The 55,884-nt window shown below is 45.0% G+C and carries 65 protein-coding genes and 2 tRNA genes (1 of these 67 running past the window's edge); 24 read left to right on the top strand and 43 right to left on the bottom strand.

The genetic code is table 11. The features are described 5' to 3' along the window. Window positions 1–11, bottom strand: partial view of a nucleoside 2-deoxyribosyltransferase gene (locus ANME2D_RS02485; protein ID WP_048088912.1) — the beginning only. Its footprint begins 415 nt before the window's first position; 11 of the gene's 426 nt are visible here — the first part of the coding sequence; it begins with the start codon at window positions 9–11; its stop codon lies off the left edge, out of view. Window positions 12–122: 111 nt separating this feature from the next. Between ANME2D_RS02485 and ANME2D_RS02480 the strand changes: the two genes are divergently transcribed. From ANME2D_RS02480 to ANME2D_RS02470, 3 genes are all read left to right on the top strand, one after another. After that, on the top strand, window positions 123–521 hold the full coding sequence (locus ANME2D_RS02480; RefSeq protein ID WP_048088910.1) for a pyridoxamine 5'-phosphate oxidase family protein: 399 nt from the start codon (window positions 123–125) through the stop codon (window positions 519–521). 24 nt (window positions 522–545) lie between these two features. Next, on the top strand, window positions 546–1,574 hold the full coding sequence (locus ANME2D_RS02475) for a histone deacetylase family protein (protein WP_048088908.1): 1,029 nt from the start codon (window positions 546–548) through the stop codon (window positions 1,572–1,574). A 52-nt stretch (window positions 1,575–1,626) separates the two neighbouring features. Further along, window positions 1,627–1,699 (top strand) — tRNA-Gln (locus tag ANME2D_RS02470). 21 nt (window positions 1,700–1,720) lie between these two features. Here the strand turns inward: ANME2D_RS02470 and ANME2D_RS02465 are convergent. Then, window positions 1,721–2,716: a methyltransferase gene (locus tag ANME2D_RS02465; protein WP_048088906.1), complete on the bottom strand. Its 996-nt coding sequence runs from the start codon at window positions 2,714–2,716 to the stop codon at window positions 1,721–1,723. Window positions 2,717–2,942: 226 nt separating this feature from the next. Between ANME2D_RS02465 and ANME2D_RS02460 the strand changes: the two genes are divergently transcribed. Further along, entirely contained in the window at window positions 2,943–3,662 is a 720-nt protein-coding gene (locus ANME2D_RS02460; RefSeq protein ID WP_048088903.1) for a cell wall hydrolase, read from the top strand. Window positions 3,663–3,673: 11 nt separating this feature from the next. Here ANME2D_RS02460 and ANME2D_RS02455 read toward each other — a convergent pair whose 3' ends face one another. From ANME2D_RS02455 to larE, 9 genes are all read right to left on the bottom strand, one after another. Then, the gene (locus tag ANME2D_RS02455; protein ID WP_052368518.1) at window positions 3,674–4,510 is read right to left on the bottom strand and encodes a UbiA family prenyltransferase; all 837 of its coding nucleotides are present in this window, start codon (window positions 4,508–4,510) and stop codon (window positions 3,674–3,676) included. A gap of 18 nt (window positions 4,511–4,528) precedes the next feature. After that, window positions 4,529–4,681 (bottom strand): 50S ribosomal protein L40e, encoded by a 153-nt coding sequence (locus ANME2D_RS02450; RefSeq protein ID WP_048088901.1) that lies wholly within the window; start codon window positions 4,679–4,681, stop codon window positions 4,529–4,531. A 68-nt stretch (window positions 4,682–4,749) separates the two neighbouring features. Beyond that, window positions 4,750–4,983, bottom strand: a complete 234-nt coding sequence (locus tag ANME2D_RS02445) for a ferredoxin (RefSeq protein ID WP_048088900.1) — start codon at window positions 4,981–4,983, stop codon at window positions 4,750–4,752. A 69-nt stretch (window positions 4,984–5,052) separates the two neighbouring features. Continuing rightward, window positions 5,053–5,376 (bottom strand): antibiotic biosynthesis monooxygenase family protein, encoded by a 324-nt coding sequence (locus ANME2D_RS02440; RefSeq protein ID WP_048088898.1) that lies wholly within the window; start codon window positions 5,374–5,376, stop codon window positions 5,053–5,055. Between the two features lie 58 nt (window positions 5,377–5,434). After that, entirely contained in the window at window positions 5,435–5,878 is a 444-nt protein-coding gene (locus tag ANME2D_RS02435) for a hemerythrin domain-containing protein (protein ID WP_048088895.1), read from the bottom strand. Between the two features lie 148 nt (window positions 5,879–6,026). Next, window positions 6,027–6,293, bottom strand: a complete 267-nt coding sequence (locus ANME2D_RS02430; protein ID WP_048088893.1) for a DUF308 domain-containing protein — start codon at window positions 6,291–6,293, stop codon at window positions 6,027–6,029. Between the two features lie 89 nt (window positions 6,294–6,382). Further along, on the bottom strand, window positions 6,383–7,063 hold the full coding sequence (locus ANME2D_RS02425) for a rhomboid family intramembrane serine protease (protein ID WP_048088892.1): 681 nt from the start codon (window positions 7,061–7,063) through the stop codon (window positions 6,383–6,385). 10 nt (window positions 7,064–7,073) lie between these two features. Further along, complete coding sequence (locus ANME2D_RS02420; protein ID WP_048088890.1) at window positions 7,074–7,937, bottom strand: SDH family Clp fold serine proteinase; 864 nt, start codon at window positions 7,935–7,937, stop codon at window positions 7,074–7,076. 83 nt (window positions 7,938–8,020) lie between these two features. Then, window positions 8,021–8,827: an ATP-dependent sacrificial sulfur transferase LarE gene (gene larE, locus ANME2D_RS02415; protein WP_048088888.1), complete on the bottom strand. Its 807-nt coding sequence runs from the start codon at window positions 8,825–8,827 to the stop codon at window positions 8,021–8,023. 127 nt (window positions 8,828–8,954) lie between these two features. Here larE and ANME2D_RS02410 point away from each other — a divergent pair, with 127 nt between their 5' ends. Next, window positions 8,955–9,356: a hypothetical protein gene (locus ANME2D_RS02410; protein WP_048088885.1), complete on the top strand. Its 402-nt coding sequence runs from the start codon at window positions 8,955–8,957 to the stop codon at window positions 9,354–9,356. Between the two features lie 7 nt (window positions 9,357–9,363). Then, a complete protein-coding gene (locus ANME2D_RS17240) occupies window positions 9,364–10,554 on the top strand; it encodes a PQQ-dependent sugar dehydrogenase (RefSeq protein ID WP_081810090.1) in 1,191 nt (396 codons plus the stop codon). Here the strand turns inward: ANME2D_RS17240 and ANME2D_RS02400 are convergent. Then, window positions 10,536–10,607 (bottom strand) — tRNA-Ala (locus ANME2D_RS02400). The two genes, ANME2D_RS17240 and ANME2D_RS02400, sit on opposite strands and share 19 nt — an antisense overlap. A 257-nt stretch (window positions 10,608–10,864) precedes the next feature. Here ANME2D_RS02400 and ANME2D_RS02395 point away from each other — a divergent pair. The 4 genes from ANME2D_RS02395 (at window position 10,865) to ANME2D_RS02380 (ending at window position 14,103) form a co-directional block, all read left to right on the top strand. Beyond that, on the top strand, window positions 10,865–11,155 hold the full coding sequence (locus ANME2D_RS02395) for a lipoate protein ligase C-terminal domain-containing protein (protein WP_048088878.1): 291 nt from the start codon (window positions 10,865–10,867) through the stop codon (window positions 11,153–11,155). Between the two features lies 1 nt (window position 11,156). Beyond that, window positions 11,157–11,900 carry a lipoate--protein ligase family protein gene (locus tag ANME2D_RS02390; protein WP_048088876.1) on the top strand — a complete coding sequence of 248 codons (744 nt, stop codon included), beginning with the start codon at window positions 11,157–11,159 and terminating at the stop codon, window positions 11,898–11,900. After that, entirely contained in the window at window positions 11,900–13,012 is a 1,113-nt protein-coding gene (locus ANME2D_RS02385) for a geranylgeranyl reductase family protein (RefSeq protein ID WP_048088874.1), read from the top strand. The genes ANME2D_RS02390 and ANME2D_RS02385 overlap by 1 nt, the downstream gene beginning before the upstream one ends. Before the next feature lie 212 nt (window positions 13,013–13,224). Beyond that, on the top strand, window positions 13,225–14,103 hold the full coding sequence (locus ANME2D_RS02380) for a PxKF domain-containing protein (RefSeq protein ID WP_157833905.1): 879 nt from the start codon (window positions 13,225–13,227) through the stop codon (window positions 14,101–14,103). Window positions 14,104–14,222: 119 nt separating this feature from the next. Here the strand turns inward: ANME2D_RS02380 and ANME2D_RS02375 are convergent, their stop codons facing one another. The 10 genes from ANME2D_RS02375 to mtrE form a co-directional block, all read right to left on the bottom strand. Beyond that, window positions 14,223–14,537: a DUF5658 family protein gene (locus ANME2D_RS02375; protein WP_048088870.1), complete on the bottom strand. Its 315-nt coding sequence runs from the start codon at window positions 14,535–14,537 to the stop codon at window positions 14,223–14,225. 125 nt (window positions 14,538–14,662) lie between these two features. Continuing rightward, window positions 14,663–15,325, bottom strand: a complete 663-nt coding sequence (locus ANME2D_RS02370; RefSeq protein WP_048088868.1) for a hypothetical protein — start codon at window positions 15,323–15,325, stop codon at window positions 14,663–14,665. Window positions 15,326–15,371: 46 nt separating this feature from the next. Beyond that, entirely contained in the window at window positions 15,372–16,322 is a 951-nt protein-coding gene (gene mtrH / locus ANME2D_RS02365) for a tetrahydromethanopterin S-methyltransferase subunit H (protein ID WP_048088866.1), read from the bottom strand. A 13-nt stretch (window positions 16,323–16,335) separates the two neighbouring features. Further along, window positions 16,336–16,605 (bottom strand): tetrahydromethanopterin S-methyltransferase subunit MtrG, encoded by a 270-nt coding sequence (gene mtrG / locus ANME2D_RS02360; protein WP_048088864.1) that lies wholly within the window; start codon window positions 16,603–16,605, stop codon window positions 16,336–16,338. A 4-nt stretch (window positions 16,606–16,609) separates the two neighbouring features. Further along, a complete protein-coding gene (locus tag ANME2D_RS02355) occupies window positions 16,610–16,828 on the bottom strand; it encodes a tetrahydromethanopterin S-methyltransferase subunit F (RefSeq protein ID WP_048088862.1) in 219 nt (72 codons plus the stop codon). A gap of 1 nt (window position 16,829) precedes the next feature. Then, on the bottom strand, window positions 16,830–17,552 hold the full coding sequence (mtrA, locus tag ANME2D_RS02350; RefSeq protein WP_048088860.1) for a tetrahydromethanopterin S-methyltransferase subunit A: 723 nt from the start codon (window positions 17,550–17,552) through the stop codon (window positions 16,830–16,832). Continuing rightward, window positions 17,553–17,864 carry a tetrahydromethanopterin S-methyltransferase subunit MtrB gene (gene mtrB / locus ANME2D_RS02345; protein ID WP_048088859.1) on the bottom strand — a complete coding sequence of 104 codons (312 nt, stop codon included), beginning with the start codon at window positions 17,862–17,864 and terminating at the stop codon, window positions 17,553–17,555. Window positions 17,865–17,866: 2 nt separating this feature from the next. Next, a complete protein-coding gene (gene mtrC, locus ANME2D_RS02340; protein WP_048088856.1) occupies window positions 17,867–18,658 on the bottom strand; it encodes a tetrahydromethanopterin S-methyltransferase subunit MtrC in 792 nt (263 codons plus the stop codon). Then, complete coding sequence (mtrD, locus tag ANME2D_RS02335) at window positions 18,655–19,389, bottom strand: tetrahydromethanopterin S-methyltransferase subunit D (protein WP_048088854.1); 735 nt, start codon at window positions 19,387–19,389, stop codon at window positions 18,655–18,657. The genes mtrC and mtrD overlap by 4 nt, the downstream gene beginning before the upstream one ends. Next, entirely contained in the window at window positions 19,389–20,285 is an 897-nt protein-coding gene (mtrE, locus tag ANME2D_RS02330) for a tetrahydromethanopterin S-methyltransferase subunit E (RefSeq protein WP_048088852.1), read from the bottom strand. The genes mtrD and mtrE overlap by 1 nt, the downstream gene beginning before the upstream one ends. A gap of 295 nt (window positions 20,286–20,580) precedes the next feature. Between mtrE and ANME2D_RS02325 the strand changes: the two genes are divergently transcribed. Next, window positions 20,581–21,513, top strand: a complete 933-nt coding sequence (locus tag ANME2D_RS02325; protein WP_048088850.1) for a lysylphosphatidylglycerol synthase transmembrane domain-containing protein — start codon at window positions 20,581–20,583, stop codon at window positions 21,511–21,513. Window positions 21,514–21,525: 12 nt separating this feature from the next. On the opposite strand, the gene ANME2D_RS02320 is transcribed toward ANME2D_RS02325, so the two are convergent. After that, on the bottom strand, window positions 21,526–22,005 hold the full coding sequence (locus ANME2D_RS02320; protein WP_048088847.1) for a pyridoxamine 5'-phosphate oxidase family protein: 480 nt from the start codon (window positions 22,003–22,005) through the stop codon (window positions 21,526–21,528). Between the two features lie 255 nt (window positions 22,006–22,260). Between ANME2D_RS02320 and ANME2D_RS02315 the strand changes: the two genes are divergently transcribed. Both ANME2D_RS02315 and ANME2D_RS02310 read left to right on the top strand, forming a co-directional pair. After that, window positions 22,261–23,409, top strand: coding sequence for an inositol-3-phosphate synthase (locus tag ANME2D_RS02315; RefSeq protein WP_048088845.1), 1,149 nt, complete (start codon window positions 22,261–22,263; stop codon window positions 23,407–23,409). Beyond that, window positions 23,357–24,649 carry an NTP transferase domain-containing protein gene (locus ANME2D_RS02310; RefSeq protein ID WP_048088842.1) on the top strand — a complete coding sequence of 431 codons (1,293 nt, stop codon included), beginning with the start codon at window positions 23,357–23,359 and terminating at the stop codon, window positions 24,647–24,649. The genes ANME2D_RS02315 and ANME2D_RS02310 overlap by 53 nt, the downstream gene beginning before the upstream one ends. 238 nt (window positions 24,650–24,887) lie before the next feature. Here the strand turns inward: ANME2D_RS02310 and ANME2D_RS02305 are convergent, their stop codons facing one another. After that, window positions 24,888–25,964, bottom strand: coding sequence for a CAP domain-containing protein (locus ANME2D_RS02305; protein WP_048088841.1), 1,077 nt, complete (start codon window positions 25,962–25,964; stop codon window positions 24,888–24,890). A gap of 308 nt (window positions 25,965–26,272) precedes the next feature. Between ANME2D_RS02305 and ANME2D_RS02300 the strand changes: the two genes are divergently transcribed. Further along, the gene (locus ANME2D_RS02300) at window positions 26,273–27,421 is read left to right on the top strand and encodes a Fic family protein (protein ID WP_048088838.1); all 1,149 of its coding nucleotides are present in this window, start codon (window positions 26,273–26,275) and stop codon (window positions 27,419–27,421) included. 151 nt (window positions 27,422–27,572) lie between these two features. Here ANME2D_RS02300 and ANME2D_RS02295 read toward each other — a convergent pair whose 3' ends face one another. From ANME2D_RS02295 to ANME2D_RS02280, 4 genes are all read right to left on the bottom strand, one after another. Further along, entirely contained in the window at window positions 27,573–27,959 is a 387-nt protein-coding gene (locus ANME2D_RS02295; RefSeq protein WP_048088836.1) for a 30S ribosomal protein S8e, read from the bottom strand. Between the two features lie 87 nt (window positions 27,960–28,046). Beyond that, window positions 28,047–29,396, bottom strand: a complete 1,350-nt coding sequence (mgtE, locus tag ANME2D_RS02290) for a magnesium transporter (protein WP_198527332.1) — start codon at window positions 29,394–29,396, stop codon at window positions 28,047–28,049. A 289-nt stretch (window positions 29,397–29,685) separates the two neighbouring features. Continuing rightward, the gene (locus ANME2D_RS02285; RefSeq protein ID WP_048088832.1) at window positions 29,686–30,330 is read right to left on the bottom strand and encodes a DUF2953 domain-containing protein; all 645 of its coding nucleotides are present in this window, start codon (window positions 30,328–30,330) and stop codon (window positions 29,686–29,688) included. Window positions 30,331–30,376: 46 nt separating this feature from the next. Continuing rightward, window positions 30,377–30,760, bottom strand: coding sequence for a GerW family sporulation protein (locus tag ANME2D_RS02280; protein WP_048088830.1), 384 nt, complete (start codon window positions 30,758–30,760; stop codon window positions 30,377–30,379). A gap of 127 nt (window positions 30,761–30,887) precedes the next feature. On the opposite strand from ANME2D_RS02280, the gene ANME2D_RS02275 reads away from it, so the two are divergent. Beyond that, window positions 30,888–31,106: a hypothetical protein gene (locus ANME2D_RS02275; protein ID WP_048088827.1), complete on the top strand. Its 219-nt coding sequence runs from the start codon at window positions 30,888–30,890 to the stop codon at window positions 31,104–31,106. Window positions 31,107–31,115: 9 nt separating this feature from the next. Here ANME2D_RS02275 and hypA read toward each other — a convergent pair whose 3' ends face one another. The 11 genes from hypA to ANME2D_RS02220 form a co-directional block, all read right to left on the bottom strand. After that, window positions 31,116–31,478: a hydrogenase maturation nickel metallochaperone HypA gene (gene hypA, locus ANME2D_RS02270; RefSeq protein ID WP_048088825.1), complete on the bottom strand. Its 363-nt coding sequence runs from the start codon at window positions 31,476–31,478 to the stop codon at window positions 31,116–31,118. A 6-nt stretch (window positions 31,479–31,484) separates the two neighbouring features. Next, on the bottom strand, window positions 31,485–32,495 hold the full coding sequence (locus ANME2D_RS02265; RefSeq protein ID WP_048088823.1) for a hypothetical protein: 1,011 nt from the start codon (window positions 32,493–32,495) through the stop codon (window positions 31,485–31,487). Window positions 32,496–32,556: 61 nt separating this feature from the next. Beyond that, window positions 32,557–33,582, bottom strand: coding sequence for a phosphotransferase family protein (locus tag ANME2D_RS02260; RefSeq protein WP_048088821.1), 1,026 nt, complete (start codon window positions 33,580–33,582; stop codon window positions 32,557–32,559). Continuing rightward, on the bottom strand, window positions 33,579–34,850 hold the full coding sequence (locus ANME2D_RS02255) for a phosphotransferase family protein (RefSeq protein ID WP_048088819.1): 1,272 nt from the start codon (window positions 34,848–34,850) through the stop codon (window positions 33,579–33,581). The genes ANME2D_RS02260 and ANME2D_RS02255 overlap by 4 nt, the downstream gene beginning before the upstream one ends. Before the next feature lie 3 nt (window positions 34,851–34,853). Then, the gene (locus tag ANME2D_RS02250) at window positions 34,854–36,686 is read right to left on the bottom strand and encodes an ABC transporter ATP-binding protein (RefSeq protein WP_048088812.1); all 1,833 of its coding nucleotides are present in this window, start codon (window positions 36,684–36,686) and stop codon (window positions 34,854–34,856) included. Continuing rightward, complete coding sequence (locus ANME2D_RS02245; RefSeq protein ID WP_048088810.1) at window positions 36,687–37,856, bottom strand: glycosyltransferase family 4 protein; 1,170 nt, start codon at window positions 37,854–37,856, stop codon at window positions 36,687–36,689. Then, window positions 37,856–39,085, bottom strand: a complete 1,230-nt coding sequence (locus tag ANME2D_RS02240) for a glycosyltransferase family 4 protein (RefSeq protein WP_048088808.1) — start codon at window positions 39,083–39,085, stop codon at window positions 37,856–37,858. The genes ANME2D_RS02245 and ANME2D_RS02240 overlap by 1 nt, the downstream gene beginning before the upstream one ends. Further along, window positions 39,075–40,310 carry a glycosyltransferase family protein gene (locus tag ANME2D_RS02235; protein WP_048088806.1) on the bottom strand — a complete coding sequence of 412 codons (1,236 nt, stop codon included), beginning with the start codon at window positions 40,308–40,310 and terminating at the stop codon, window positions 39,075–39,077. The genes ANME2D_RS02240 and ANME2D_RS02235 overlap by 11 nt, the downstream gene beginning before the upstream one ends. A gap of 231 nt (window positions 40,311–40,541) precedes the next feature. Further along, entirely contained in the window at window positions 40,542–42,590 is a 2,049-nt protein-coding gene (locus tag ANME2D_RS02230) for a sodium-translocating pyrophosphatase (protein ID WP_048088803.1), read from the bottom strand. A gap of 183 nt (window positions 42,591–42,773) precedes the next feature. Then, window positions 42,774–43,157, bottom strand: a complete 384-nt coding sequence (locus ANME2D_RS02225; protein ID WP_048088797.1) for a type II toxin-antitoxin system VapC family toxin — start codon at window positions 43,155–43,157, stop codon at window positions 42,774–42,776. After that, the gene (locus tag ANME2D_RS02220) at window positions 43,154–43,372 is read right to left on the bottom strand and encodes an antitoxin VapB family protein (RefSeq protein WP_048088795.1); all 219 of its coding nucleotides are present in this window, start codon (window positions 43,370–43,372) and stop codon (window positions 43,154–43,156) included. The genes ANME2D_RS02225 and ANME2D_RS02220 overlap by 4 nt, the downstream gene beginning before the upstream one ends. A 234-nt stretch (window positions 43,373–43,606) precedes the next feature. Between ANME2D_RS02220 and ANME2D_RS02215 the strand changes: the two genes are divergently transcribed. The 5 genes from ANME2D_RS02215 to carA all read left to right on the top strand — a co-directional run bounded on the left by ANME2D_RS02215 (window position 43,607) and on the right by carA (window position 48,461). Then, a complete protein-coding gene (locus ANME2D_RS02215) occupies window positions 43,607–44,857 on the top strand; it encodes an ABC transporter permease (RefSeq protein ID WP_048088793.1) in 1,251 nt (416 codons plus the stop codon). 1 nt (window position 44,858) lies between these two features. Then, window positions 44,859–45,908, top strand: coding sequence for an ABC transporter permease (locus ANME2D_RS02210; protein WP_048088791.1), 1,050 nt, complete (start codon window positions 44,859–44,861; stop codon window positions 45,906–45,908). A gap of 1 nt (window position 45,909) precedes the next feature. After that, window positions 45,910–46,566, top strand: a complete 657-nt coding sequence (locus tag ANME2D_RS02205) for an ABC transporter ATP-binding protein (protein ID WP_048088789.1) — start codon at window positions 45,910–45,912, stop codon at window positions 46,564–46,566. Window positions 46,567–46,618: 52 nt separating this feature from the next. Further along, complete coding sequence (locus ANME2D_RS02200; protein ID WP_048088787.1) at window positions 46,619–47,275, top strand: metal-dependent transcriptional regulator; 657 nt, start codon at window positions 46,619–46,621, stop codon at window positions 47,273–47,275. 91 nt (window positions 47,276–47,366) lie between these two features. Further along, complete coding sequence (carA, locus tag ANME2D_RS02195) at window positions 47,367–48,461, top strand: glutamine-hydrolyzing carbamoyl-phosphate synthase small subunit (RefSeq protein ID WP_048088786.1); 1,095 nt, start codon at window positions 47,367–47,369, stop codon at window positions 48,459–48,461. Here carA and ANME2D_RS02190 read toward each other — a convergent pair. From ANME2D_RS02190 to ANME2D_RS02185, 3 genes are all read right to left on the bottom strand, one after another. Next, window positions 48,458–48,946 (bottom strand): chorismate--pyruvate lyase family protein, encoded by a 489-nt coding sequence (locus tag ANME2D_RS02190; RefSeq protein ID WP_320408797.1) that lies wholly within the window; start codon window positions 48,944–48,946, stop codon window positions 48,458–48,460. The genes carA and ANME2D_RS02190 overlap by 4 nt on opposite strands. 11 nt (window positions 48,947–48,957) lie before the next feature. Continuing rightward, the gene (locus ANME2D_RS17235; RefSeq protein ID WP_081810116.1) at window positions 48,958–49,269 is read right to left on the bottom strand and encodes a DUF5611 family protein; all 312 of its coding nucleotides are present in this window, start codon (window positions 49,267–49,269) and stop codon (window positions 48,958–48,960) included. Between the two features lie 83 nt (window positions 49,270–49,352). Then, window positions 49,353–50,795 carry a hypothetical protein gene (locus ANME2D_RS02185; protein ID WP_048088784.1) on the bottom strand — a complete coding sequence of 481 codons (1,443 nt, stop codon included), beginning with the start codon at window positions 50,793–50,795 and terminating at the stop codon, window positions 49,353–49,355. Between the two features lie 306 nt (window positions 50,796–51,101). Here ANME2D_RS02185 and ANME2D_RS02180 point away from each other — a divergent pair, with 306 nt between their 5' ends. From ANME2D_RS02180 to ANME2D_RS02165, 4 genes are all read left to right on the top strand, one after another. Beyond that, window positions 51,102–52,604, top strand: a complete 1,503-nt coding sequence (locus ANME2D_RS02180; protein WP_157833904.1) for an esterase/lipase family protein — start codon at window positions 51,102–51,104, stop codon at window positions 52,602–52,604. 64 nt (window positions 52,605–52,668) lie between these two features. Further along, entirely contained in the window at window positions 52,669–53,829 is a 1,161-nt protein-coding gene (locus ANME2D_RS02175; protein ID WP_198527331.1) for a M4 family metallopeptidase, read from the top strand. Window positions 53,830–53,861: 32 nt separating this feature from the next. After that, window positions 53,862–54,158 carry a protealysin inhibitor emfourin gene (locus tag ANME2D_RS02170; protein WP_048088781.1) on the top strand — a complete coding sequence of 99 codons (297 nt, stop codon included), beginning with the start codon at window positions 53,862–53,864 and terminating at the stop codon, window positions 54,156–54,158. A 98-nt stretch (window positions 54,159–54,256) separates the two neighbouring features. Next, window positions 54,257–54,547, top strand: coding sequence for a hypothetical protein (locus ANME2D_RS02165; RefSeq protein WP_157833903.1), 291 nt, complete (start codon window positions 54,257–54,259; stop codon window positions 54,545–54,547). A gap of 46 nt (window positions 54,548–54,593) precedes the next feature. On the opposite strand, the gene ANME2D_RS02160 is transcribed toward ANME2D_RS02165, so the two are convergent. After that, window positions 54,594–55,766: a S8 family peptidase gene (locus ANME2D_RS02160; protein WP_052368517.1), complete on the bottom strand. Its 1,173-nt coding sequence runs from the start codon at window positions 55,764–55,766 to the stop codon at window positions 54,594–54,596. Window positions 55,767–55,884 lie beyond the last annotated feature (118 nt).

Genomic DNA, 55,884 nt, shown 5'->3' with positions numbered 1-55,884 from the left:
AATACCTTCATTAAAACTCATCTTTATTTGCAGAAACAATATAGATATCTTTTTATCGAAAGCCTGTGAACATATCAAAACCTTTATACATAAGGCATACTAAATGAAAAAAGGTGATAATTATGGTAAAAATGCCTCCTGAGATAAGAGATGTCGTTGAAAAGCAAAAACCCCTTCCCATAGCCACCGCGGACAAGGGTGGGGTGCCCAATGTAGTATTCGTTACCATGTGGAAGATACTGGACGATGAAAACATAATGTTCGTGGATAACTTTTTTAACAAGACACGAAAGAACATAGAGGCCAACCCCAATATGGCGATCGTGGCGTATGATGGTGATGCCAAGAAATCATACCAGATAAAAGGAACGGTGGATATTGAAGAGAAGGGAGATCTATTTTCAACCGCCAGGGCGATGGCAGATTCCAAGAAATTACCAGGAAAAGCGGCCTTTATCTTTCATGTGAAAGAGATATATGATGCGACATACGGACCCAATGCAGGAAAGAAGCTCGCATAAAACCTTTTTCATTTTTATACAGGATTGTCACAGAAAAGAGCGGGGATAATCTACCATCCCGATTATTTAAAGCACGATACAGGTTTACATCCTGAGAGAAAAGAGCGCTTAGTATCAATAATCGCCCATCTTGAAGAAACAGGACTGATGGAACAACTGGATCTTATAGAGCCAAGATATGCAGATCCAAATGAGATCCAGTATATCCATACACCTGAGTATATCAAAAAGGTAAAAAGATATTCTGAGCTGGAAATTTCACTTGATCCTGAAACTATCCTGAGAAAAGACTCATACAGCGTCGCGTTGCTTGCGGCAGGAGGCGCAATAACGGCTGTTGATGCCGTGCTTGCTGATAGAGCCGAGAGTACGTTCGCACTTGTAAGACCGCCTGGCCACCATGCAGAGCCCGATAGGGGGATGGGGTTCTGTATCTTCAACAATATTGCGATTGCTGCACGCCATGCGCAGAAAAAGGGGAAAAAACGGATATTGATCGTGGACTGGGATGTTCATCACGGTAACGGGACGCAGGATGCGTTCTATGATGATCCTGCTGTACTGTATTTCTCGACCCACCAGTACCCGCATTATCCTGGAACAGGATGGCTGGATGAGGTCGGGACCGGGGAAGGAACAGGTTATAATATAAATGTACCTCTGCCAGCAGGGACTGATGATACAGGATTCATTGCCGCGTTTGAGGAGATACTTGTTCCTGCAGCGCTTGAGTTCAGACCCGATATAGTGCTTATATCAGCAGGACAGGATGCAGGCACCGATGATGGACTGGCCTGGATGAGGATGAGCGCAGGTGGTTTTGCAAGACTTGCATTTATCGTAAAATCAATAGCTAAAGAGAGCAATGTGAAAATAGCGGCCGCACTTGAAGGAGGCTATGATCTTGAACTGCTTGCCCGGTCTGTTGCGGCTATAATAGAAGTTTTTATGGGAAAAGAACCGGATATGAAAGGACCGGTTAAGCCCAGTCCGCAGGTGAGAGCGCGGTTAGAACAGATAAAAAAAATCCAGAGCAAATACTGGCATCTTTGAATTCATCAGGCTCCGATAGATTAATATGTGAAAAGTTAGTATTAACACCAGAAGCCCGGTAGTGTAGCGGTCAATCATGCGAGGCTCTGGATCTTGCGACCAAGGTTCGAATCCTTGCCGGGCTATTTTTATAAATGTCGATCCATTTAAAGTTTTTCTGCTGTTACAAGAGACCATAGTCCGGGTAAAGTTATTTCTTTTATATTAGCAAAACCTATATCATGCATCCAGCCCATCATTTCGCTTGCAGAGTACACATCTCCACCAGGTCTTGCAAGTATATGAAGAGAAAATAAAGCCGATAGAGTAGGAGCTGTTTTGTCAGGATTTAGAAACCATTCCTGTATTATCACTAATCCTCCAGCGGGAAGAGACTCATAGCATTTTTTAAGTGCCTTTTTACAAAAATCACTTTTCCCCATATGTAAAACATTTGAGAGAAGAATAACATCACCTTGATCCCATGAGTCATAGCGTAAATCTCCACTTATTGTAGTGATTCTGTCGCTTAAGTTGTATTTCTCAATAATTTTTTTAGCAATTTCTATAACTTCAGGTAGATCAAAAACAATAGCATTTAAGTTTTTATACTTCTGACATAACACTATACTATATGTGCCAGATCCACCACCAATATCAATCAAATTCTTGCGTCCCTCCAGATCTACAGCCGAGGCTAATAATTCAGCATGCTCAGCCATCGCCCAATTATGCATACCAATAACCCAGTTATAAAGCCCGTTACCGAAACCCCATTCGTTCTTCTCATCATACAATCTATCCTCTATACCTCTAACAGGAGATCCTGTTAGCACAGCTTTTTCAAGACGTTGCCAGTGTCCAGCAACGAACATATCTGCCCAATGGGCTATTATGTAACCCTGATACCAATCTTTGCCTTCCGCTAAGAACTTACTACTAAACTCTGAGTTTTTATACAACCCACTCTTTTTTTCAAGAAGTCCCATGGATACACAGGCATTCAAAAGTTTCTCCATACCTCCTGTATCTGCTTTATATTCGCGTGCAATCTCCTCTTTGGAGAGTTGCTTATTACCCAGTTTAGTGAAAAGGTGTAATTTATTAGCAGTGAATAAAACAGAAGACTTCCAGTAACCGCTGCAAATTTCTTGTATTAGCAAAGCATCTTTGATATTTTCTAATGTTTTCGTATCAAATTTTTTCGTAATCTTACCCCCTTGTATTCATTAATAGAGTGGTTTCCAGGCCTATATAATTTTCAGTAATATCGCATCTTAGATTCCGATGTGGTTCAACAGCATCAAAAATAATAAATAGCATTATTGTGATAATGATAAGAATGATGCCAGTTATCATGAAAAACTGGCACTGTATATGGTGGTAAAAATGCTAAAAAATGTGAAGTGGATAGGAACAGTATCAGTTTTTTTGTTTGTATTGGGTTATGCCTTAACTGGAGCAGCCATTGAAAATGAGTCAACACCTACTGTGGATTCACCTAAGTGGACAGGGAATTTTTTAGATGACACAGATCAGATGATAGTTGCAAGAGCTCTATTCGGTGAGGCGCGCGGGGAACCCAGGGAAGGCAAAGAGGCAGTTGCCTGGGTGATCAGGAACAGGAGGGATAATCCAAGGTGGTGGAACAACAATACACCCACCTATCATGCTACCATCCTCCATCCAGGCCAGTTCGCTGCATTCGACCTGTACGGCCAGAACAGGAAATACGTTGAAGATCCTTCTCTTCTATTCAACATACCTGCTGAGAAGGATGCCTGGTACGAGAGCTATGACGTAGCTGGCAAAGTGATCCGTGGAGAATTACCAGATCATACGCTCAGGTCAGATCATTTTGAAGCCTACACATCAAGAGGAGAAACACCGCCTTACTGGGCTGATCCTGATAAGCGCACAGTGAAGATAGGGAATCATACCTTCTACAGGCTTGAATTATCCCCGCCCGATATGCCATCACCCACCCCAACTCCAGCTATAACTGTAACCCCAACCCCGATGCCAACTCCTGAACCAGACGCGACACCTGCACCGAAAAAAATACCGAGAGGGAAAGGGAAAAAATCTGGGCGATTAATCGCTCAGTAGCTCACTTGCTCCTAAGCCCTAAAAATAGCCCCTGTTATAAAAGCCAGTATAGCTATCAGCATTGCAAATTTGAGCATCTTTCTTGCCAGTTTAGCATTTTTAAAAATCACAGGTATTGAGCCAATAAATAGTAGATCGGCTATTAGAACGACCGATAGGTATTCCCATCCAAATTGATAAAGAGGATAATAAGGTATTGGACTTATTAGAACCGCAAGCAAGATAAGAAGCGCTGCAACAATGCCAGCTCTCTTTACCCCGATCATTATCGGCAGGGTCTTTCTATCTATGTCTCCTTTTACATCCTCGATATCTTTCACTATCTCCCGCCCTGAAATAGATAAAAACACCGCAATCGCGATTATTCCTGTTATCAAAGACTGGCCTACTACAACGCCGCCAAATACAAACGCAAGTGCGGTCTGAGAGCCTATTATCATGTTTCCTATGATTTTCTCATGTTTGAACCTGAGCTCATAGGCGATCTGGAATACGAGCGCAGCTATAACCACCATAAGTGCAGCATATCCCACCATGAGACTTAAAAGCAAAGAGAGCACCAGAGAAATAATAAAAAAAATTATAGCAAAATTCAGGGCCTGGCCTGGTTTTAGCTTCCCGGATGGTATAGGCCTGTCTGGGTGATTTATTTTATCATTCTCCCGATCAAGGTAATCATTTATTGCATTACCTGCTATTCCAAATAGAAACGCTATAGTAAAGCCAAGAAAAATAGGAAGGGTATATTCGTCTGCATCGCCTCCAGCCCCTATTAATGCAGACGTTAACACGGCCAGCCCGATCATCACAGAGGTCAGGGGCCTGCCTATGTCTAGATATGGGTGCATTTACCCATCAATTACAGTCTATCCTTTGCCCTTTATTTCCTTTGATTTCGATCTAAGACCTGTATATCCGCATTTTCTGCATCTGGTTGCACGTACAGAGTTGCGTGCATTGCATTTCATGCAAATTTTCATATGTAATAATACTTTTTCCGCTTCTGGGAATCTTGCCATAGTTTACCTCTAATGGACTGCCTACTTGTATGTTATCAGACTTAATCCTTTGGGCTTAGCACTTAACACTACTTCACATGGATAACCTGGACAGGGCATAGATCCGCAGCTCTTCTCACCAGGTCCTCAAGATTCTCAGGCGCCTCCCCTTCGCCCATGTTGCCCTCAGTTCTGTATTCCTCGATTACCTGGCTGCGATCATCATCAGGATTCTGCTCAAAGAACTCAGGACAGGTAGTCCAGCAGTTTCCACAACTAATACAGCCATCACGGTCTATACTTACCTTGAGTTTACCTGTCATACAGCATACCTCCCATGATCATTATCTATAAACTGCACATTTGTACTTATCTATTAAAAATTGTACTTATTATGGATGCTCATGCCTGTATTTCTCCTCTGAGGCGATTATTACCTCGTAGAAGCCCAGTGTAGGTGATCCTTCAAGCAGTATATTCACTTTTGCCCATGCTCTCCGTCGTTCATCGCTCAGGTGCATTGCCATAAAAGTTATCTCATTTTCATGCTCTATGACTTCAACGTAGTGTTCCCTCCCTTTTACAGGTTTCAGCAGCCGCCTTGATATGAATCCGTCAAATCCCTCATATAAAGTGTTAGACCATTCAAACCATTTCCTGAATTCCTCATCTTTTCCCATCCTGATAGGTGGATATTCAACTATATTTATAAACATAATTTCACCCCTGAGTTATTACTGGATTGGCGTGATGCCAGTAAACCAGATTCATCACTTACATCCTGAGTCTCAGATATTCACCGATCAATATAGTAGCAGGGTACAAGATTTCCTCTTCGTTCTGTGCGTGCAACATCAGTTTCTCTGCAAAGCGCACGTACTCCATTCTATTCTCTTTCTTTGCTACATCGATTAGATTCTCAAGTGCTACAACGATTGCTCTGTGCTCATTAAGCATCTGATAGAGCTCAGCTTTCATTTTATCTGTCAGATCTAAGACGTCTCTCATCTCCTGTGTGATTTTACCCTCTGCCAGAGGAGATAATAATCCAAGTGGAGGTAACGCGTATTCTTCCTCCTTAATAAAATGCGGATGCAGGATATTTGCAACAGCTTTTGCAGAATCCCCTATCTTACCACCTGCCCTGGTAGCCTTTACAAGTTCAGCATGAAGCTCTTCATGCTCCAGTTTCAACGATTTGGGAATATTGAATTCCATAATCTAACCCCTGTCTGTATTATACTATTTCCAGGCTAAGAAGCTTAAATCTATCGAAATCTTCCGCTTTGATTTTTCCAGGCAGATCATCCCGACGTCCTGAATCATCAAAGCGGAAGCATTGGAATCGGTACAATTCATTTAAACATTAAGCAGGTACGCGCTTCTCTCTTTCATATCCTGCAGGTCTGTACATTTTTCCAGCGATTCCACTGATAAGTCTGTCTATACCTATAAAAAGTAACGCTATTGCCAGGAATAGTATTAGTGTTTCAAGTGCAAACAGTGGAAAGAAAAGAACCATAATAGACAATACAATGGCAATAATACCGACGATTATAGACCATGCCCGCATCCATCCGCTCATCTGCACAGCTTCTATCCTCATAACAGAAGATTCTCTTGCTTCATTCATATGTAGAGCTCACCCCCCTTTACATTAAGTCTACATATTATGTGTTTCTGATTATACCTATTTAATACTTGTCCAGAGACCAACAACTTCTATCTCCTGTAGAGTAGCGCCAGTACAAAACCTGCCGCAAAGCCGCCTATGTGCGCCCAGTAGGCCACACCTCCTGTCTGCGCAGTCTCTGCTCCCAGAGAGGCAATGCCTATTATAAGCTGAACGACAAACCAGAAGCCTATGAATATCATGGCTGGTATCCTTGTGACGGTGATAAACGGGCCAATGAATAAGAGCATGCGCACGATACCCTTGGGGAAGAACAGGATATAGCCTGACAGGACACCGGCAATAGCCCCACTTGCCCCCACGCTGGGAATCTGTGAGGTGGGATTGACGGCAATATGGGCAAAGGTTGCAGCCAGGCCGGATATTAAGTAAAAAATCAGGTAGTTCCAGGGCCCAAGTCTATCTTCCACATTGTCACCAAAGGCCATGAGGAATACCATATTGAAACCTAAATGAGCCAGGCCTGCATGTACGAACATCGAGGTGAACAGGGTGAGGTAGAAAGGGATATGGATGCTCTGGCCACTGATTACCGCAGCGGGTATCACGCCATAGGCTGTGATGAAGTTGTTCAGGGCCCCCTCATTGGTCGTGATTATGATGGACACCTCGTAGATGAAGACCAGGATATTGAGCAACACGATGGCTGCGGTCATAACAGGGAACCGTCGGCGCGGTGTTGGCTCTTCTGTACCTACTGGCACGAACATGCTCTCACCTCTATGCCCGTTTTCTGGGCGCAGGCGCAGATGGTCGATATGGTGTGGGAATGAACTCTACCGAGGGCCGTCTCTGACCGGACTGTGGATAAAGTTCCATCAGGGCGTATATCTCGTTTGGCACCTGGTCGTTCATCGGCAGGCCCATTTCCCTGGCCTGATCAAAGTCAATTGGATAATCATGCGTCCATTGCCCCTCACTGAGCATCTTTGCAATCTCGTTTGCCTTCTCAGGCTCATGGTGCTCAAGTAGCAGGTTGTAAACGGTCTTATGTACCTGATTGATAGCCTTCCTGGCCACATCACCCAGGATCAGTATCTGATCATCCCGGTTGGGGTTTGGATGCTCCAGTGCCTTGAGGATCGAAGCGGCAGGATAATAACCCTGCTGGCCGCCTAACTGTGGATCAACTGGGCCTAAGACGGCATTGGGGTCCATAACAATCTCGTCTGCTGCCATTGCTACAAGTGTGCCGCCAGACATGGCGTAGTGGGGCACAAATACTGTGACCTTGCCCGTGTGACGCTTAAGGGCACACGCAATCTGCTCAGATGCCAGAACCAGCCCGCCCGGGGTATGCAATACCAGGTCGATCGGCATCTCAGGCGGTGTCATGCGAATGGCTCGCAGCACAGCCTCCGAATCCTCGATATCAATGTAGCGGGCGATGGGGATACCAAGCAGGCTCATGGTCTCCTGGCGGTGGATCATTGTGATCACCCGGGATTGGCGATCCTTTTCCATGCTCTGTATAATCGAAATCCGCCTGCCTGCCATCAGGCGTTTTTGCAAAAGAGGAACGAATAACATGAGCAAGAAAAGTATCCAGATGAAGTTTAAGATATCACCTATAGCGATGTTCATATACACTCCTCAATTTAAAGTTGAGGCTAATTCTTTATATTCTTTTGGTATTCTTTTGGATACGAAGCTTGGTACTGCATCAGTTATGGTCTTGATAACACTTCATCCATGCTCCCGCTTCTGAAGCCCATAATATCAAGGGTAACATAGGAGAAACCAAGCTTTTTAAATTCAAATGCCACAGATTCACGTACCGCTAAAAGACGGGGCATCTCATAGGGCATGAGTTCAATACGTGCTATGCCGCCGTGGTCGCGCACACGCACAACCTTAAATCCAGTGCTCCTGAGGTAAGCCTCAGCATCTCCAACGCGCTTGAGCGCCTCCCTGGTTATTGTCTGCCCGTATGGGAAACGTGAGGAAAGGCATGCCATAGAGGGCTTATCTGCAACTGATAGATTTAGCTCACGCGCCATCTCACGGATCTCTTCCTTGGTTACGTTGAATTCAATGAACGGATTGTATACTCCTTCTTCGATGACTGCTCTGTGGCCTGGTCTGTGGTTTAAGAGATCCGAGATATTTGTCCCCTCAACAATGGTATTCATACCATGCTGAACTGCCAGTTTTTTTAACTCCCTGATTAAACCTTTTTTGCAGTAATAGCATCGCTCAATCGGGTTCCTGGCAAACTCAGGCTCATCGAGTTCATCATAGGATACTACAATATGTCTTATCCCTATCTCCTCTGCAACTTTTTTTGCGCAATCGAGTTCACCTGGCGCTAAAGTGGATGAATCGGCGGTGATCGCAATAGCATTATCTCCCAGCGCCCTGTATGCAAGCGCTGCGAGGACAGAGCTATCCACACCTCCCGAGTATGCAATAAGGACACTATCTCTCTCTACCAGTGCATTCATAATACGCTGCATCTTATGCTCAATGGACATGATAGGTATACAGCACTGCGAAAAACGTAAGGGTTTCTATGAATATGTATTATTTATCAATAGTCTGGTCACCAGATAAATATGAGAATTGCATTTATAACTCATGCTGCATATATAGAGATCTGCTATGAGTCTGGATATGCATCCACAGAACCAGTATATTCCGGGGGTATGTAATATCGGAAGAGCCGAGATCCGAAAGAGAAAGCAGGGCGGCTGGATTGGGCTTTCCATTACTATTATTCTGTTCGGTTTGCTTGTATATTTTGGCATGCCGCCTATCTTGCGGCTTATACTCTTTTTCCCTGCAACTATGGCAGCGATTGGTTTCTTACAGGCGTATATGCATTTTTGCGCTTATTTCGGTATGCGTGGGGTATTTAACTTTAGCTCTGATGCCGACAGGATCAGTACTGTCGAAGAGGCAGAGTTCCGTGCCAGTGATCGCAGAAAGGCATGGCAGATTATTATATATTCGGTGATCATAGGAGCTGTGGTAGCGGTCATTGCCTATTATCTGCCGCTGTAGGGGAGATATGAGTAATAGAAGAATTAAACTTGTGCTGGTCGTATTGTTTGTAATAGCGATCATAGCTTCTATGTATACGCTGCTGGGTTTGAGGCCAGCGTTGAAATTCGATTCTATCGATGAGATAAACCTGCCGCAGGGATTCAGTATAGAGATTTTCGCAGAGAATCTGGGCGGAAGCCCCATTTCATATCCGGGCCCAAATCCCGGGCCGAGAATGATGCTGCTTAAAGACAATGTTCTGTTCGTTACTATACCGAACCAGGGAAGGGTTGTTGCGCTTCCTGACCGGAACGGCGATAATAGAGCAGATGAGGTGATAACATTCATAGACAGGCTCAATAACCCCCACGGGATCGATTTTTATAATGGCTGGTTCTATATTGCAGAGGAGAGCAGTGTGATAAGGGTGAAAGATAGCGATAACGATCTAATCGCAGATATGGATACATTAGAGACCCTTATCGATGACCTTCCGAGCGGGGGCCATTTCACCAGAACCGTGAAGATCCACAATAACAGTTTATACCTGAGCATGGGCTCATCCTGCAATGTCTGTTATGAAGAGGATGAAAGAAGGGCTGCGATCACCAGGTGCGCTCTTGATGGAACGGGATGCAGGGTTTTTGCAAGAGGTTTGAGAAATGCGGTTGGTTTTGTCTTTCATCCTGTAACAGGCAAGATGTACGCCACTGATAACGGTCGCGACTGGCTCGGGGATGACCTGCCGCCAGATGAGATAAATCTGGTTGAAGATGGTAAAGATTATGGCTGGCCGATATGCTTTGGCAAAAATATCCACGATACTGATTTTGATAAGAATGTTTATATTCAAAACCCGTGCATGGAACCGCTTAAGATGCCAAGCCTTATAGATATTCAGGCACACTCAGCCCCTCTTGGGCTTGCTTTCTACTATGGCGATAGCTTTCCACAGGAATACAGGGGCGATCTGTTCGTTGCCCTCCATGGTTCGTGGAACCGCAGGGAACCGACAGGCTATAAGATTATAAGTATTGATATGAATGATCTTACAGCGAGGGATTTTGCAACAGGCTGGCTTCAGGACAGTAATGTTCTTGGAAGACCTGTCGATATAATCGTTGCTGAGGATGGCTCGCTGTTTGTGAGCGATGATAATGCGGGAAAGATATACAGGATCTCCTACCCGGATATAGATGGACCGGTCGGGATTTGAACCCGAGGCCTCTCCCATGCCAAGGGAGCGATCTACCCCTGAGCTACCGGCCCAAAGAATGTACTGCATAGTACATAGATTCAGATAAAGGTATCGATTCATGAATAATTTTAGACGGGCAGGTTGGGGAGTGGGGGTTAGTGTATTAAAAAAGAAGTTTACCTGCCCATCATCTCCTACTATAACAGCATCATATTTAAAAGTAACGGTACAGGCAGTTTAAAAAGCATACAGTTCTATCGGACAGGCAACAGGTTAGAGTGTATTTTTTATATTTTCATGTTCCTCTGGGAATGCAGGAGCAACTATAATGGACATATCAGAAACAAAGCAAGGTATATATAAATCAAAAGGCGGGCTTATAAGATCATTCGTATCAATAGAAGATGGAATGATAAAAGAAATAACAATATCAGGAGATTTCTTTATGTTCCCGGAGGAGGCAATCTTCAAAATCCTCGGACAATTAAAAGGAACCCCTGCAAATCGTGAAGAGATCCAGAAAAATATAGAGGCGATCTATCAAAAGGAGGGCATCCAGTCACCCGGGACTGCACCTTCCGATTTTACGGAATCAATAATGAAAGCACTGGAGGTATAACATGGAAGAATGGCGCTTCATAGATTTTGGATTGGTGGATATACGCGACATGATGGCAATGGACGAGGCCATATTAAAAGGAGATGGAGGGAATACCTTCTTTTTCTGGACACCAAAAAAATCCATAATACTTGGATTTTTCCAGAAGGCAGATGTTGAATTAGACCTGACCCGGTGCAGGGACTATACTATCACCCGACGGATAAGTGGTGGCGGGATAGCGTTCTCAGATGAGAGGTGCAGGCAGATAAACTACGGAGTTGTGGGGACGATAGATAACGAATTATTCCCGCTTGATATTATCGAATCTTATAAACAGATATGCGGTGTCCTGATAGATACGCTTGTTCATTACGGCTTAAATGCCGCTTTCCGCCCGATTAACGATATTGTGGTGGATAACAAGAAAATATCAGGTAATGCCCAGACACGATGGGAGGGAAAACTGCTCCAGAACGGGACACTGCTGCTTGATTTTGATATTGAGGAGATGCTCAGGATATCCAATATACCAAAGGAGAAGTTCCTTGATAAAAAGATAGCATCTATCAGGGAAGGGCTTACATGGCTTGACCGCGAGCTTGGAGAGCAGCGTGATATGGAAGAAGTAAAGGATATCATAAAGAAAAAATTCGAAGAACGCTTCCACATAAGATTAAAAACCGCAGCACTTACCAGAGAAGAAAGGGATCTTACAAACAATCTTCTGCCAAAATACTACTCTCATGAGTGGGTATACCGCTGATGTATGATGTTATTGTGATCGGTGCAGGACCTGCCGGATCTATTACTGCAGCAGCCGCAGCTCGGGCAGGATATCGTGTACTGGTACTGGAGAGATATACATCATGCCGATCGCCGTGTGCAGGATACATCAGCCGCACGATTAATATGGAATTACCCGATGATTCTGTTATCCAGTCAAAAATAACAAAAATGCGCACGTATCTTCCTGATCTATCGTTTCATGATTTTGAACTGAACGGTCTTGTGGTAGATAGACCGATGTTTGATACGGCACTTGCTCAGAGGGCGAAAGAAGCTGGCGCAGAGATCAGGTGGGATTCGCCACTGACAGAGCTTATATCTGGAGGGATTAAATTTCGGGATGGAAAGACATATGAGAAAGCATATGGAAAATTAATCGTTGGTGCAGATGGTGTTTTTTCAAAAACTGCATCACTTCTGGGACTGCAGCAGCATAGATTCGCAGTCTGCGCCCAGTACCACCTCAAAGGGATCAAAACCCTGGCCCGAACATGTGAGATTTTTTTTGATTCAGATCATGCGCCCGGGGGATACGTATGGATCTACCCGACTGGAGAGGATTGCGCCAGAGTGGGCCTCGGGATCACTGAAGGCCCAGGCTTAAAATCCCCGCGCGCATACCTGGATGAATTTATCAGTCATTCCCATATCGCAGGACGGCTTTCTGGCATAAAAACAGAGTATATAACCGGCGCCCTGCCGATAGGCGGTCTCAGGGAGAAACTCTGTTATGGCAATATCCTGCTTGCCGGCGACAGCGCTGGTATGGCTGATCCAATCACGGGCGCAGGCATCAATAATGCAATGCTCGCCGGGGAGATCGCAGGGAATACGGTAGTAAAAGCCCTCGAAAACGATGATCTGACAATACTTGCGCAATATGAGACCAGGATTAACAGGCTGCTTGGAGGGCCGCTGAAAAGAGCGCTTGAGAAAAGGAAAAGACTGGATGCATGTTATACCTCAAATGAGCTATTGCAGGAGCACCTGCCTGAGTTATGGGTGACTTTCAAGGAGTACTGGGAGATTAATTATAGCACTGGGGCAAGCCCCGGAACCCGGACAGCGCCGCCTTCGGCGGAGGTTTGAGTTCAGACAAAATTAAAGTTATGAAAAAAGCCGTACACCTTAGTATAATGATCATTAGAATTATTAAAATATTTCTAAAGTGGAAAGGTTTAAATAACCAGAGTACTATTTTAAGAAACTAAAGTGTCTGGTGAACAGACCGGTAAAGAGAGGGGTGAACTTGTATCTTTACAGTGCTGTTTGCATCATTCACAAAAAGGGAGGAAACAAAAATGAGTAAAAATACAATAAGAGATGGTCTTATATCCATCAAATCCAGTCTCTACAGGGGACGGACACAGAGGACGGCGGCGCTGAGCGTGGTATTAATAATCGGGCTCATGGCCTGGGCGGCTGTGGCAAGCGATGCCGATGTCTCAGTGGTAGATGTCACAGCGCCAATCGATAGCGTTGAGCTCGCTCCAGGTCAAAGCGAAGCTATAACTATTAATATATCAGTCTCCGGGAAACAGAACGGTACGGCCACCTTTGAGGTCTACCGAGACTGGACGCTCTCTGGCGGCGTCTTCACCGGATCCAACCCCGAGGAATTTACTGTTAGCCCGCGTGAGGCTCAAGATCCAGCGAACAACTTCAGCACTTCGGGTAATGTCTCAGTTGCCGCTGGAGAGACTCCTGGAGGACCATACACACTGGCCATTGGTGTCTTCAATATTACGAACACAAACCCAACAGGTGCAAAGCTTGGAGCACGCTATTCCAGCGCCTATAACGTGACCGTTGTTTCGCAACTATCCACCTATACCTTCAGTGGCTTCTTCCGTCCGGTCGAAAACCCTCCAATACTGAACGTTGTCAAAGCCGGGAGTGCCATACCAGTGAAGTTCAGCCTGGACGGTGACCAGGGACTGGATATCTTCGCAGAAGGTTATCCGAAGTCGGAGTTGATTACGTGTGGTTCAATAGACATTGCCGATGGCATCGATGAAACTATCACTGCAGGATCGAGCAGCCTCTCCTACAACGCCACCACAGATCAGTATAACTATGTCTGGAAGACCGATAAAACCTGGACTGACACCTGCCGACAACTTGTCGTAAAGCTGGATGATGGCACTTCTCACATAGCGAACTTCAAGTTCTCAAAGTAGGGAGTGCTGGCGGCTCACCGCTCTTCCTTTAGTGGTAAACCGCGGATTGACGCAGACACACGATGAAGTAATCCGCGTTCATCTGCGTCTATCTGCGGTTTCTTACATTTTTCTACCAATCATCTGCCAAAACCATAAAAACCCAGGTTGTATAGAGTAGCAAGCAGCCCGGACATCAGGACCATGCCTATTATCATCCCTGATTCCCTGTAGAACTTGAATCTATCGAGATAGTATATCATCAGGCTGAATATCACTATCAAAATAGTTTTAAAAATAACAAACCCGTTAAATCCAATCGCTGCCATATACCTGTTTAATTCGTACCCTCCGTTTTTTAAAATCCAGAAAGTAGTAATAATGTCACCGAAGTAGAACAACCCGAATGCAATTGATATTAGAAATATGCTTTTTGCCTTCATTCCGTTTTCCATACAGCTTCGACCTTCTTCAGTAATTTGGATCCTTGTTTTTCTATATTTAATCTTGTAGTTATAACTGTTATGGTTATTATGATATCATGATTTGCAGTACTGTTATTCACTGACTGCCGCTACCTTCAATTTTTTCTTCCCGATATGATAAAAAATCCGTTTCTTTTAATCAACCACTTCAACTGGGCAGACAATGCATGGAATCTCCCGGTACCTGTATGTGGATACGATCCTGTGTATGTAATATCGTTTTTATCAAACCACCCGAGCACCTCGCCCACTGAGTGGTAGCTCTCATAGGGATTGACGTACTTATCTGCCGCATAAGCTTGCTCATGTGTGCTTTTCAGTTTTCTTCTGTAGATCGATCTTTCAACATATTCCAGTCTCTTATCAATATTCTCACCTGCATTCAATCCTATCTGCAATCTTCTGATCCTGTGCACAAGCCTGCCGTATCGGTTATATAGCCCTACTGTCACAGTCCCGCCGGGTTTGCACAGATCTGCAAGTACACAAAAACGCAGATAGGGACCACTGGTATGGTGCAGCACTCCAAGACAGAAGACGTAGTATGAGAAATAGCATGACTTCTCCCCTGTGCCACAACCTGCATCCAGGATTTCCTTTCCTGAGAGTGATTCCGGCACCAATTCTGCCGTAGCAAGGATCTTTGACATAACATTGGCATGGAGTTTGATGATAAGGTCATGTTCACTGCGGATAGGAAGGGAAGGATAGGGGTATCTCTCATACAACTGGTTTACTGAGCGCGCTATTCTGTCCATCGCGTTCAGATAGGTTCTAAACTCAATAAAAAAAGAATTGGTGTCTTCACACCAGTTTCTTTATAGGATGTACCTCTGCCAGCGTGCTCATGCCAAGGTCCTTTGCGGTCTCTGCCAGCATGATATCAACCATTGCTGCTGCAGGGAATATGCGCTTCACGTTCTCAATAGGACCATATAGAAGGAAGTTCGCACCCATTACCTGGGCCACAAGGTTTGTGCCTATATCAGTGGGAGGATACATCTCAAGGTAACTCTCTTTATCTGTTTTCTTTATTTTCTTAAGCCAGTCCCAGGCAGAAGCCATATTATGGAATCCTCCGCCTGCAGGAAGCCCGAGTTTCCCTTTAATAGCAAGGATAGATCTTATTGTAGCTCCAGAGCCTGCTCCGAGGGGTGTTGCTGCCACATCTATGAGCGGTCTTGTGATCCCGACCTCCTTTGCAACCTCAAGCATTCCCTTTGTCTGTCCGGTACCGCCTTTTTCAAGGATCTCCATCTTGCCCTCAACACTCGGGTTCGTGGCATTAAATGCAAGCACAATGGCAGAGTCAAGATCGCTCTCTTTGAGTGCTTTGATCTCCTCAGGACCTGTACTCGCATTGATCGAGTTATGTATTGCGCGCGGCGCTACACCTATCTCTGAGACGTATTTTGCTGCTTCTGCCCTTACACTGGGGACAGAGGAATCCACAAGGAACGGGACATCATCACATATATCCACAAACCAGTCGATATACCTTTTAATAGCTTCAGGAGCTTCCCCTACAATCTGGTTGAAATATGGAAGCCCTGTCTGGTCTCCCATCTCTTCCTGCACTTTCCACAGACTCTCAGCCTTCTCTTTATCAAAGATACCTTTGTCCTCATCAGTTACAATCTTATGTTTTCCATAGAACATCGTACTGACCAGTACTGTGGGGTACTCTCCCGGCTGTCCGCCGACTTTTATCTTGCCGAATTCAAAAACTTCTTGTTTCTTATCAAATCTGAACATCTTAGCACCTCATTTAACTTAACCCTAATGCCCTCTTGATTATATCGAGTAATCTTGGATCTGAAATTAGTGGTGAGAGCACCAGCAATAGATATACCACGATTATCACCAGAGCCGTGGATATTCCGTACAAAATGCCAATATCTCTTCCAATCTTTTTCCCATATCTCTGGTGTATCTCTGAACTGGTAAATTCAATCTTCTCCTCAATATCATTCAATTTCTGCAGTATATTCTTGTAATCCTCAGGATCTACGATTACTGTTGGGACTTTATCTGCCATTTTATCACCTCAGTACCGGAACCAGTACCATCATCATAACGATAAAAAACCCGATTATGAATCCTATTACTCCTGTGGAACCAACCCCTGATTCAAGTTTCTGGTTTCTCGCAATGAGCTGTCCCCTGTATCTGAGATCTTCTATCATTGATTCAATAGCCGCCATTGAGGGGGTTACTACCATAGGTACACCTTTCCCGTATTCATATTCTTTCTCTGCCATTCTACATACCTCCGAATATCACTATTCCAAGGACCGTTAACCCGACAACCAGGCCGATCATTATGCCCTCTATCTTTCCTGTATAGATCCCGGACATCAGTTTGTTCAGGTTGCCTATCTCTATGGTCTGGTGCTGGATTCCCTTAATCCTTGCCTGTATGGTGGCTATTTCGGCTGACATGGGCTTTACACCGCCCACCTCAGCAACTTCTTCCTTCTCACCGACCTGGATAATCATGGGCTCGCCCTCAAAGGCCCCGGGGTCTTTTGAAGCAAGTTCCTTTATCTTGGCGATTATTGCCCCCTCATCCTCAGTGCCGATCATATCAAATACCTGCACCTGGGCCTGGAATCTCTTTATGGCATCATCAGGCAGGTTCTCAATATAAGGTATAGCTCCTGTCGACCCAACAATCCGATTATCTTTTATACCGTTTTTATGAAGCATTATTATAGCTTCACCTGATATGTGACCCTTGACCTCTGCCCCCGTAACAAGCAGGAAGCGTATATTGGGATTGGATATAACGTTGGCCACTATCTTCTCAATTCCGAGATTCTCTGTTTTTTGCGACCCTGTAATCGCAGCACCTGCTGCCAGCTGTGCAGCACCCTTAAGATGCGACCCGCATGTGCTCACAGCTACAGGATTCTCAGGATTCCCGGCCTCGTATTCTCCTTTAACAACAGGCCAGCCATCAGCAGGTTTTACCTTATTTACCATTTATATTCCTCCTATCTTCAACAGAATAAGCAGTAAAAAGGTGATTATAAATCCTACTACTGCGCCGTAGAATGCATTGGTGACTATTCCTGCGTTATACGAGGCTCTCTCTCTTCCCGGGAACATGCTCAGCAATGGTGATGTGGGTGAAAGCTGGTTCATCATATCTGTTACAATGTTATCCAGTTCATCAAGTTGTGTTTTCACAGCATCCAGTGAGTACTCAACCACATCTTCCCGCTCCTCTGCAATTACGCCTGTTGATGGATTTAATATCAGGTGCAGCTCTGGTACTGCTCGTATATGGCCCATATTTATGCCTCCGTTTTTGGGATCAATCCTGTTCCGACTACTGATGCTGAATCCTTATAGACCTCATCCCAGAATTTCTTGTAGAATATGACCCACAGGATTATTCCAAGTACTACTGTGACTCCCCCTACTGCTCCAAGGGTCATGGTCGATGCTATACCTATTATAGTCATGGTGATTGCTCCTGTTGAGCCTGCAATATATATAAGCCTCTTCTGCGTCTCATCAGGTCCAAGCGTGGCATTGAATGGATGCAGGATCGCGACCGCCCCTGCCCAGAAAACTACGAGTATTATGCCGTTATCAAAAACCCTGGGAATGATACTGCTAACGAACTCGAAATTTCCTGCTACTGCAGCACTGTAGCCTACAATAATAATAGAACCTGCCGCCGCTATCTCAGTCATGCAGCGAACCATCACCGGGATCTTCATCTTTATTACATACTGGGCGAACAGGCCTATTATTAATCCAATTAGCGATGCAGTTATTAGTGCAACTATCGGACCTGCAAGTGGCAGTGGCTTTACTATTGCAAGACCGAACATGGATGCAACTATACCCATTCCGAGAGCTATCTGCCCGATCGAGGGTACACCTGTCCCGAGACCGTATTTAGCAACACGCCTTACAGCATCAGCACCCCATATCACGGCGCAGATTGCCCCAAGCGCTCCTGCTATAGAAAAATAGGGCGATATATATGAGAAATATGTGAGGTATATTCCAATTAATCCTCCGATCACACCGAATAACATCAGTGTATTGGGGGGAATGTCTTTGTGGTCGCTCATGTTACCATCCCTCCGGCGATCAATACTGCAACAACACCACTGATCAGGCTCACAACAAAGCTTGTGACTGTATCCTTTGGAAGAACACGCCTGAACTTGGGATCATGGAACCCTTCTATTGTTCCGCCCACACCATATGAGGGGATGACAGCATTAACATAGAAAACACCAACGGTAAATACACCTGCTACAGCAGCAGCGCTTGTTGGGCTGATCAGAGGTTCGTATATTCCATATAATACATAGTATATCAATGCGCCTCCAATGCCGCCAAGCCCTGCGCCTATTACTCCGCTTACGAAACATATTGTCGGAAGTCCCTGTCCCTGCGTTCCTTTTGACATATAGATATCCTGACGTGTTCCTGTAAAGGGATCGCGTTTAATCTGGGCTGAAGCAAATGGAACTCCCACGCCATAAGCGTAGATCAAACCGCCTACAAACATAGCGCTTGATATCATTATCATGGAGCCCATCGCTCCTGCACCCAGTATTAAAGCCATCGGTGCATCAGGAACATTAGCATTCATGTAGCTTGCTGTGATCAGTCCCACCAGTCCTGAGCCTGCTGCAAGTTCTACTGTGCCCGTGCCTATACCTGTTGCCTGCGCCATTGCTGCCGGCGCACCCCCGACAGGCACGAAGTGCACAGCGATACATATGAGGGTTCCGCTGATGGCTATCAGAAGGATGCTCGTCAGTGTCGATGGATCAAGTAATGCCTCTACCATTATGCTGCAGCCTCCTTTTCTTCTTTATACGGACCGTATGTTTTCTTAGCATTATACTCTACCAGCCTGTTTGCGATAATCAGCAAAAGCACGATCATAAAACCCACAATTACGGCACTCCAGCTATACTCTTGAACAGCTATTGTGGGCCAGTTGCTCAAAAATACAACAAGACCAAGGGCAATCCCTGTTGCCGGACCTCCTAATTTAGCGCAGAACCAGACATTATCGATGCTGTTCCTGAGCCCTGATTCCGCCCTCCTTACTATCCGCCCTGAAAGCGATGTATTGAGGCCGCATCCGAACTCACGGTTCTGGAATTCCCGCTCTCCTCCGTAATGCACGTCCCCGGCTGAAGAACCGACTGCTCCTGCTGTTATTCCCCATATCAATGCCAGAAAGGGGATCGAGAACGGGTGTCCAAGTATGGTATACTGGATATACGCTAATGCCACAAGACAGAAATTCATAATGAAATTATGCGCTATTATTGAGGGTGTGGTATATCTCATAATATCCATGTACAGGGGCTGCTTGAACCTTGTCTGACTGGATACCCGGCCTGCGTATGCGGTTGTTGCAAAAATACCCAGTACGATTGCACCGACAGTAGCGCCCAGTGCTATTGCTGTCAATACATTGAAATTAGCATTTAAAAACACTACAGTTACTGTACCAGCGATCACTGCGGAAAGACCGTTGCTTACAGGCTCACCTGAGATCGCTTTATTATAGATTCTGTGCAGAAAATTCATCTGTGGGGCCAACTGTACCTGGGAGTTCGGGTTGCTCTGGGAGCCCACATCGGATTCTAGATCCTCAAGGCTTCCTGCAATCATAGCAAGCGCTCCCATGAGTGCCAGTACAGCCATGCTCATGGTTAAATCTAATACCATTTATTATATCCTCCTTTATTAAAATTACCATTAAAGACCATAAAGACCAGTTTTTACTGAACTACCTTATTATATATTATAAACCTTTCCTTTTAGCTTATCTTCCGATGCGCAATTGTTTTGATCCAGCAGTTTTCTGTGGTAAGTAAGAGGAGTAAGATAAGCGGGAGGGGAGTGGGTGGTTTTGGTGGAAAAAAGAACCCGCTTATCTGGTTCGTCGTATAACGAACGAGGTAGTTTTAGCGCCCTATGCTTAAATAGTTTTCGTAACATAGAGGTTAGTAAGTATAACAAAATGGTTAAAAGATTAATTAAATTCGGTATCGGTCTTGGCATTCTTTTATATTTAATATACTCCTTTGACTTCAGGGCTATAATCAACGCCATCTCTCATACAGATCCTATATTCATAATGCTAAGCCTGATGGTATATTCATTCACTTTTTTGATCTTAACGATACGATGGAGAATTATACTCTCCAATATGGGAATAACTATTCCTTTATATCCAGCCTATCGGATCCTGGCTGGTGGAATACTATTATCTGACCTGACCCCTTCCAGGCTGGGGGAGTTTGCAAGGCCGTATCTGGCAAGGCGGTATATTGATACAGCTTCTGGCTTTGCCTCGGTTGTGTTTGATAAGTATGTGGATGTCTCAACAATACTATTCCTATCTGGCCTGGGATATGTTTTATTTTATTTTAATAGGATGATAAATATGGACTTCAGCTACATATATATATGGTTCTCGATCCTCCTTCTGATGTTCTTTTTTGGATCAATAAGCCTATGGATTAGAAGAAGACAAACGATCGATTTTTTAAGGAATATATTTATTTCTCTTCATGTAAGCCATTTTAAAATTTTGACTACATTTGATGAAAGCATGGGTAGAATTAATAATCCCATCAAACTGTTTGTTTTATGCCTTTCCCTTACCATCCTCTCATGGGCAACCCAGGCTCTTCGTATCACCCTGATAGCCAGTGCAATCGGCTACTCACCACCTTTTGCTTTTCTTATTCTCCTGCTACCGATTACTGCTGCCTTATCACTAATACCTGTATCCATATCGGGACTGGGATTTGTTGAGGCAGGCGTTGCGGCTCTGCTATCGCTATTTGGAATTCCACTCTACGCAGGTATTTCAATTGCCCTGCTTGATCGTGGCATTACATTCCTTTTTCATGTCACTATTGGTTCAAAATACGCCATGGATCTGTAGCAGACTGAACTATCAGGTCTTGCTCTTCAGGCCTATGATCTCTCTGACATCCACAAGCTTCCAGATGTTGGTATTATCTTCACCTGTAATGGTCTCGATCGGGTCATCAGGTGAATGACCGATAGCAACCATAATGTTTTTCGAGATATTTTTATCCTTGATCAGGCGAACAAACTTTTCCCGAACAGTTTTTTTCTCTGTGGCGTCTTTTACTTCAACAAGGCGCCCTGTCAGGACTACAAAAGAATAATTCGAGAGATCCCGGCTGTATCTTTCTATCTCTATCGAAACATGCGGGTTCTGCTTGAAATATTTAATCTTTCTACCATACTTTGTTGAGAGAAAATACATGAAATTCCCATCAAAAACGTATAAAAATGGTGCAATATATGGATATTCCTCGCCTTTAAAGGCAATTCTGGAAATATGTTGTTCTGAGATTAATCGGTCATATTCCTCTTTCTCCATCTTTGGAATCTTTACTATTTCCATAAAACCCCCGCTTATTATTTTAATAAACCTTTACCATATCTATGTTTAGTTAAAGCCTCACTCCAATATATGAATTTTGATTTTATTCTTTATAAAAGTTAGGTTTACAGTAGCGCAGATAGAGGCTATTACTATAAATCGCATATAAAAGCATTATTGGGCGAACCAAAAACACAGAAGTTATTTATAGAACTGAAACCTATAGATATATGATACTGCTCATTTTAAGCCAGTACATTTGATGAGGTGATCAGAGTGGGTAAAATTAAACTAGCGATAGTTGGCATAGGAAATTGCTGTAGCTCTTTGATTCAGGGAATAGAATATTATTCTAATATCAATAATGAGGATTATATCGGCCTGATGCACTATGGTATAGGGGGATACAGGCCGGATGATATTCAGGTGGTAGCTGCTTTTGATATCGATAAAAGGAAGGTAGGAAAAGATCTAAGAGATGCCATATTTTCAAAACCAAACTGCACAAAATTATTCTATCCAGACCTGCCAGAATTTGGGGTTGAAGTAAAAATGGGGCATGTTCTGGATGGGGTATCCTCTCACATGGTGGACTACCCTGAGGACAGAACCTTCATTGCGGCTGATAATGAACCATGTAATGTTGCAAAAGAGCTAAAGAGCTGTGGGGCAGATATTCTGGTGAATTATCTACCAGTAGGCTCTGAAGAAGCAACAAGGTTCTATGCACAGGCAGCCATAGATGCAGGTACTGGATTTGTTAACTGTATGCCTGTGTTTATTGCATCAGATAAGAACTGGGCAAAAAAATTCGAGGAAAAGAAGCTACCAGTAGTTGGCGACGATATCAAATCCCAGTTCGGTGCTACCATCGTCCACCGCGCACTGGCCAATCTAATGAAGGACAGAGGTGTTCAACTGGTTAAGACATATCAACTCAACACTGGCGGTAACACTGATTTTTTGAATATGCTCCATCGAGAGAGACTTAAATCCAAGAAAATATCCAAGACAGAGGCTGTTCAATCTGCTCTGGATGTACCGCTGGCACCTGAGAATATACATATCGGGCCCAGTGATTATGTTCCATGGCAAAATGATAACAAACTGTGTTTCTTGCACATGGAGGCACGGATCTTTGGAGATGTTCCAATTAACCTTGAACTGCGGCTCTCGGTTGAGGACTCCCCTAACAGTGCCGGGTCAGCAATCGACGCCATACGGGTGTGCAAGCTTGCACTGGATCGGGGAATAGGCGGGCCGCTTAAAGAAATATCTGCCTATACCATGAAACATCCACCGATACAGTATAGAGATGACGTTGCCAGAGCGATGGTTGAAGCCTTTATAGATCAATATAAGGAGATCTCAAATGAGAGCATTGATACTGGCAGCAGGGAGAGGAAGTCGGCTACAGCAGTCTGAACCAAAGCCCCTTACTCCCCTGCTTGGTTTAACCCTTATTGAGAGAATTATTTTTTCCTTAAAGCAGAAGGGAATAGCTGAAGCGGTAGTTGTTACAGGCTATCGGAGCAGTGAAATCATTGAAAAATTAAAGGAGAGAGAAACTGGTATCAAGTTAACCTTTATTGAAAATCCAGAGTGGGAAAAAGGGAATGGTGTATCCGCCCTGAGAGCAAAGCCTATTCTGGAAAATGAGGACTTCCTTCTTCTTATGGGCGATCATCTCTTTGATCCTGATATTCTCGAACCTGTATCAAAGAAAAATGATAATGATAAAACTGCTGTATTGATAGATAGAGATCTGAATAGTGTGTTTGATCTTGAGGATGCCACAAAGATTCAGATCAAAGATGGCGTGCCAGTAGATATAGGGAAAAACCTTGAAAACTATGATGCAGTTGATTGTGGCATTTTCTACTGTACCCCTGAGATATTTACTGCCCTTGGGAGGACAGTCTCGGAAGGAAAATACCAGCTCACTGATGCTATCCAGTATCTGATATATAAAGACAGACTGGATATCAGAGATGTAACAGGAAGATTCTGGATAGATATAGATACAGAGAAAAGCCTGAAATATGCAAAACAGCGGTTGCTTGATAGCCTCTCAAAGACAACTGATGGAGCGATCTCCCGTTTACTTAACAGGCGAATCTCAAAACATATAACGCGCCAGCTTGTGGAGACTGATATTACCCCGAACATGGTATCTATAATTGCTTTTCTATTAATTGTTCTCTCATCGGTGTTTTTTGCACTTGGTGAATGGGTGTATCTTTTAGCAGGAGGCATACTGGTTCAGTTCTCATCCATTCTAGATGGCTGTGATGGAGAGATTGCAAGACTTAGATTCATCGGATCGGGATACGGTGCTTTCCTTGATTCTATACTGGATAGATATGCTGATTCGTTGATCATATTCGGGCTGGCATATGGATACTGGATTCATAATGAAGGTTTATTAGTATGGGCTCTGGGTTTTTTTGCTCTAATAGGCGTGTTTGTTTTTAGCTATACCAACGCCAGGTATGAAGCAATTTTTGAGAGTTCTGAATCAAGAGGAATACCGCTTCGACGGGACATGAGGTTGTTTATAGTGGCAATAGGTGCCATTATCAATCAGATCCTGATAACATTTTTAGTCCTATCGGTTCTTACGAATTTTGAGGTTATAAGGCGAACAGTGACCACCCGTCACTAATAGATGGATTAGATAGCGCACCCTGCAGCATAATAGCAAGTATTAGAGAATAGTAGATAATTATTCGGGTTTTCGCAGGGCTTCTAAAATAGTAGGAGGATAGTGGGCAGAAGGGGGATTATGGTGGTATAAAAAAGTTTATTTTCTGCCCACTATTAGTTCGTATAAATGCGAATGTGATATATATAATTTACGCCCTGTGCATGGCTGGAGTTCTTATGTTATATTTAGTTTTGGTTTATGAATATCTTAAGCGTATATTTATTTCTGCGTTATTCCCTCCGGATTCTATTATAATGCCCTCTCCTTTGCTGGCTATAACTGTACTGCTGAACTTTCTTATCCGTCTGTTCTCTGAAATAGCCTGAAAGTTCCTGCCATTAATAAAATTCTCATACTGTTCCCTGCCCGATACGAAATACATATTTATATATTCTGTCGAATCTATTTCTACGAATGCAGGCACATCAAAATCAAAAAGATATGAGGGGTCATATAGATAAAAAAATGTAAGGTAACCGGGCTTAAGTTGTATGTTTCTTTCATTCTCCATACCTGCAAAAACCATTGTTGCATAACAGGTCTTCTTTTCGCAATACACTCCAACAGCACCATCACTGAACAGTTCATCCCGATCCACAATAGGGGATCTGTGCCCGGGACTGCTCATCCACCCGTTCACCATGGTCTCGCTGATATTAACCGTATCATTCAAACCACTTATCATATACAGGTTTTCTGCAACGATTGTGTAAAATATTCTATTTTCTTTTAGCCTGTCCCCTGCATCTTTTCCCTCAAGATCTTTATGGTGGAACCCCTCAATAGAGAGGGTCCTGCTGTAGTTTTTGGCTATTGGTGCTATTCTATCGTTCCATTTAAGGACCTTTGTCCCTGATGCCCTTCTTTTCTCGTTAATAAGATCAAAAATTGTATGTTCAAGTTCAGGGATATCCAGGAGGGATGCGTTAAAGAGAACTTTCTTGATATCATCCATATTGACTGAAAAATCTATACCGCTATAATTCAGGTTTTCTCTTGGGAATTCAAAGTAGAACTCAAACGGCTGGTTATCATAAGTCCCGTTTAGAGCGATAAGTCCAGGCCTTAATTTATCAAGGCTCGTATTAAAACTCCCGTCCTGTGTATAACCCAGCAGGTTATCATTATTAAAGACACCCCCTTCCAGGGGTTCATTAGTCCCATTAATAAAAAAACGCATTGTATAGGAGCTGTCAATTATGGAGGAGATGCAGCCTGCCGTGAATATGACCAGTGTTATCAGAAATAGGATAAGTGTATTTTTAAAGCTCATAAACATCCTGCCTGTTTACAGGTAATAGTGAGCTTTTTAAATATAATTTTCGATCTTTTATAGATCAAGATTTTCAAAAAGAGATAAACTCATGCCTGTGCTGATGCTAACCTTTTCTCAATATCTGCAATCTTAATCTTGATAATTTTCATAGCAGTTTATCTAAGTTAAGTTCACCTGATCTAAAATTATTCATTTAATTCTAAGATAACCCATACTTAACTTAGAGCGATATATCTGATTTTAAGATAAGTTTACTTAACTTAGAAAAGTATATATTAATCGGAGATAATTAAAAGCAAAGTATCATGAGTAGAGCAGGCATATTTGAACTACAATATGAAGGCTATAGGGCATTTATTCCGAAAAATTTACCGCCTGATCCTGATATTAGATATGATGATGAACTCCACTCACTTTTATCTAAAGCTGATAGGAACCTCGCAAGATTAGATGGGATTACAACAGTTCTACCAAATCCGGATTTATTCATTGCAATGTATGTAAAAAAAGAAGCACTTTTAAGTTCTCAGATTGAAGGGACTCAAGTTTCTCTTGAAGGAGTACTAGAATTTGAAGCTAATCTCAAGCCTAAAGAAGATATAAATGAGATAAAAGAAGTAGTCAATTATATTAAAGCTTTAAATTATGGAATGGAAAGGCTTAGCGAATTACCCATGTGTTTGAGGCTTATACAAGAGATTCATAAAATTTTATTAGAAGAAACAAGAGGTGCTGACAGGAGACCAGGTGAATTCCGGTCGCGCCAAAACTATATAGGACCGCCGGGCGCTACTTTAAATGAAGCAACATTTGTTCCACCTCCCCCAAGTATGGTGATACCTGTAATGGAAGAACTTGAAAAGTTCTTTTATAGTAATAGCATTCCACCTTTAGTTAAGATTGCATTAATCCATGCTCAATTTGAAACGATCCATCCGTTTCAGGATGGAAATGGAAGAATTGGTAGACTTCTAATAACATTTTATCTATTTTGGAAAAAGATTCTATCTAAACCTCTTTTGTATTTGAGTTATTATCTTAAGAAGAATAGGGCTGAATATTATGATTTATTAATGAAAGTCCGCCTAGATGGGGATTGGGAAGGTTGGATTAAGTTTTTCCTTAAAGGTGTGAGTGAGACTTCAGAAGGAGCAGCAAATACTGCTAGAGAGGTTATTAAGCTAAAAGAAGATTTAAGAACTAAACTTTATAAAAAGGCACCAAATGTATCCGCTATAAAATTATTGGACATACTTTTCGATAAGCCTATGATTAGTATTAAAGAAGTCTCAGAGAGATTAGAGATATCTAAAGTGGCAGCGAATAGCCTCATAAAAGTATTTGTGGGGTTAGGTATTTTAAGAGAGGTTACTGGGAAAGAAAGATATAAACGGTACATGTTTTATAGTTTCGTAGAGATTATGGCCGAGGGCACAAAGACGAGTGATCTTTAGAGAGGTATCTACATTGTTTCTATATTTCAACCACTTCCCGGCTCTGCACAACCGAGCCATGATAGCAACCAGGAGCCCGGAGACGATCTTCACATCTTTAAAAGTCGGTGCAGGGCTTCAATGTGGGGTGACTATAAAGGTGTGCCGCAGTTCAGGCAGTACCTGGTATAAGTACTGCGTTTATACTGCCTTCCTGTCCTGGCCTGTTGGTCACACGGGCATTACCAATCTCTGTTTTGATAATAGCACCCTTTGTTATTATGTTCCGCCTGACATAGTGTATATTGGCCGGGTTACCTGCTGCCGTTTCTATCCTGACTTTCTTTGAGGTATTTGTTGCCGGGTCTGTGACCACTGCGGTGTTTACTCTTAAGAGCTTTATATGCTCCTGTCCACCAGTTGCTTTTACAGTTTTCCTGCTGGTCTCACCAATAATCGTGTTTGTATCTTCACCGCCTAATTCAAATCTTCTTTTGCCTCTTGAATAGATTATCCTTCCGCCTGTGTATTTACGTCTTGATCTGCCTTGCCATCTCATATTTTAATCCTCTTTCATCGTGAAAATAATAATTCCTCTCACTAATGCAGTACTGTAATAAAAGCTTTCGCCCCCTGAGTCCTCATGCTACCTTAATATACCCAGAATCCATGCTGCTGTAGAGAAATAGATAATAAGTCCTGTAATATCGGATATAGATGTGATCAACGGACTGCTCGCCACGGCTGGATCCAATCTTAAACGAACCAGCAGGAAAGGAAGCGCTATACCTATGAGGTTGGTAAAAATTACTATGATCAGCATCGAGAGACCAACCACTATTCCAATCTCAAGTCCACCCCGTAAGAACCCTATCACGAACCCGGCCAGTCCCATAGTAATACCCAGGGTGATACCTACACCCAGCTCCTTACTCACCGCCTTTAACCACTGGTCTATTTTAACATCACCTGTGGCTATTGCACGGATCATCAGGGTTGCTGACTGGGCACCTGTATTCCCACCGCTATCGATCAGAAGCGGAATAAAAAATGCCAGGACAATTGCAGCAGCAAGTGTTTCTTCATAAGCTGCAATCACCCCTGATGATGCCAGATTAACTATCACCAGTGCTACCAGCCACCCAATCCTTTTACGGTAGAGCATCCACATACCCACCTCACGGTAACTGACCTTAAGCGGTGCCACTGCTGCAGTCTTGTGAAAGTCCTCTGTAGCCTCCTCCTGCGCTACATCCAGGACATCATCAACAGTGACGATCCCGAGAAGAACACCATATGGATCCACTACAGGCAGGGCATCAAGATCATACCGCTGTATAAGATGAACTGCCTCTTCGCGGTCATCAAAGGCTGAGATACTGATAAAAGAATAATCCATTATCTGCTGGACGGTATTTGCAGGATCTGCTAAAATAAATCTCCGCAGTTCAAGAGCATCTAAAAGCTTCCAGGATGCATCAGTTACATAGATCACATTTATAGTCTCACTATCCCTGCCCTTGGTTCTTATGTGGTCAAGAGCCTGTTTTACAGTCCAGTCCGGGCGTACTGCCACATAATCCGGCGTCATCAGCCTGCCAACGCTCTCAGCAGGGTAGCCCAGAAGCTGCAACGCTTTCCTGCGCTCATCGGGGCTCAACAGGTTGATCAACCTCTGGATTACCTGGCCTGGCATATCCTCAAAAAAATCAGTTCTGTCATCAGGGCTCAGATTATCAAGGAGCTGGCGTGCTTCATGATCTGTCAGGTCCTTCAAAAGAATATCCTTATCCTTAGACTCAAGGTGAGAGAAAGCCATGGCAGATACACTGCGAGGTAATAAACGGAAAAGTAGAACGCGGGCCGGCTTATCCAGGCTCATCAACAGGTCAGCCAATTCCGGCGCAGGCATCTTTATCAGTTTTTCTTTCAGCTCAGTCCACCTGCGCTGCCTGATAAGTTCTTCTATTCTATCTTTTGGTAGATCTTCCATCATGATATATTTATTTTAGTATGTATTTATTTTTCAGCATTAAGAGGTATGAAAGTCGAGCAGAATTCTAAGTATCAAATTTAAATAGTAATTATACCTGATTGCTATTATAGATTTATAGAGAAGAGGGTGATAGGATATTTGAGGAACCAAAAAAATTAGTGATTATATCTAATGGATAGGATAGGTTTGGAGGTTCCTCATGAATCATCATTGGATCAGATATTTAAAGCAATTTTCCAAGATTATACCCAAATTATTACCAAATACGGCTTTTAACCTTGATCAGTACTTAATCCCTGATCATCCTCCATCCCAGTCTCAAAACCTGCCTGTTAGTTACAAACCTTATTACTGGCAGTACAACCTGAACTGGCGTGATTGAGACTTTTGCCCCCATGTTCCAGTCAAGTACCGGTTTTGTAAAATCCGCAGTAAATACAATGTCACGCCCTATCCGTGATGGAGTGACGGCCGCATACATGAATCCTGTCAGAATGCCTGTATATGCCGGGTCATCCAGGCCATAGGTGATATCAATATCAAGATACCTTAACCTGAAGGCAGTGACCAGGTCTCTGAAGAGCCGCAGCAACGGCCTGATAATATTGAAAATATATCTGATAGGCGGCATGCCCCTGGGTCTCCTGGATCTTCCGGGTTTCTCTATTTTCTCTATTTTTTCTATCTTTTCTGTTTTTTCTAATCTGAGCGGTTTCTCTTTATGTTGCCTGACAATTACCCTTCGGTTGAAAACGAAAATTTCTACCTGTTTATCTCTTAACGCATATCTAACAATGAACATCAGCCAGCTTATGCTCAGACTTCCGTCTACTTTACCTCCTGACCTTACTGAATTGATGCTGATCATCACAGGAAATAGCAGCAAGGCCAGCACTGCAATAATTACTATTACAGCAACTATAAGCCAGACCATTTCAGGTTAATTTTTCATTGTCTTAGGTCGGTTGATTTATACTGAATTACTCTTCCTCTGTCCTGTACGATTCCTCTTTCTTGCGTCTTTCCATAACCTGTTCGTATTTCTCCATCATCTCTGGCATTATCTCTGCCAGACGCGCGATCGTACCTTTTCCCTTGATACTGAGCAATTGTACATCTTCTGGCGTTATCACAAGAAAGGCGATTGGCTGAATGCTGGCACCTCCAGCCCCACCGCTGCCTATCCCCTCTTCACCTGCTTTATTCCTGCCTGTACCACCGCCGCTTCCGAATCCGAAACTGACCCTGGTAACGGGTATGATAATCCTGCCATCTATGGTTATGTGCTCTCCGATCACTGTCTTTGTTGAAATCATAGTGGCGATTTCCTCGGTAATAGTTTTAATAATCTCTTCTGCGTTCATCTAACCTCCACTCCTCAGTTTACTGTTATATCCAGTCTTACTTATAACTAACTGAGATTAATAGAATGATGTAATGCAGCATGCGATATCTATTTATCTATCAAGCTATAATTGAATTACGGATAATATGAACTGCGAGGTATGTGGAAGCCCCACAACAAACGAAACGGGGATATGTGATAGATGCAGCAGGATCATAGGCCAGATCACAAGAGATATAGACCCTGAGATCTGGAGCAGGATTGAGGACTGCAGGTATATCTATCCCCTGATCAAGCGGGTAGCAGAAGGGACTCTCAGGACGCAGGATGTGGTGAACGAGCTGCTAAAAGGCGAGATCGATTAATCGAATCGGTCATGATATCTTTATTCTCTTAACACAGCATTCTCTTCCGGCAGTGATCTCAACATCAGTTTCCCCGCACTTCGGGCACTTTATTGTGGGCATAAAGAAATGAAGTTTCTCAAAGGACTCAACGGGTCCGTTATATGAGCACTTGCACTTTATCATAGGCTTGATAACCTTGATATCGTACTTCGCGCCTTCTGCCACGGTCCCGGCGGTTATTGTTTCAAAAATGAACCTGAGCTGGTCAGGGTAGAGCGCAGTAAGCTCTCCTACCTCAATGAAAACTTCGCTCACCTTTTCTGCATTGTTCTTCTTTGCCGCATCAAGCACTGCATCTATTATAGCACCTGCAATTGATACCTCATGCATATGTTCTCACTCCCTTACAACCTCTATTTCGGATTTTAATTGTATACATTTAGCCGCAGCATATAGCAATGACGAGAACGCGCACACCGTCCCTATGCCTTTGCCAATGAGTTCCTCATCCTTTTTCACCATTGCTGTGATATATGTATTCATCTTTACATCTGTCGTCATGTTCTTCTTCTCAAGATTAACAAGAAGTCTATTCGCTTCTTCTCCTGTATTCTTCCCTTTTCTGCACAGTTTCACAGGGCATATCTTGCAGTATTCCTTAAATAGAGCGCCCCATTTTGGCCCTGCGATCCCGGCGTGCGCTTCAGCAACCACTCCTGCATAAGCAATGCAGCACCTCATCGCTCTTCCTATCACGCTACCGTTCTCCACTATCTCGCAGCATATCCTGTCGTTCTTATAGAAGAACCAGTTCTCCATCCCGCGCTCGTATTTCTCTTTTCCAGTGTTCCTTTTGTTTTTGAGTTCCTCTTTTATCCTTGCAGCAAGCTCAATAGCCCTGGGAATAGTTGCTGCTGTTCCGCATGTCGGGCAATAGGAGATCGGGCCAACAGCTATCTCATTACTATCTTTATCGATAAAAGCAACTTCAACCCCCCATGAGTTTCGTCTTATAGCCACCCTGCCCCCGCTCTTCCAGACTTCGTTATAGGCAGAAGATACAGGTGTGACCACCCTGCCATAGCCATAGATATCTGCAACTTTCTCCATGTCGATAATGCACTGCAACGACTTTATAAGTTCAGATTCTATATGCTTCGGGAAGAAACCTCCCTCTACCATTGCAAACAGGATCGCAGGAGGCCATGTTATGCCTTCGCCCTCACCTGCAATGTTCCCTTTATCATCAAGTATCCTTGAGCCCACCCCATCAGGCCGCTCCCAGGTTACTGCTTTACCACCTAATCTGGATATCTCTTTCAGTACCTTATGGGTCGTGCCGCAGTTCCCTTCTTCTATATGCAATTTCCCTTCAAGGTTTTCCCTTACCCGTTCTACGAAGTCCATATATTTTCCTGTTCGTAGTATTCCGAATTTATATTATTTAAAGATTGTCAACGTTTTTTAATTACAGTTTCGGTATACACCGTGCCAGGCGCTGCTCGCATAATTCCAGCAAGGGCTCAGTAAAGTTACGCCGCTCCGGGAACTGCGTGCTCAGGTATATGTGCCGAACCAGTGTGAGCACACTGTAAGCCCGCACCGAGGCCCGTGTATGCTCACCTGAGAGCGCCACGAACTCTTCTTCCATCGCCTCTGTGCGGTCTGACAGAGCATCGGGATCATTAAAGGTGCGAAGGCTCAGTTCTATCAGGTGCCCCAGGAAATTGCCTATATCCAGTCCGGGGTCACCTTCGCAGTACAGATCAAAATCGATAAGGTAAAGATGCGACCCGTCTGCGATCACCTGGTCAGGGTAAAAATCCCTGTGGATTCCACACAGCTCAGGCTTCGGTGTTGCTGCACCGATCTGATCGCAGGAATCAAGGATTCGCTCCAGGCGCTCTGCCCGGTCAGGCATCATCCGGGCCACGATGGACAGGCGCTCATGAAGGATGCGAAGCTCATCCACCATCGTATGTCGGCGCTTGACAGGGATATCCGCCCTGTGGAGCTTGTGGGCTGCCCGGGCAATGCGTCTTGATAATGCTGTACCACCCGGTTCTATCAGCAGCCGGGTTGCGGTATCGCCTGATACCTTGCGCTGGAGCAGCATATTAAATTCTGGGATTATGCCAGCGGTCTCAGGCACACAGATCCCGTCCTGGCTGTCCTGTCCAAAACCAGCGTTATAGAGTGAATTAAGAACGTAATACGTTGATCGCCGCGGTCCCTGCGCCTGTACCTTGCCGATCACCGTAACTTTTTCAGGCTGCGGGCTACATATCTCAAGATCATATTCTATCATGCAGCGCCGTGCGGGCTTGTACCGTATCACCCGTATAGCATGAAGATATACATTGTGATTCCCACATGCTGGATGTAAAAGGTATTGCTCAAGCTTATCCCTTGCCTCGGCGGGATTAATCGCTTTTGCCAGGAAGGGCATCTTCGGATCTTCAGTAATGCTGAACGGGTCAACCACAGGTATCATTTTACTATTGCCTCGATTTGCTTCAGGATTGTCTCAGTTCTCTGCGGCCAGTCAGGCTGACGAATACGGAATGGCTCAGGTGCGAGATGTAATAATCCAGCAGCAGTATATAATTCGACACTGGCAGGGACAGGTTTGCAGGTGGCAGCCCCATAGCCTTCGAGCAGCGCCTTCTTCAGCATCTCTACCCGGTGTACGGAGATGTTACCGCAAAGAGCATCGCGTTCAAGATGAGCAATGAAATTACCCAGATCTGCAGCAGGATCGCCACGGACTGCTTTATCCAGGTCAAGAATGGCTGCAGTATCATCCTGGATCAGTACCTGCTTGGCATAAAAGTCCCCGTGGATCGAGCGGTTCACAGGAGGCTCATGCATGAGGCGGGCGGCAAGCCGCTGTGCCAGGTCACGGGCCTGCTCAGCAAGATGAGGACAGACAAAACCGATCCATGCAGCCACCTCAAGCAGGATAGCCGCTTCTGTCCTGCGCTCAAGGCACACCAGTCCTCCGGGATTCTGAGCATGCAGTTCGGCAAGTGCTGCGCCTGTGGTCACAACCCCCTCATATGCCTGATCGGTATTGAAGATGGCATCGCTTATCAAATATCCATGAATCCACTCAAAAGCCATGATGTGATGACGGTTGGACCTGCTTACCCGCTGTGCGATACGGAGCGGCCACCTTGACCTGAAGGCTTTAGAATTGCTATTTGCCGCCTGGTAACCGTTACTCGTGTAGATCTTAAGTACAGCCCTGGCATCATCCCCGGTCATCAGCCTGGCAACATACCTCCGCCCGGGTTTGTATCTTAAGGTCTCTACCGTACCTTCCCACAGGTCAGGACAATGCGGGAAGAGCTTATAGAGCAGACGCCTGCGGGCCTGTGTATCAGTCAGGCAGGGGAGTATTTTCAGTCTACTATCGTTCGGAAAGATGGATACAACCACGGCGCAGTCGTCCAGAAAGATGCGCCCCGGGCCGGTAAGTCCTGGTACACACGGCAATCTGCGGGCTTTTTGAAGCTTATCCCTGGCATCAGGCCGATAAGCTGTGGCGTAAAACTCTATTTCCGTTCCTGCTACTTTGAGCCGATAGGCGACAAGGCAACTCGTTCCTGGCTTGTATCTAACATAGGTGCTCTGTACTGTTCCTGTATCAGGCAGGAAAGGGCGCAATCTATCAGCAAGAGCATCATTATCCAGCAGAGTAGATAGTCCTGGAAGGGCCGGGTCGCGCTGGATAAGATCAGTATCAGATGCTGAAAGCATGGTCTATCCCCTGTGGGCGGTATACTCATGCAAGGCTGACTGCAGGCGGTACAGTGTGCTGTACCGACCACTGGCTTTCATCAATTCCTCATGCGTTCCGCACTCAATCACCCGCCCGTTCTCAAGATAGAGTATCAGATCAGCGCTTGAAGCGAACTCCATATCATGGGTAAGGAGAAAAGTGGTGCTGCCATGAGCGAGACGTTCAAGGGCCTGGATCACTGCTCTCTGGTTCTCCCTGTCCAGACTGCTGGTTGGCTCATCCAGGATCAGGATGGGAGCTTTTCGTATGGCTGCCCTTGCGATCGCGATTCTCTGTCGCTGTCCGCTGGATAAGGTTACACCGCGCTCACCCAGGATAGTATCGTATCCCTGCGGCAGAGCCCCGATGAACTCATGGGCATTGGCAAGACGGGCTGCAGCCTCGATCTCCCCTGGTGTAGCATCGGGCGCACCGTAGGCGATATTGTCCCTTATGCTCGCAGCGAACAGGATATTATCCTGCAATACCACACTGATCTGCTGGCGGAGGGATGCAACTGTATATTTGCGGATATCGCGTCCATCGATCATGATCCTCCCCTGCATCGGATCATAAAGACGCAGGATCAGGCTGATGAGCGTGGATTTACCCGCGCCAGATGGACCGACCAGAGCAATGTATTGACCGGGATGCACCTCAAAGCTGATATCCTCAAGCACAGGCTGGCCTGGCTCATAGGCGAAACTTACACCCTCAAACCGTATCCCTCCTCGAAGAGCAGGTGCAGGTACAGCATCTGGCAGGTCGCGAACTTCAGGCTCTATCTCCAGGAGGTCGACCACCCGCTCACACGCGGCTGTGGCCTTTGCCAGCCGGCCCGTGTACTTGGCAGTGTCCCGTATTGGTCTGAAGGCACTTTTGAGATAGAAAAGGAAAACCAGAAGGTCACCTGGAGTAAAAATATTGTCAAGCACTAATGTCGCCCCATACCATAACACCATTGCAGTAGCGAACGCTATCAGTATGTCTACTGTACGCTCAAGGCTGGCCTGAAGACGCTTGGCCTTAACCCCCACCTTCAGATCTTTGTTGCTCTGGTCAGAAAAAACCTGGGTGAAATTTGCATCAAGTGAGAGTGCCTGGACAACCTTTATCGCTCCAAATGATTCTGCTGCTGTGGCTGCCATTGCTCCCTCACGCTTGCGCTGCTTTCTGGCAACATGCTGGATGTTCCGACTGATGCGAATAGTGGAGAGCCAGAATAGAGGAAAGATCATCATAGCCAGAAGAGCAAGCTCCCAGTTCAGCCAGAACATCACTGCCACCATGCCTGCCAGGATGAGAAAGTTCGCCAGAAGTGGCAGGATTGCCGTAACAGTGACCTCTTTGAGTATGCCAACATCGTCAATGACACGTATGATCAGGTCGCCACTCCTTGATCTGTTATGGAAAGAGAGTGATACGAACTGCAGGTGGCGGAAAAGGTCGTTTCGTACTTTTGTGAGAACACGGTTGCCGATCAGGGCGAACCCGACCGTATTGCTGTAGGCAGCAATCGCCCGCAGTCCGGCGATCGTGACCACTGCGAACGCAGAGAAGGTGAGCAGGGTCATCGGATCCATATTATCAATTATGGAGATGCCGGATAAGCCGCCTGAAGGTGCGGTGGTGATTACGCGATCGAAGATGAACTTAAGAGGCCAGGGCTCAAGCAGACGCAGACCTACCTCGATAAAGAGAGCCAGCATTGAACCTGAGATAAGGGTGCGCTGTGTACGGATATACGGCCAGAAACGCACAATGAACCGCCTGATACCAGGTAAACTCTGTTCTAATGTTTGCGGCCGCGCCATTTAGCTCACCTTAACTGGCTCTATACCGCCCAGATGAAGGATGCGCTTAGCAACCGCCTCCCATGTATGGTCGTGAAGTACAGTCTCTCTGGCTGCTCTTCCGAGACTGGAGCGCAGCATGGGCTCACATCTCAATCGGTTGAGTGCAGCAGACAGTGCGACAGCATCGCCCGGCTGATAGAGAAGACCGTTGGTCCCATCCTGGATCAGTTCTGCCACCTGTCCTATACGGCTGGCCACAACCGGCAGACCGGCTGCCATGTATTCATAGATCTTCAATGGTGAGAAATAGAAATCGGGATAATCCGGATATGGTGCAACAGCAGCATCCATGGAAGCCAGAAGACCCGGTACCTCATCCGGATCAACCGAGCCTGTCAGGTGAACCGTTTCAGATAGACCGCGTGCGGACAGATCCTCAACCAGATCAGGCAGCCCCGGTCCATCGCCCACTATGAGCAGCCGGGTGTCCTGGTTACTCCTGTGGAGTAATGAGTATGCCTCGATAAGAAGCGGAAGGCCATGCCAGGGCTTCAGTGTGCCAACAAAGCCAATTGTGAACATATCAGAAGGGCATGAGGGTTTGATATTATCAGGGAAGCGAGAAGGATCTACTGCATTGGGCACAACATGCACACGCGCTCCAACGATAGGAAAGCGCTCAAGGTATGCTGCAATCTCCCTGGATACAGCGATTAAGACCCCTGCAGCCCCGAAGGCCCGCCTGGCTACCCGCTCAGCACAGGCCCGGTCAGACAGTCCTCGGTGTTGAACCTGTTCCTCAATCAGGGGTGAATTTACCTCAAGAAGCCCGGATATCCCCATATCACGGGCATACTCCATGCCTGCAAAGCTCCATAGCGAGTAGCGTTCATAGACCATATCAAATGGACCCTCTCGCTCAAGCAGGTCCATCAGGTCGTGATTCGCTGCAAGGGTAGCACGCTCCATGGCAGAGCGGTCGCTTTTCTGTGGCCTGTGAACTGGAAGCCTGTGGATGCAGACACTCTCCAATCCAGAAGGCGTTTTATCATCGAGGCGGGAAGCAAACAGCTCAACCCTGGCACCCTGTCCCATGAGAGCACGAATTACCTCCTGTACATGGATTGAACTGCCCTTTCGGCCGAATACCGGTACGCCCGTATCCGCACAGATATATGCGATCCGCATCAGTCTACCTTCTGAGCGATCCTGATCTGTCTGGTAGACTGGAAGATATCACGTATAAAGGCTGAATTGATGTTGATATCAAACTTTGCCTCGATCAGTTGCCTTGCCTTTGCTGCAAGCTGTACGCGCAGTGCTGGATCGGATAGCAGGCGCTCTAATGCCGCCGCAAGTTCAGCAGGATTATGCTGGGATACCATTAATCCGGTCTTCCCATCGTACAGCACCTCAGGAATACCGGTCACGTCTGTCGAAACACAGGGAGTGCCCAACGCCATTGCCTCAAGAAGTACGGTCGGCAGTCCGTCGCGGTCTGCATCTCTTCCTATGATGCAGGGCGCTGCAAACACAGCAGCATCCTGAACAGCCTCAATTAGTTCATCTCTTGGGAGTAATCCCGCAAGCTCAATATATGACTGAAGCCCAAGACGTTCTATTTGAGCACTAAGTTCAGCCTCAAGCGGTCCTGTACCGATGATATGGCAACCGAAGGCGCAGCCCCTGTCAGCAAGGATTGCACAGGCCTCTATCAGGTCATTAAAACCTTTCTTCTCAACAAGTCTGCCAACCGATATGATCCGCATTTTACGCCGATCTGGCGCTTTATAAGGAAATCTATCAATATCAAGCCCATTATAAACGCGCTGTACATGTTGTGCCGAAGGGCCGTAGATCGCGTGAAGATATTTCAGGTTGTAGTCACTCACCGTGATCACGGCTGAGGCATCGTTGAGTTTGCGCTGCATGTTTTCTGGATTGACGTTCTCGTGAAAGATGTCCTTGGCATGAGCGGTGAATGTATAAGGAATTCCCGCAAATCGAGCTGCAAGCCTTGTCACCGACGTGGCCACACTGGCGAAGTGCGCATGAAGATGGCAGATACCTCTCAGGCGCACCTCGCGTGCAAGTAATGCAGCCTGGTAGATATCAAGGACTGCCTCATCCTGTGCAGTTCTGAGTGCAGTCCATATATCAGGAGTGGCCCTGCCGGCCCCGGAAAGTTCTGCCCAGAAATCAGAGGACTTTGGAACTGCCGCGGGAATATAGTTTACAGGCGCTTTAACCCTGGCGATCGCATCCTGGAAATGCGTATCATTTATAGGCCGGAGAGCAAAGATCTCGATCTCCAATCCTGCGGCTTCATGGGCAAGTATCTCATTTACAATAAAGGTCTCTGAGTATCGGGGATACCTCTTAAGCACATAGCCAACTCGCATGGTCTCACCCGGCATGCTGGATCACCTCACACAGCAGGAAGGGAATACGCTCAAGCCCGTTCAGATCAATTCGGTCGCAGTTCCCCATTGGTGGCAGGTCACATGCCATCCATTCTGCCAGCGCCTCCGGGCTGAGCTCATCGGGATGAAGCACATCGATAAGACCCAGGTCGCGCATACACTCTGCACGGATCATCTGCTCAATACGGGGTCTCACCCTGGGCACGATGAGCGCACGCTTTTTGAAGGAGAGTACCTCGCACATGGTGTTGTAGCCCCCCATCGCTATAATCCTGTCTGCACGGTCTATAAGCAGGGCAGGCTCATTGATAAAATCGAGCACACGTAAGCGGGGATTGTTGGCAGCCTGGAAGCGCAGGTGCTGCCTGACCTCATGAGACATAAATGGGCCTGTCAGGATTATCCCGCTGGTTGCGGGAGGCAGATCTGCATGAGCAAATGCTTCGGCAAGGTGAGTCCCATCCTGACCCCCGCCCACAAGACACAGGATGAGTCTATCAGGAGGCAGACCGGCAAGGGGATCAATACCCTCTGATAATTTTAACCTCATGCGCTGGTCAAAATAACCCGTATAGCGCACTTTTGAAGCAATATCAGGAGAGAGGCGATACTCATGCACCAGATCGTAAACCGCTGGATCGCCATACACCCAGATCGCATCATAATATTCCCGAATGGCATCCTCGTTGCACTCGTTTGACCATTCACTCTGAACTGTTGCTGGATCATCCAGCACATCCCGCAGACCGAGCACACAGCGGGTGCGCCCGGTGGAACGCAGGGATTTAAGTGCTGGATCGAGTTCACTATGTGCACCTCGCGGTACTTTATCCACGATCAATACATCTGGCTCAAATGCTTCAAGTGCACTGTGGATTGCATTACTGCGCAGTGTAATGAGCTCCTGGAGTGAAATATCAAGGCAGCGCGATTTATACTCACCATTAGTTTCTTTTAACAGGGCAGGCAGACTCAAGCAATCAACTCCGGGCGGCATTGTAAAGGTATTCACCTCATACGCCCCGTTGATCATAAGTATGACCGGATGTAAAGGAGACTGAGCAAGCGCATGGGCAATCAGCAGATTGCGGCGCATGTGACCAAGTCCCATGGTATCATGGGAATACAGCGCAATCCGCAATCTCTGTGAGCGGGTATCACTATACTGTACACCTTCATGGGGCGATACCCATACATATGTGTTTAAACATGAGACCATAGATTACCACCTGCATCATTATTATCATGATTATTATAGTAGTATTACCATATATTTTAGCATCTATATATGGGTTACGGACATTATTAATAATGAACAATAGATCTGTAAAAGTAAGTGAAGATTATAGTATTTTATCAAAAGTCTGAGATACAGGAAAACACGGATACGAAATCTGTACGCATCCGTATTATCCGTGCGATCCGTGTCCTATCGTCTTTACAGAGCCTGTTATAGAATCAATGCAGCAATCAGTATTGCTACAATATTCATCACTTTTATGAGAGGATTGATTGCCGGGCCTGCTGTGTCCTTTGTTGGATCGCCTACTGTGTCGCCCACAACTGCTGCTGCATGTGTCGGGTTAGGTCTGCCATCAGGTAATCTCTTCCCGCCAAGGTTGCCTGACTCAATATATTTCTTGGCATTATCCCATGCTGCCCCTCCTGTTGTCATCATGAGTGCCAGGAGCAGGCCTGAGATAATTACACCGATCAGCAAACCTCCCAGTGCTATCGGACCGAAGATATAACCAACAAATACAGGAGAGAGCACTGCAAGAAGCCCGGGTACTACCATCTCTTTCTGGGCTGCTATCGTAACGATATCCACGCAGCGCCCGTAATCAGGCTTTGCCTTTCCTTCCATGATTCCCGGGATCTCCTTGAACTGGCGCCTGATCTCTGAGACTATTGTGGATGCCGCCCTGCCGACTGCCCCCATAAGGAAGCTTGCAAACAGGAAAGGAATCATACCTCCTATGAATAATCCAATTAAGACAAGCGGATCTGACAGCACAAGCAACAACGGCGGTAGTTCCTGCTCTGCAAGCAGCCTGTTTACCTCGCTGCTGTATGCTGCATAAAGTGCAAGAGCCCCAAGTGCTGCGGAGCCTATAGCATAACCCTTTGTAACCGCTTTTGTGGTGTTCCCGACCGCATCGAGCGGATCGGTGATATCCCTTACTTCCTTTGGCATCTCTGCCATCTCAGCGATGCCCCCTGCATTATCTGTTATCGGGCCGTAAGAGTCTATGGAGATTATAATGCCTGTAACAGACAGCATGGCTGCTGCAGCTATGGCAATACCGTAAAGTCCCAGAATGGGGTCTGTTGCGCCGCCCATAACATAATATGAGATCAATACTCCTGCACTGATGACCAGTACAGGTAAAGCTGTACTGCGCAACCCGACCGAAAGTCCGGTAATGATATTCGTTCCAGGACCTGTGACTGAGGCATTGGCAATTTCCTTTACTGGACTGTGGGATAGCGAGGTATAGTAATCAGTGATCATTATCATTGCTGCGGTGACGCCAAGGCCCACAAGTGCGCTTATGAAAAGGCCAATATTCCCATCCATCATGACCTGTGTGATTATGTAGAACAGGATAGCAGAGATTCCTCCTGCCACGATAGCGCCTTTGTACATTGCACCCATTATGTTGCCTGATTTTCCGAGCTTTACAAAGAATATCCCTATTATGGATGCGAAGATCGCTGCAGCGCCAAGTACCAGGGGGTATGCGACAGCATTAGGAAAGACGCTCAGAACTGTCACACCGATCAGCATAGCACCAAGCACTGTTACGACATAGGTCTCGAAAAGATCTGCTGCCATTCCAGCACAATCGCCCACGTTATCCCCCACATTATCAGCAATGACGCCGGGGTTGCGTGGATCATCCTCAGGTATTCCAGCTTCGACTTTTCCTACGAGGTCTGTACCTACGTCAGCAGCCTTAGTATATATGCCGCCGCCAACCCTTGCAAACAGGCTGATGAGCGATGCTCCGAACCCGAACCCTATGATCTTTTCAACAGCTTCTACATCCCCGCCGAATGCAATGAACAGTCCGCTCACACCCAGGAGCGCAAGGCTTGCAACAGATATCCCTGTGACCGCTCCACCCCTGAATGCCACGCTCAGTGCTTTCTGCAGGCCCTCTTTTGCGGCATTGGCGCAGCGGACATTGCTGCGAACAGAGATGCTCATACCGAGATAACCTGCTGCTGCTGACAGAACTGCACCCAGAATAAATCCGATAGCAATCTCCACACTGATTGCCAATGCAAGCAGAATTGCAAGTATTACCGCGATAACTGCCACTGTCCTGTACTGCCTGTTCAAATAAGCCATGGCACCTTCCTGTATGGCAGATGCAATTGCTTTCATCCTTTCGCTTCCAGCATCCAGTTTGAGAATATACAAAACAAGATAACCTGCGAATGCTAGACCTATAATGCCCGCAAGTGGGGCCGAGTACAACAACGAATTCATATTTTTTCTCCTATGATTATTCCATGATTGCTCCGCTCACTTGGTAGTGAATATATATATTATTTACCTTTGAAATTGGTAAATAAGGGCATATAGTAGCTTCTCATACCCGGATCGCCCTTCATGCCTGCTGCTGGAGTCGCTTCACTGTATTATTTGAAAATTTGGAGTTATTGGATGGACTCAGTACTTTAAGATATCCAATCCGGTTATCTTGGATATTTCTATAAAATCCTTATCATTTGAGGCTATCTTATCTATTCCGTTTGTTATAGCAATCCCTGCTATCATAACATCAAGAGCGTTCACAACTTTTCCCGTGGTCAAAAGACTTGCCATTATTTCACTTGATTTTTCTGCAGCCCTTATATCAAAATCAAACACCTTGATTTCGGAGAAAAATCTCCTAAAAAATTTCTCCTCGTTTTTAGCTTTTTTATGTTTTGCCCCTGAGATTATTTCATGGAATGTTATAACAGTAGTTGCAACATCAGAGTTTACAAGATCAAGGGTTTTATTTCTACCCTTAAAAAAATCAATGAGAAAGCTTGTATCAAGAATTATCATACTCTCGACCTTGCAGATGATCTTATTTTCATATAATCATCCTCTATCTCATCCAGTGCTTTACTATCTTTCAAAGCTCCAAAATAATCCCTCAGGTTTGATTTTTTTTTCTTTGCAAGCTCTCCTATTACATCGCTAAAACTTTCATTCTCTCTTTTTAAGCTCTTGAGAATGTTATATATATCATCCCTTATAGATATTGTCTTTGTACCCATAATATTCTGTGTATACATACACAGGTATATAGATTATGTTATAAAGGAGCATGTGAAGGACAGATTAGTGAGCCTTGCAGATTAAGATACAGGATACGGGGCTAAATCTGATAGGCTTCAAGTATCCTATTCACCTTACTTTATATACAGGTCTATTAAAAACCATCAGGAATTCCTAATTAATATATTCGGACTACCGAAACATTTAAGTTAAAAGTAATATATTGATTGACTATGTTTTTCCACCTTCTCTTCTCTGCTATTCAAAGAAGAAAGCTAAGGATAGCCCTGGCAGTTCTGGCCGTGGTTATGGGAGCGTCCATAGCCTCGACCTTATTTACGGTATCATTTGATATCAATGATAAGATGGGAAAGGAGCTGAAGAGCTACGGTGCAAACATTCTTTTAATGCCATCATCAGAGGGGGAATTCATACAGGAGAGCGAACTTTATAAAATGAAGACCATCTTCTGGAGGCATAATATAGTGGGATACTCTCCATACCTCAGTGACACGGTGAAGATAAAAGATGAGGAAATAGTGCTGAGCGGCACATACTTCGATGAGGAGATTTGGCTGCCTGAACTCAAAAAAACATTTATCGGGAACAGGAAGGCAGAAGAGAGCGCGACAGGCTTTAGAACCGGGGTAAAGAAGATAGCGCCCTGGTGGAATATAGAGGGAGAATGGCCCGAACCTGGAGAGGCTCTGGCAGGCATAAGTGCAGCAGAGAAGATGGGCATAAAGAAGGGGGATATATTCAGGGCAGAATATGGAGATAATAATGCAACCTATAAGGTATCAGGCATACTCTCCACAGGCGGGGATGAGGATGACCGGGTGATAGTCTCCCTGGGGGAGGCGCAGGGACTGTTTGAAAGGCAGGGCATGGTGGATCGCGTGGTGGTAAGCGCATTGACCAAACCTGAGCCCCGGGAAAATATAGATCCCTCTCTTCTTCCGCCAGAGGAATATGAGGTCTGGTACTGTACTCCGTACATCTCTTCTATCATGTTCCAGATCGAAGAGGCAATACCAGATGCAAGCGCAAAGCCAATACGTCAGGTGGCGGATAACGAGGGAAAATTACTTAAAAAATTTGAATTACTGATGTTTTTGATCACGGGAATAGCCATGATCTCGGCCTCTCTGGGCGTGAGTGCGGCTATGACAACCTCTATCTTCGAGAGAAGAAAAGAGATCGGTTTGATGAAGGCAATAGGCGCAGATAGTGTTCAGATCTCCCAGTTATTCTTTGCAGAGGCGGTTGTTATCGGCATCATAGGCGGGGCAATCGGGATTCTCATTGGTTTTGTGCTCTCAAGAATGGTGGGTCTGTGGGTATTCGGGGCAAGCATAAGCCCATCCCTCATGCCTGCACTGATCTCAGAGGCACTTGCGATTGTATTTGCCCTTCTTGGCAGTCTGCTGCCTGTGAAAAGGGCGGCAGAAGTAGAGCCATCGATCATACTCAGGAGTGATTGAATTGTTCATCCGTCTTGTAATGAGATCCCTCTGGGTAAGAAAAGAGCGGTTTTTGATAGCTATGGTTGCAGTAATGCTCAGCGCTGCTATGGTGGCTTCACTGCTGACCATCTCCTTTGATATAAAAGAGAGGATGGGAAAAGAGTTGCGTAGCTACGGAGCCAACCTTGTTGTCCTGCCAGGCGAAGGGGAATACATCGAAAAATTCGACGCCTCGCATAGCTCTATCATAGATTCTGTCCCCTTCCTTTATTTCAAGTCTGATATTAGCTCAAAAAAGATCGAGTTTGCGGGCACTGATCTTGAGGCTGCAAAAAGAATGAACCCCTGGTGGCATATCGAAGGCACGCTTCCTGATCAGGACGAGGTCATGATCGGAATTAATGCTGCAAACAGGCTCGGGCTTAAAACGGATGACACCCTCAGAATTCAGGGGAATTCCTTTCGGGTCTCAGGTATCCTGGACACAGGCACATCTGATGATGACAGGGTATTCATGCATCTTGCTACAGCTTCGAAGATCTCAGGTAAAAGCGGGGCAACATCTGTACAGGTAAGCGTTCTTGGGGATATCGATGAGGTTTCAGAATACCTTGAGAGTAATAACTACAAAGTAAAGAAGATACGGCAGGTAGCAGAGAGTGAGAAAGTACTCCTTGGCAAAACCCAGCTTTTAATGTCCCTTGTGGCGCTCTTTGTCCTGTCATCCGCGTTCCTCGGCCTGATGAGCACTATGATAACAGGCGTGCTTGAGAGAAGCCGAGAGATAGGGCTTATGAAAGCCCTGGGCTGCACAGATAGAAGGATAGCATCCATATTCCTCACCGAGGCAGGGATAGTGGGAACTGCAGGCGGTATTCTCGGGTTCCTTGCCGGGCTTGCACTTGCCCAGTTCATAGGAATAAGGATATTCAATATCCCTGTATCAGTTAAGCCAGAGGTATTTCTACTCACCATCCTGACATCGATACTTATCGCATTTATTGGAAGCATCCTGCCTGTACGCAGGGCACTATCGATAGATCCGGTTATAACACTAAGAGGCGAATAAGATGATCATAGCTAAAGATCTTGTTAAGAAATACGATACCACCTGTGCGCTAAAAGGGGCCAGTTTCACTATTGACAGAGGAGAATGGGCAAACATAATGGGACCTTCAGGGAGCGGAAAGACCACGCTTTTGAACCTGATAGGGTGCCTTGATACACCGACAGGTGGCTCTTTGCTTGTGAACGGTACTGAGACCGCTTTTCTCAATCAGAAAGAGAGGACAAGGTTTCGGAGGGAGAACATTGGACTGGTTTTCCAGCAGTTCCACATGATTCCCCATCTCACCGCGCTTGAGAATGTGATGATAGCGCAGTACTTCCACAGCATAGAGGATGAGGAAGAGGCAAAAGAGGCGCTTTTGCGCGTGGGCATGGAGCACAGGCTGGATCACCTGCCGTCCCAGCTCTCAGGCGGGGAACAGCAGCGCGTATGTATAGCCCGAGCACTTATCAACCAGCCCAAGATAATACTTGCTGATGAGCCAACAGGCAACCTTGATAAAAAGAACGAGGAAGCGGTTCTTGAGATCTTCAGGGAACTCCACAGAGAGGGGAGGACGATAGTGATAGTAACCCACAACCCCGAGATAGGTGAGATAGGGAACAAGGTCATACAGATGTCCCACGGTGAGGTTACCTGTATAACAGAGCTAAAGTAGATTAGCAAAACTTAATTATCCTAAGGCCACATTTTTAATTATACAGGCAGATATGGCAAAAAAATCACCCAGAATAGAGGAGTATCTTGAGTGTATATACAAGCTGCATGAGATGCAGGAACCTGCCACCACTTCCAGGATAGCAGAGCGCCTGGAGCTGAGTCCATCATCAGTTTCAGAGATGCTAAAACAGCTCGAACAGAGGGGACTTGTGAGATATGCAGATCGGGGAGTGGTATTAACAGAAGAGGGCGAACTTGAAGCCAAGAGGGTGATAAGAAAGCACAGGCTCTCTGAGCGGCTTCTTACGGATATCCTGGGTTTCGGGTGGGATGAGGTACATGATGAGGCATGCAGGCTTGAGCACGATATCAGCAATAAGATGGAAGAGAAAATCGCAGAGAAGCTGGGTGATCCCAGGACGTGCCCTCATGGTTATCCCATACCTGATATCCACGGAAAGATAGCCCGCGGTGATACAGTGCAGTTATCAGAACTGAAAGCGGGTGAGGCTGGTGTTATTGAAAGTGTCTCTGAGGAGAACCCGCAGATGCTGCAGTATATAGGCAGCCTTGGGTTATATCCTGATGCAGAGGTTGAGGTAAAAAGCATCGCTCCATTCGGGGGACCGATTCTGGTCAGGGTGGCAGATAAAGAGAGATCGCTTGGAAAAGAGCTGGCAGAGAAGATACTGGTGAGGAAGAGATAGGATTTAACTGTGATTTTTATAATCAGGTAAATTGCCGTCTTCAACTTTAGGATAGTAACATATTTACCCTGCCCCTACGTTTTAAGCACGCATGAAAGCGGTACTTGGTCTTGAGGATGGAACGTTCGTTAAAGGAAAGGGCATGGGAGTAGAGGGCATTGTTCAGGGCGAGCTTGTTTTCACAACCCAGTACACGGGATACGAGGAGGCCCTGACAGACCCGTCATACAGAGGCCAGATACTGATGTTCACCTACCCGCTTATCGGTAACTACGGCATAAGCGGTGAGACATTCCAATCCGATGGTATGCAGGCAGAAGGACTGGTTGTGAGAGAGGCCTGCGGCCGCCCATCCCACCACAGATCCCGGCGCTCCATATGCGAGTTCCTAAGAGATGAGGGCAAATCAGGTATAATGGGGATCGACACACGCATGCTTACAATAAAAACAAGAGAGCGCGGCACCATGAAGGCTGCCATCATCGTCGGAGATGATAGCGGTGAGGAAGCGGTCAGGCTTGCAAGAGAACAGCCTGATATCGGAAATCTGGACCTTATAGGGAAAGTCACCTGTAAGCAGCAGTATCAGGTAAAAGGGGATAAAGACGGCGGCAGCATAGTCCTCATGGATTTTGGTGTGAAGAGGAATATCATTAAAAGCCTGAACATGAGAGGATTGAATGTTACCGTAGTCCCTGCCACAGCATCGGTGAGAGATATTTTGAATTACGAGCCAGATGCCCTGCTCCTGTCAAACGGTCCGGGTGACCCTCAGCAGGCCATAAACGGCATATCGGTCGTAAAAGAGCTTGCAGGGCAGCTCCCTATATTCGGTATATGCCTTGGCCACCAGATCATTTCACTTGCCCTCGGAGGGAATACATACAAGATGAAATTCGGGCATCGCGGTGCCAACCAGCCTGTAAAAGACCTCAAAAGAGGAATCGTGCATATTACATCACAGAACCACGGCTATGCAGTGGATAAGAGCAGCATTGATGAAAAAGAAGTAATTATAACTCAGATCAATGCCAATGATACGACAGTTGAGGGACTGGAGCATAAATACCTGGATATAGTATCAGTGCAGTATCATCCTGAAGCACATCCAGGGCCTCTTGATACAGAGAAGATGTTCTTTGAAAGGGTTGTTGAGAGGACTAAAAATAACACAACTGTTCTTTAGATATTCCATCGATCATCGATCGGGAAGCATTCATTTATCCACATTAGTATATTATTTTGGTGTATAATCCTGTATTCCCTTGAAATAACAGGGAGTTCTCCAAAAAATTCTGAGCGGATTATTTGCATATTAAGTATATCCCTTCTGGTCTCAAGCTTGTGCTCACGTAAAATCCTGCCTATCGGGATATCAGCCCTCATGAGATCGTCCCTTACTGCCTGCGGCATTCTTTTAATAGCCGCCAGTGACTTTGCCAGCACATACACTGTGCCGTTGGCGCTCAGGGTTACAAGCCTGCTGTTAACATCATCCCCAGGTTCTATCTCCAGAAGCTCTGCCATATCGGATGTGGCTTTTACCACACGTTGATCAAGAGTTACGACTTTTACTGCCTTTCCGGTAAGTAGCTCAAGCAGCAGCGTGATCGAACCATCAGTGCCTGCGCATATTCGAAGACAGGTGGGAATATCAGGTCTTTTAAGCACATCCCACAAATTCAAACCTCTTGCACTTCTTTTTTGGCCCTTGCAAGGCGTTCTTTGGCAGTGTAGCCTGTTGCCTCTTCAAGAAAGTCCCTGTAGCGTTTATTTGTATCAAGAATAGCTTCATCCCGGGCTTCCTTATTGGATTCTGTATCAACATATAGCTTCTTTTTATCAACCCAGACTGTTAACCTCTTAAAGGCACCGTAGCTCAGTGTGTATTTACCACTTTCTTCTTTTAATTCAGCAGAAAAATTCCTCTCCAGTACCTCACGGACTCGCGCAATATCCTGTGAAGATCCTCGTTTAAACGAATACTCCTGAATAATATCACCTGTGTATTATAGGATTTACATAAGATTAAAAGATTGCTCATGATATCCATGAGCAGCTCTATAAGATTGCTGCTTTAGTGTATCTGTATGACAACCTCACAGAGATTATCTCCATGAGACAGCAATTTTCTAATTTCTAATCCTGCCCTGTTCCCGAATGCATAATTAAGCGCGCCTTTGAATGCCTCTCTTGCTGTATGGCAGATATATGTATCGAACTTATTCCCTTCTGTAGCAATATTACATTTCCTTACAGTGTACAGCAGGTTATTCCCTTCCAATTTCCATTCGCTTTCTACATGGATTCTGGAATTAATTGTTTCAAAAGCATGTTTGAAAGTCTCCAGATTCCAGCTCTTGATGCCGTTTTCTCTTTCATACTCCTGCATCAGGGATCTACCGATTTTTCTGCCCAGCACGGTCAGTGAAAGGGGTATATCTGGAATATCCTTAAACCCTTTTAGAAAAGTCAAGAACATTATTAATTCCTGATCCACTTTGCTGTTGCTTGTTTTCAAATTATCTACTATTTCATTGATTTTTATACCCACATCAGGCCTGTGTGTCAGTACGATTATATTGGCTGTTGACTTTGCATCATATAAATGACCGTTAGCCTCCAGAAGCATTACCAGTATTTTTTTTAGTTTTTCTATTGCTTCTTTATTTCTATAATTGTGGAATAATATTATATTCTCTTTATCGATCTCTACTCTATCTGCAACCCTGGAGGTCTCATAAACCTCCTTTATCAGAAAAAGCATCTCTTTTAAGGGTATCTCCTGTATCGGTTTTTTTGCAAGCGTCTCTATCGTTATCTCTCCAAGGGGTATCTTATTGGCAAGCAGATCCTCAAAATAATTCCTGTGAAGAGTGACCATATTGTAATTACTCAAAACATGCCTGTTGATTATAGCCTTCCAGAAGTCTGGATTGCTCTTTATCGCTCTTATTACTTCATCCATCCCCCCAAAAAATGTAACCAGGCTTCTGTGTGCCTCATCTTTATTAGATCGGGATAGTTCTACTTTTATACTATCACTGAAATTAATAACACACCTTATCTTAAGCGGTGTACGCTCAAGTGAGTTTTTAACCAGATATTGAGATAGTATGCAGGCAACAAATTTTATTCTCTGAGTATCCCCTTTTATCTCTATCAATACATCAGAAGGTAACTTTTCATTATCGTATTTTAACACAAGGTCAATATTCCATCCAAGCTCACCGAACTTGTAGCTGAGATATTCCTCAAGTTTTTTCATCGAATTCATCAGTATGGGATTAATCAGTTCATCTAATACACCATCAGGAACAAGTATATCATCGGTCTCCATCAGCATCCATTTAAGCAGAGAGTTGCCTATTGCCGATGAGTTGTATGGCAATCCGGATTTACCTGCCCTGTCTATTATCTCTCTCATTGCAGCGCTGAAATTACCACTATGTCTTTCCACGTATGGTTCCATCTTTTCAACGCAGTCTTTATCAAGGGAGATATGTTTTGTAACGATCATATTTTCTAAACCTGGGTTTTACTATCCTGAATTATCTCAAACACGCCTTTGTTTTACTCTTTTTTACATTTTCCCCGTTTTATACAAAAATAACTTAATGCGGCAAAATAGAGATTTATTCTACCCCTACTGAATATGTTTCCCTTTCTAACGTAAATATCTTGCGATAACCGTGGAGTGAGCATTCTATTTACACCAATAACGACCACACCCTTTTTAAGCTTTTGAATTAGCGGATGGTCTCACTGACATAAGAAGACTTATATGCTAGATAGTATAACGTTGAGTAATGGGAGTGATGGTAATATGAATATCTTTCCAAGAGATTTTACTCATACTTTAACTGGTTTTGGTGGCGACCCGAATATGAATAAGGAACAGCATAGGAAAACTATAAAGAAAGCCCCAATAATCCTAATACATGGAAACGCTGCGCATGTAGCTCATCCGACGTTTGGTTGGGATACTATGAAACGTTTTCTAAAGGAGGAAGGGTATCAGGATTGTGAGATCTGGGCGATGGATTATTTAGGTGAAAATAGATCCTTTCCACCAGAGATGCCCACACCGGTTAGAAACCATATAGATGATGTTAGAGAGTTTATTGATGATGTTATAGACTATTTGAATGTAGAAAGAATTGATATTATCTGCCATTCTCTTGGTGGTATGATGACCTGTGCCTATATGAGAGGTTACAGGTCAGATGGTACATTCGATAATGCGAACCACAGGCTTGACAATGTCGGAACTGCCGTATTTCTTGCTACTGCCAATAATGGTCTGGGTAGGTTTTCGCCAGGGGAGTTTCAGACTGGTGGTAGTTTTGAGGTAAATTCTCATATATTCAATGGGGTTAAAGATGATAGTCCCAGAGGAACAGATGATCCAAAGCAGATGATTATTCCTGAGGAGGCAAAAACGTGTCAGCATGAAAGTGAAGAAAGTCAAGGTGTAAAGAATCCAGAGCAGATGTTTGCGGAGATGGCTGCTCTTGAGGAGAGCTGGAAAGTTACAACTGAATTGGATGTAGGTACATTACCTCCTCAAAATGTGTATGTCGCTATTACAGCGACAGGTGACTTTGTTGATAAACAAAATAAAGATACTGGCAGGTTGGAGGGTGCTCATTGTAATTTAAGATTTAATTTAGGTCCAAATATAATGGGACACTCACAAATTCTTATGCAAAGAGGGGTTTTTGATGCTTTTAAAGGGTGTTTAAATAAGCATCCGCCTGGTATTCCAGTTTCTGCATTACAGAGAATTGCTGTAAGTCCTGTTTCTATAAGGGTTACTGAGAGTGCCCCTATAAAGGTTAGCGAGATAGGTGAGATTTCCCCTAAACCTTTGTCAGTTACTGTAAATGTTACTCCGGCAGATATGGTTGTCTCTTATACTACAAAGCGTGTAACTAAAGAATATCAGGCAGGTTATATTATAGAAAATGTTGCAGAGACCTGTAGTGGTAAATTAAGAAACGGGGAAGGACTTACTCTATCTAAAGATGGGATATGGGATGTTACTTTTTCAGGTACTGGTGCGAGCGATATTAAGAGAATGTATGGTGTTTCTGTAATTAAGCCTGCAGTAGAAATAGAGACTCCTGATAGACCTAAATTTACTGATTCTCTTGAAGTTAAAGCTAAAGCTTCGAGTGGTAAATTATATTTTTCTTTTGACGGTATGCATTTTAATGAGGGAAATAGAGTAAAGATCTCCGAGACTAACACTGTATATTTTATTGCTATTGATAAAGGGAATGCTTCCGAAATTGTTTATCGATTTTATGAAAAGGAGGCAGTGTGAATTAAAAGAGCAAAAGAAACAAGGGGTATAGAGGAATGATATCTGAATTTATAGGGGGCAAAATATGTATAAAAATAATTTAGTAAAAGTATCTCCTTCTGAAGGAGTAAGAATAGCAAGAAGAACACAGATTAATAGGGCTACAGTTCAGGGTATAATCCCTCCGCATATGCTTAAGGAGCTTGCTCAGCGCGGTGATCAAAAACAGCGCGAGAGGGCTTTTCAAGCGTTAACTTTATCCGAGCGGATCCGCGAACGGCGCGAAGTGCTTGGTCCACTCGCTACTGCTGTTGCGACACCGGCTGGAGAGAAGCGCCGCACCGTCTACGATGTAAAGAATGAGTGCTGTGATCCTCATTCTCCATGCCTTCCTGGCTCTTTAGTCCGCGAAGAGGGAGATCCTTCAAAGGGTGATCCTTCTGTGGATGAAGCATATGATGGGGCAGGTGCGACCTACGATTTATATAGAGAGATATTCGAGCGTAACTCTATTGATGATAGGGGTATGCGCATAGACTCCACGGTACATTTCTGTCAAGACTACAATAACGCCTTCTTTAATGGGACGCAGATGGTGTACGGTGATGGTGATGTGGACATTTTCGAGCCCTTCACCAGGGCCATTGATGTGATCGGTCACGAGCTGACCCACGGTGTGACTCAATATGAGGCAAATCTATTATATGCATTTCAATCTGGTGCATTGAACGAGTCTATGTCTGATGTCTTTGGTTCTCTTGTGAAGCAGCGCAAACTCAACCAGACTGCAGATGAGGCAGACTGGCTGATCGGTGAAGGACTTTTCACCTCGAAAGTCAACGGCAAAGCTCTGAGATCGATGAAAGAGCCAGGGACTGCCTATGATGATCCGAAACTCGGTAGGGACCCCCAGCCAGCACATATGAGAGATGTTAAGCGTTTGCCTTTCTGGGAAGATAACGGAGGTGTGCACATAAACTCTGGTATCCCGAACCGTGCATTCTGCATTACAGCAATGGAAATCGGTGGATTTGCATGGGAGAGGGCAGGTAGAATATGGTATATCGCATTAAGAGATAGGCTCAGACGTTTTTCGAATTTCCAGGATGCTGCGAACAAGACATTCCTGGTAGCCGGAGAGTTGTTCGGGGCCGGAAGTGAAGAGCAGAAGGCTGTGAGGAAAGGGTGGACAGATGCGGGCATCAATATCACCGTTCGCGCTATGGAAGCCATCCCTGCCAGGTAGTAATAATTCAGAAAGTATGCCTGGAAGGCAATATGTTGATTAAATTGGAGCGCACAGGCGGCTTTGCAGGGCTGCGTACGGCTGTTACGCTGGATACGGATACGCTTCCTGCTGAAGAGGCACGTAAGCTACATGAGATGGTAGATTCTGCCGGTTTTTTCAACCTGCCAGCTAAGTTTCCACTGCCAGCACGAGGTGCTGATTACTTTGTATACAGACTGACAGTTGAAAAAGATGGAAGAAAGCATACAGTGGATGTGAGCGATCCAGCAGTTCCTGCAACGCTTCGACCTCTGCTTCAGTCTCTGGTGGTGTATGCGAGGAAGTAAGGTATTTAGATGGAGTATCTATTCAAGATTGGATTAACCAGCTCTACAATCTTACCAGCTTCTTCCGCTTTGTAAGAATAGACCAAAAATTTAAACTTATGGAGGCCCTATTAAACAATGGAGTGATGATGTCAAAAATTACTGAAGAACTCTCAAAGAAGATAGAAGAAGCAGAGAGAATAGATCCAAACCAGAAAATACCTGTCATAGTTACATTTGATCCTGATTTAGATATCTCGGCCATTGAGAGAGCGGGATTGCATATTAGGAATAAATTCCCTGAGATAAATGCTGTTTCAGGAACGGTTACAGCAAGTGCTGCAAAGAGGATCTCTGAAATTAAGGGTGTAAAGATCATAGAATACGATTCCAGGGTCTATGCCCTTTAATTACACTCAAAAATAGCCTTAGACAAAAAGAAAAATATGATTTAAACTATGGTAATCCTGACACAGCGGATGGCACTTCTAGCCTGAATGCTGCTTCGTCTGCATTCACCCTGCCGAAACCATACTCTTCATCACGGCCAGGTATGCCCAGGTTTTCCGCTGTAGAGGCAAGCAGCCTTCTGATAGCGACGTTTTTAGCCACATCAGATGGTGCCCATCTATGTGAAGATAACGCAAGTGTTGCAACACCAGCCACATGAGGACATGCCATGCTTGTTCCACTCAGTGTTCCGTATCTATCTCCCGGTAAAGTTGATAGAACATCTACGCCCGGAGCGCACAGCTCAACCTCAGGACCTCTACTGCTGAACTCTGCTATCACGTTGGCACTATCTATTGCAGATACAGCTATAACTGATTGATACCTCGCAGGGAAGTTTACTGGTCCTCTGTCGTTTCCGGCCGCCGCAACCAGTATTAATCCTCTGCTCCATGCCAGATTGCACATTCTCTCTAATGCTGTAGTAGGCGCCGAAGGAGCACCAAGGCTCATATTAAGTACATGCATGCCATTCCTGACACACCAGTCTATACCCGCAATTATCCAGCTAAAATTTCCTGAACCATCACTGCCGAGTACCTTTACAGCATATAGATATGCAGATGGTGCAACCCCTATAATGGTACCTGCAACATGGGTTCCATGTCCGTTAAAATCCTTTGGATCTGTTTCTGCTGGTACAAAGCTTATCCCGCCTCTGTAGTTTGGACTAAAATCTGGATGTGTATAATCTACGCCCGTGTCACAGACCGCGACCTTCATGCCCTTACCTTTAGTTATATCCCATGCTTGAGGTGCTTTTATTCTATCGATACCCCATGGAATAGTCTCAACCTCAGGCGATGGCTGACATTCTACTGCAGGCAGAGCATAACATTTTCCATCCGGTTCAACAGCAGCCACATTTGGGTCTTTTTTTAGAGCTGCAACATCATCATCCGTGAGTTTAGCTGTGACTATTGGTGCCTCGTACTCGTTTATATCGAGCGCTATGTTCTCCGCAGGTACATGAGCAGGCAATCTTAGAGCCGAAGCAGCCTCTATAACATTCACAGGCGATTTGATTGCACTCCTAAATATTTCCACCTTATCGCTTTCCTTATCCGCCCTTTCGTTCTTAGTCTTAAAAGTGACTATATATGAAACTCTCTCTACCAATTTAATAACCTCCCAAATAATAATTTCATTACGGATTTATTCTATTTATACTTTATCCTATTTTCCGCACTTTTCCACTTTGCAGCATGCTATTTTATGATTTTATTTATCGTCCAGT

This window comes from Candidatus Methanoperedens nitratireducens (assembly GCF_000685155.1).
In the GTDB taxonomy this organism is placed as follows: Archaea; Halobacteriota; Methanosarcinia; order Methanosarcinales; family Methanoperedenaceae; genus Methanoperedens; species Methanoperedens nitratireducens.
This window is presented reverse-complemented; position numbering and strand designations above follow the sequence as displayed.

Coding starts and splice junctions, on each gene's coding strand:
- ANME2D_RS02265 (WP_048088823.1), bottom strand. CDS start 32,495: ATGGACTTCGTAGAACGGGTAAGGGAAAACCTTGAAGGGAAATTGCAT.
- ANME2D_RS02280 (WP_048088830.1), bottom strand. CDS start 30,760: ATGAACGCAGAAGAGATTATTAAAACTATTACCGAGGAAATCGCCACT.
- ANME2D_RS02275 (WP_048088827.1), top strand. CDS start 30,888: ATGAACTGCGAGGTATGTGGAAGCCCCACAACAAACGAAACGGGGATA.
- ANME2D_RS02425 (WP_048088892.1), bottom strand. CDS start 7,063: ATGTTCGTGCCAGTAGGTACAGAAGAGCCAACACCGCGCCGACGGTTC.
- mtrH (WP_048088866.1), bottom strand. CDS start 16,322: ATGTTCAGATTTGATAAGAAACAAGAAGTTTTTGAATTCGGCAAGATA.
- ANME2D_RS02430 (WP_048088893.1), bottom strand. CDS start 6,293: ATGAATGAAGCAAGAGAATCTTCTGTTATGAGGATAGAAGCTGTGCAG.
- ANME2D_RS02390 (WP_048088876.1), top strand. CDS start 11,157: ATGGAAGAATGGCGCTTCATAGATTTTGGATTGGTGGATATACGCGAC.
- ANME2D_RS02450 (WP_048088901.1), bottom strand. CDS start 4,681: ATGGCAAGATTCCCAGAAGCGGAAAAAGTATTATTACATATGAAAATT.
- ANME2D_RS02215 (WP_048088793.1), top strand. CDS start 43,607: ATGTTTTTCCACCTTCTCTTCTCTGCTATTCAAAGAAGAAAGCTAAGG.
- ANME2D_RS02375 (WP_048088870.1), bottom strand. CDS start 14,537: ATGGAAAACGGAATGAAGGCAAAAAGCATATTTCTAATATCAATTGCA.
- ANME2D_RS02395 (WP_048088878.1), top strand. CDS start 10,865: ATGGACATATCAGAAACAAAGCAAGGTATATATAAATCAAAAGGCGGG.
- ANME2D_RS02175 (WP_198527331.1), top strand. CDS start 52,669: ATGTATAAAAATAATTTAGTAAAAGTATCTCCTTCTGAAGGAGTAAGA.
- mtrB (WP_048088859.1), bottom strand. CDS start 17,864: ATGGGCCATATACGAGCAGTACCAGAGCTGCACCTGATATTAAATCCA.
- mtrA (WP_048088860.1), bottom strand. CDS start 17,552: ATGGTAAATAAGGTAAAACCTGCTGATGGCTGGCCTGTTGTTAAAGGA.
- ANME2D_RS02165 (WP_157833903.1), top strand. CDS start 54,257: ATGGAGGCCCTATTAAACAATGGAGTGATGATGTCAAAAATTACTGAA.
- ANME2D_RS02410 (WP_048088885.1), top strand. CDS start 8,955: ATGAGTCTGGATATGCATCCACAGAACCAGTATATTCCGGGGGTATGT.
- ANME2D_RS02295 (WP_048088836.1), bottom strand. CDS start 27,959: ATGAGATGGCAAGGCAGATCAAGACGTAAATACACAGGCGGAAGGATA.
- ANME2D_RS02380 (WP_157833905.1), top strand. CDS start 13,225: ATGAGTAAAAATACAATAAGAGATGGTCTTATATCCATCAAATCCAGT.
- carA (WP_048088786.1), top strand. CDS start 47,367: ATGAAAGCGGTACTTGGTCTTGAGGATGGAACGTTCGTTAAAGGAAAG.
- ANME2D_RS02445 (WP_048088900.1), bottom strand. CDS start 4,983: ATGACAGGTAAACTCAAGGTAAGTATAGACCGTGATGGCTGTATTAGT.
- ANME2D_RS02230 (WP_048088803.1), bottom strand. CDS start 42,590: ATGAATTCGTTGTTGTACTCGGCCCCACTTGCGGGCATTATAGGTCTA.
- ANME2D_RS02420 (WP_048088890.1), bottom strand. CDS start 7,937: ATGAACATCGCTATAGGTGATATCTTAAACTTCATCTGGATACTTTTC.
- ANME2D_RS02370 (WP_048088868.1), bottom strand. CDS start 15,325: ATGGACAGAATAGCGCGCTCAGTAAACCAGTTGTATGAGAGATACCCC.
- hypA (WP_048088825.1), bottom strand. CDS start 31,478: ATGCATGAGGTATCAATTGCAGGTGCTATAATAGATGCAGTGCTTGAT.
- ANME2D_RS02480 (WP_048088910.1), top strand. CDS start 123: ATGGTAAAAATGCCTCCTGAGATAAGAGATGTCGTTGAAAAGCAAAAA.
- ANME2D_RS02455 (WP_052368518.1), bottom strand. CDS start 4,510: ATGCACCCATATCTAGACATAGGCAGGCCCCTGACCTCTGTGATGATC.
- mtrE (WP_048088852.1), bottom strand. CDS start 20,285: ATGGTATTAGATTTAACCATGAGCATGGCTGTACTGGCACTCATGGGA.
- ANME2D_RS02285 (WP_048088832.1), bottom strand. CDS start 30,330: ATGGTCTGGCTTATAGTTGCTGTAATAGTAATTATTGCAGTGCTGGCC.
- ANME2D_RS02255 (WP_048088819.1), bottom strand. CDS start 34,850: ATGCTTTCAGCATCTGATACTGATCTTATCCAGCGCGACCCGGCCCTT.
- ANME2D_RS02440 (WP_048088898.1), bottom strand. CDS start 5,376: ATGTTTATAAATATAGTTGAATATCCACCTATCAGGATGGGAAAAGAT.
- ANME2D_RS02180 (WP_157833904.1), top strand. CDS start 51,102: ATGAATATCTTTCCAAGAGATTTTACTCATACTTTAACTGGTTTTGGT.
- ANME2D_RS02300 (WP_048088838.1), top strand. CDS start 26,273: ATGAGTAGAGCAGGCATATTTGAACTACAATATGAAGGCTATAGGGCA.
- mtrC (WP_048088856.1), bottom strand. CDS start 18,658: ATGAGCGACCACAAAGACATTCCCCCCAATACACTGATGTTATTCGGT.
- ANME2D_RS02250 (WP_048088812.1), bottom strand. CDS start 36,686: ATGGCGCGGCCGCAAACATTAGAACAGAGTTTACCTGGTATCAGGCGG.
- ANME2D_RS02460 (WP_048088903.1), top strand. CDS start 2,943: ATGCTAAAAAATGTGAAGTGGATAGGAACAGTATCAGTTTTTTTGTTT.
- ANME2D_RS02245 (WP_048088810.1), bottom strand. CDS start 37,856: ATGCGGATCGCATATATCTGTGCGGATACGGGCGTACCGGTATTCGGC.
- ANME2D_RS02220 (WP_048088795.1), bottom strand. CDS start 43,372: ATGGGTACAAAGACAATATCTATAAGGGATGATATATATAACATTCTC.
- mtrG (WP_048088864.1), bottom strand. CDS start 16,605: ATGGCAGATAAAGTCCCAACAGTAATCGTAGATCCTGAGGATTACAAG.
- ANME2D_RS02225 (WP_048088797.1), bottom strand. CDS start 43,157: ATGATAATTCTTGATACAAGCTTTCTCATTGATTTTTTTAAGGGTAGA.
- ANME2D_RS02385 (WP_048088874.1), top strand. CDS start 11,900: ATGTATGATGTTATTGTGATCGGTGCAGGACCTGCCGGATCTATTACT.
- mgtE (WP_198527332.1), bottom strand. CDS start 29,396: ATGATGGAAGATCTACCAAAAGATAGAATAGAAGAACTTATCAGGCAG.
- ANME2D_RS02435 (WP_048088895.1), bottom strand. CDS start 5,878: ATGGAATTCAATATTCCCAAATCGTTGAAACTGGAGCATGAAGAGCTT.
- ANME2D_RS02205 (WP_048088789.1), top strand. CDS start 45,910: ATGATCATAGCTAAAGATCTTGTTAAGAAATACGATACCACCTGTGCG.
- ANME2D_RS02200 (WP_048088787.1), top strand. CDS start 46,619: ATGGCAAAAAAATCACCCAGAATAGAGGAGTATCTTGAGTGTATATAC.
- ANME2D_RS02325 (WP_048088850.1), top strand. CDS start 20,581: ATGGTTAAAAGATTAATTAAATTCGGTATCGGTCTTGGCATTCTTTTA.
- ANME2D_RS02355 (WP_048088862.1), bottom strand. CDS start 16,828: ATGGCAGAGAAAGAATATGAATACGGGAAAGGTGTACCTATGGTAGTA.
- ANME2D_RS02235 (WP_048088806.1), bottom strand. CDS start 40,310: ATGGTCTCATGTTTAAACACATATGTATGGGTATCGCCCCATGAAGGT.
- ANME2D_RS02310 (WP_048088842.1), top strand. CDS start 23,357: ATGAGAGCATTGATACTGGCAGCAGGGAGAGGAAGTCGGCTACAGCAG.
- ANME2D_RS02320 (WP_048088847.1), bottom strand. CDS start 22,005: ATGGAAATAGTAAAGATTCCAAAGATGGAGAAAGAGGAATATGACCGA.
- mtrD (WP_048088854.1), bottom strand. CDS start 19,389: ATGGTAGAGGCATTACTTGATCCATCGACACTGACGAGCATCCTTCTG.
- ANME2D_RS02240 (WP_048088808.1), bottom strand. CDS start 39,085: ATGCCGGGTGAGACCATGCGAGTTGGCTATGTGCTTAAGAGGTATCCC.
- ANME2D_RS17240 (WP_081810090.1), top strand. CDS start 9,364: ATGAGTAATAGAAGAATTAAACTTGTGCTGGTCGTATTGTTTGTAATA.
- ANME2D_RS02185 (WP_048088784.1), bottom strand. CDS start 50,795: ATGATCGTTACAAAACATATCTCCCTTGATAAAGACTGCGTTGAAAAG.
- ANME2D_RS02260 (WP_048088821.1), bottom strand. CDS start 33,582: ATGATACCTGTGGTTGACCCGTTCAGCATTACTGAAGATCCGAAGATG.
- ANME2D_RS02170 (WP_048088781.1), top strand. CDS start 53,862: ATGTTGATTAAATTGGAGCGCACAGGCGGCTTTGCAGGGCTGCGTACG.
- ANME2D_RS02305 (WP_048088841.1), bottom strand. CDS start 25,964: ATGAGCTTTAAAAATACACTTATCCTATTTCTGATAACACTGGTCATA.
- larE (WP_048088888.1), bottom strand. CDS start 8,827: ATGTCCATTGAGCATAAGATGCAGCGTATTATGAATGCACTGGTAGAG.